The organism is Avibacterium volantium (genome assembly GCF_049366555.1).
GTDB classification, from domain to species: domain Bacteria; phylum Pseudomonadota; class Gammaproteobacteria; order Enterobacterales; family Pasteurellaceae; genus Avibacterium; species Avibacterium volantium_A.
On sequence record NZ_JBMMGT010000021.1, the window covers coordinates 1 to 44,232 of the forward strand.

38 protein-coding genes and 1 rRNA gene are annotated in these 44,232 nt (G+C 42.2%); 18 read left to right on the top strand and 21 right to left on the bottom strand.

Annotated features, from left to right (window positions below):
* The 8 genes from ACLS0A_RS07690 to ACLS0A_RS07725 form a co-directional block, all read right to left on the bottom strand.
* Nucleotides 1-1,799: hypothetical protein (locus tag ACLS0A_RS07690; RefSeq protein ID WP_416082900.1), on the bottom strand; the 1,799-nt coding region annotated here is incomplete at its 3' end.
* A 20-nt stretch (nucleotides 1,800-1,819) separates the two neighbouring features.
* Nucleotides 1,820-2,710, bottom strand: coding sequence for an OmpA family protein (locus ACLS0A_RS07695; protein WP_416082901.1), 891 nt, complete (start codon nucleotides 2,708-2,710; stop codon nucleotides 1,820-1,822).
* A gap of 756 nt (nucleotides 2,711-3,466) precedes the next feature.
* Nucleotides 3,467-6,595, bottom strand: a complete 3,129-nt coding sequence (locus ACLS0A_RS07700; RefSeq protein ID WP_416082902.1) for a UDP-N-acetylmuramoyl-tripeptide--D-alanyl-D-alanine ligase — start codon at nucleotides 6,593-6,595, stop codon at nucleotides 3,467-3,469.
* 37 nt (nucleotides 6,596-6,632) lie between these two features.
* Nucleotides 6,633-6,950 carry a DsrH/TusB family sulfur relay protein gene (locus ACLS0A_RS07705; RefSeq protein WP_416082903.1) on the bottom strand — a complete coding sequence of 106 codons (318 nt, stop codon included), beginning with the start codon at nucleotides 6,948-6,950 and terminating at the stop codon, nucleotides 6,633-6,635.
* Nucleotides 6,951-6,976: 26 nt separating this feature from the next.
* Nucleotides 6,977-7,339: a sulfurtransferase complex subunit TusC gene (tusC, locus tag ACLS0A_RS07710; protein ID WP_416082904.1), complete on the bottom strand. Its 363-nt coding sequence runs from the start codon at nucleotides 7,337-7,339 to the stop codon at nucleotides 6,977-6,979.
* Nucleotides 7,336-7,716, bottom strand: coding sequence for a sulfurtransferase complex subunit TusD (tusD, locus tag ACLS0A_RS07715; RefSeq protein WP_416082905.1), 381 nt, complete (start codon nucleotides 7,714-7,716; stop codon nucleotides 7,336-7,338). The genes tusC and tusD overlap by 4 nt, the downstream gene beginning before the upstream one ends.
* Complete coding sequence (locus ACLS0A_RS07720) at nucleotides 7,716-8,381, bottom strand: helix-turn-helix transcriptional regulator (protein WP_416082906.1); 666 nt, start codon at nucleotides 8,379-8,381, stop codon at nucleotides 7,716-7,718. The genes tusD and ACLS0A_RS07720 overlap by 1 nt, the downstream gene beginning before the upstream one ends.
* Nucleotides 8,382-8,456: 75 nt before the next feature.
* Entirely contained in the window at nucleotides 8,457-9,161 is a 705-nt protein-coding gene (locus ACLS0A_RS07725; protein WP_416082907.1) for an FKBP-type peptidyl-prolyl cis-trans isomerase, read from the bottom strand.
* Nucleotides 9,162-9,290: 129 nt separating this feature from the next.
* On the opposite strand from ACLS0A_RS07725, the gene ACLS0A_RS07730 reads away from it, so the two are divergent.
* On the top strand, nucleotides 9,291-9,512 hold the full coding sequence (locus tag ACLS0A_RS07730; RefSeq protein ID WP_103853504.1) for a SlyX family protein: 222 nt from the start codon (nucleotides 9,291-9,293) through the stop codon (nucleotides 9,510-9,512).
* An 80-nt stretch (nucleotides 9,513-9,592) separates the two neighbouring features.
* Here the strand turns inward: ACLS0A_RS07730 and ACLS0A_RS07735 are convergent, their stop codons facing one another.
* Nucleotides 9,593-10,327, bottom strand: a complete 735-nt coding sequence (locus ACLS0A_RS07735) for a glutathione peroxidase (RefSeq protein ID WP_103853503.1) — start codon at nucleotides 10,325-10,327, stop codon at nucleotides 9,593-9,595.
* Between the two features lie 131 nt (nucleotides 10,328-10,458).
* Here ACLS0A_RS07735 and oxyR point away from each other — a divergent pair, with 131 nt between their 5' ends.
* Together oxyR and fabR are read left to right on the top strand one after the other, a co-directional pair.
* Nucleotides 10,459-11,358, top strand: a complete 900-nt coding sequence (oxyR, locus tag ACLS0A_RS07740) for a DNA-binding transcriptional regulator OxyR (RefSeq protein WP_416082908.1) — start codon at nucleotides 10,459-10,461, stop codon at nucleotides 11,356-11,358.
* Nucleotides 11,359-11,367: 9 nt separating this feature from the next.
* Nucleotides 11,368-11,988, top strand: a complete 621-nt coding sequence (gene fabR, locus ACLS0A_RS07745; protein WP_103853501.1) for an HTH-type transcriptional repressor FabR — start codon at nucleotides 11,368-11,370, stop codon at nucleotides 11,986-11,988.
* Between the two features lie 76 nt (nucleotides 11,989-12,064).
* Here the strand turns inward: fabR and def are convergent, their stop codons facing one another.
* On the bottom strand, nucleotides 12,065-12,574 hold the full coding sequence (gene def / locus ACLS0A_RS07750) for a peptide deformylase (protein WP_416082909.1): 510 nt from the start codon (nucleotides 12,572-12,574) through the stop codon (nucleotides 12,065-12,067).
* Between the two features lie 154 nt (nucleotides 12,575-12,728).
* On the opposite strand from def, the gene ACLS0A_RS07755 reads away from it, so the two are divergent.
* Nucleotides 12,729-14,597 carry a DUF294 nucleotidyltransferase-like domain-containing protein gene (locus tag ACLS0A_RS07755; protein ID WP_416082910.1) on the top strand — a complete coding sequence of 623 codons (1,869 nt, stop codon included), beginning with the start codon at nucleotides 12,729-12,731 and terminating at the stop codon, nucleotides 14,595-14,597.
* Nucleotides 14,594-15,313, top strand: coding sequence for an exonuclease domain-containing protein (locus ACLS0A_RS07760; protein ID WP_103855418.1), 720 nt, complete (start codon nucleotides 14,594-14,596; stop codon nucleotides 15,311-15,313). The genes ACLS0A_RS07755 and ACLS0A_RS07760 overlap by 4 nt, the downstream gene beginning before the upstream one ends.
* 38 nt (nucleotides 15,314-15,351) lie before the next feature.
* Here the strand turns inward: ACLS0A_RS07760 and ACLS0A_RS07765 are convergent, their stop codons facing one another.
* On the bottom strand, nucleotides 15,352-15,843 hold the full coding sequence (locus ACLS0A_RS07765) for a YajQ family cyclic di-GMP-binding protein (protein ID WP_103855417.1): 492 nt from the start codon (nucleotides 15,841-15,843) through the stop codon (nucleotides 15,352-15,354).
* Between the two features lie 2 nt (nucleotides 15,844-15,845).
* Nucleotides 15,846-16,805: a phosphoserine phosphatase gene (gene serB / locus ACLS0A_RS07770; RefSeq protein ID WP_416082911.1), complete on the bottom strand. Its 960-nt coding sequence runs from the start codon at nucleotides 16,803-16,805 to the stop codon at nucleotides 15,846-15,848.
* 113 nt (nucleotides 16,806-16,918) lie between these two features.
* On the opposite strand from serB, the gene ACLS0A_RS07775 reads away from it, so the two are divergent.
* Nucleotides 16,919-17,608 carry a YtjB family periplasmic protein gene (locus tag ACLS0A_RS07775; RefSeq protein WP_416082912.1) on the top strand — a complete coding sequence of 230 codons (690 nt, stop codon included), beginning with the start codon at nucleotides 16,919-16,921 and terminating at the stop codon, nucleotides 17,606-17,608.
* A gap of 54 nt (nucleotides 17,609-17,662) precedes the next feature.
* On the opposite strand, the gene rpsT is transcribed toward ACLS0A_RS07775, so the two are convergent.
* Nucleotides 17,663-17,926 (bottom strand): 30S ribosomal protein S20, encoded by a 264-nt coding sequence (gene rpsT, locus ACLS0A_RS07780; protein ID WP_017805402.1) that lies wholly within the window; start codon nucleotides 17,924-17,926, stop codon nucleotides 17,663-17,665.
* Between the two features lie 278 nt (nucleotides 17,927-18,204).
* On the opposite strand from rpsT, the gene murJ reads away from it, so the two are divergent.
* The 5 genes from murJ (at nucleotide 18,205) to ACLS0A_RS07805 (ending at nucleotide 27,639) form a co-directional block, all read left to right on the top strand.
* Nucleotides 18,205-19,776 carry a murein biosynthesis integral membrane protein MurJ gene (gene murJ, locus ACLS0A_RS07785; protein WP_416082913.1) on the top strand — a complete coding sequence of 524 codons (1,572 nt, stop codon included), beginning with the start codon at nucleotides 18,205-18,207 and terminating at the stop codon, nucleotides 19,774-19,776.
* Nucleotides 19,777-19,880: 104 nt separating this feature from the next.
* Nucleotides 19,881-21,644, top strand: coding sequence for an autotransporter assembly complex protein TamA (locus ACLS0A_RS07790; protein WP_416082914.1), 1,764 nt, complete (start codon nucleotides 19,881-19,883; stop codon nucleotides 21,642-21,644).
* 9 nt (nucleotides 21,645-21,653) lie between these two features.
* On the top strand, nucleotides 21,654-25,676 hold the full coding sequence (locus ACLS0A_RS07795) for a translocation/assembly module TamB domain-containing protein (RefSeq protein ID WP_416082915.1): 4,023 nt from the start codon (nucleotides 21,654-21,656) through the stop codon (nucleotides 25,674-25,676).
* Nucleotides 25,677-25,685: 9 nt separating this feature from the next.
* The gene (ppx, locus tag ACLS0A_RS07800) at nucleotides 25,686-27,233 is read left to right on the top strand and encodes an exopolyphosphatase (RefSeq protein WP_416082916.1); all 1,548 of its coding nucleotides are present in this window, start codon (nucleotides 25,686-25,688) and stop codon (nucleotides 27,231-27,233) included.
* A 13-nt stretch (nucleotides 27,234-27,246) separates the two neighbouring features.
* Complete coding sequence (locus ACLS0A_RS07805; RefSeq protein WP_416082917.1) at nucleotides 27,247-27,639, top strand: pyrimidine dimer DNA glycosylase/endonuclease V; 393 nt, start codon at nucleotides 27,247-27,249, stop codon at nucleotides 27,637-27,639.
* A gap of 78 nt (nucleotides 27,640-27,717) precedes the next feature.
* Here ACLS0A_RS07805 and ACLS0A_RS07810 read toward each other — a convergent pair whose 3' ends face one another.
* Together ACLS0A_RS07810 and glmU are read right to left on the bottom strand one after the other, a co-directional pair.
* Nucleotides 27,718-28,629, bottom strand: coding sequence for a mechanosensitive ion channel family protein (locus tag ACLS0A_RS07810; RefSeq protein WP_416082918.1), 912 nt, complete (start codon nucleotides 28,627-28,629; stop codon nucleotides 27,718-27,720).
* A 195-nt stretch (nucleotides 28,630-28,824) separates the two neighbouring features.
* Nucleotides 28,825-30,195, bottom strand: a complete 1,371-nt coding sequence (gene glmU / locus ACLS0A_RS07815) for a bifunctional UDP-N-acetylglucosamine diphosphorylase/glucosamine-1-phosphate N-acetyltransferase GlmU (protein WP_416082919.1) — start codon at nucleotides 30,193-30,195, stop codon at nucleotides 28,825-28,827.
* Nucleotides 30,196-30,283: 88 nt separating this feature from the next.
* On the opposite strand from glmU, the gene ACLS0A_RS07820 reads away from it, so the two are divergent.
* Both ACLS0A_RS07820 and murQ read left to right on the top strand, forming a co-directional pair.
* Nucleotides 30,284-31,405 (top strand): anhydro-N-acetylmuramic acid kinase, encoded by a 1,122-nt coding sequence (locus tag ACLS0A_RS07820; RefSeq protein WP_416082920.1) that lies wholly within the window; start codon nucleotides 30,284-30,286, stop codon nucleotides 31,403-31,405.
* A 233-nt stretch (nucleotides 31,406-31,638) separates the two neighbouring features.
* Nucleotides 31,639-32,556, top strand: a complete 918-nt coding sequence (murQ, locus tag ACLS0A_RS07825; protein WP_416082921.1) for an N-acetylmuramic acid 6-phosphate etherase — start codon at nucleotides 31,639-31,641, stop codon at nucleotides 32,554-32,556.
* Here the strand turns inward: murQ and rfaC are convergent.
* The 3 genes from rfaC to rfaD all read right to left on the bottom strand — a co-directional run bounded on the left by rfaC (nucleotide 32,553) and on the right by rfaD (nucleotide 35,704).
* Nucleotides 32,553-33,503 carry a lipopolysaccharide heptosyltransferase RfaC gene (gene rfaC / locus ACLS0A_RS07830; RefSeq protein ID WP_416082922.1) on the bottom strand — a complete coding sequence of 317 codons (951 nt, stop codon included), beginning with the start codon at nucleotides 33,501-33,503 and terminating at the stop codon, nucleotides 32,553-32,555. The two genes, murQ and rfaC, sit on opposite strands and share 4 nt — an antisense overlap.
* Nucleotides 33,504-33,516: 13 nt before the next feature.
* Nucleotides 33,517-34,572 carry a lipopolysaccharide heptosyltransferase II gene (gene waaF / locus ACLS0A_RS07835; protein ID WP_416082923.1) on the bottom strand — a complete coding sequence of 352 codons (1,056 nt, stop codon included), beginning with the start codon at nucleotides 34,570-34,572 and terminating at the stop codon, nucleotides 33,517-33,519.
* Nucleotides 34,573-34,780: 208 nt separating this feature from the next.
* Nucleotides 34,781-35,704, bottom strand: coding sequence for an ADP-glyceromanno-heptose 6-epimerase (gene rfaD / locus ACLS0A_RS07840; RefSeq protein ID WP_416082924.1), 924 nt, complete (start codon nucleotides 35,702-35,704; stop codon nucleotides 34,781-34,783).
* Nucleotides 35,705-35,840: 136 nt separating this feature from the next.
* On the opposite strand from rfaD, the gene deoC reads away from it, so the two are divergent.
* The 4 genes from deoC to ACLS0A_RS07860 all read left to right on the top strand — a co-directional run bounded on the left by deoC (nucleotide 35,841) and on the right by ACLS0A_RS07860 (nucleotide 39,629).
* Complete coding sequence (gene deoC / locus ACLS0A_RS07845) at nucleotides 35,841-36,530, top strand: deoxyribose-phosphate aldolase (RefSeq protein ID WP_416082925.1); 690 nt, start codon at nucleotides 35,841-35,843, stop codon at nucleotides 36,528-36,530.
* Nucleotides 36,531-36,572: 42 nt separating this feature from the next.
* A complete protein-coding gene (locus tag ACLS0A_RS07850; RefSeq protein WP_416082926.1) occupies nucleotides 36,573-36,869 on the top strand; it encodes a DeoR family transcriptional regulator in 297 nt (98 codons plus the stop codon).
* 180 nt (nucleotides 36,870-37,049) lie between these two features.
* Complete coding sequence (gene dcuC, locus ACLS0A_RS07855) at nucleotides 37,050-38,345, top strand: C4-dicarboxylate transporter DcuC (protein ID WP_416082927.1); 1,296 nt, start codon at nucleotides 37,050-37,052, stop codon at nucleotides 38,343-38,345.
* A gap of 9 nt (nucleotides 38,346-38,354) precedes the next feature.
* Nucleotides 38,355-39,629 (top strand): M20 family metallo-hydrolase, encoded by a 1,275-nt coding sequence (locus ACLS0A_RS07860; RefSeq protein WP_416082928.1) that lies wholly within the window; start codon nucleotides 38,355-38,357, stop codon nucleotides 39,627-39,629.
* 209 nt (nucleotides 39,630-39,838) lie between these two features.
* On the opposite strand, the gene ACLS0A_RS07865 is transcribed toward ACLS0A_RS07860, so the two are convergent.
* Both ACLS0A_RS07865 and ACLS0A_RS07870 read right to left on the bottom strand, forming a co-directional pair.
* Entirely contained in the window at nucleotides 39,839-41,677 is a 1,839-nt protein-coding gene (locus ACLS0A_RS07865) for an ABC transporter ATP-binding protein (protein WP_416082929.1), read from the bottom strand.
* A gap of 157 nt (nucleotides 41,678-41,834) precedes the next feature.
* Nucleotides 41,835-42,881, bottom strand: coding sequence for a glycosyltransferase family 9 protein (locus ACLS0A_RS07870; RefSeq protein ID WP_416082930.1), 1,047 nt, complete (start codon nucleotides 42,879-42,881; stop codon nucleotides 41,835-41,837).
* A 93-nt stretch (nucleotides 42,882-42,974) separates the two neighbouring features.
* Here ACLS0A_RS07870 and ACLS0A_RS07875 point away from each other — a divergent pair, with 93 nt between their 5' ends.
* Nucleotides 42,975-43,703 carry a 3-deoxy-D-manno-octulosonic acid kinase gene (locus ACLS0A_RS07875; protein ID WP_416082931.1) on the top strand — a complete coding sequence of 243 codons (729 nt, stop codon included), beginning with the start codon at nucleotides 42,975-42,977 and terminating at the stop codon, nucleotides 43,701-43,703.
* A gap of 390 nt (nucleotides 43,704-44,093) precedes the next feature.
* Here the strand turns inward: ACLS0A_RS07875 and rrf are convergent.
* Nucleotides 44,094-44,208, bottom strand: a 5S ribosomal RNA gene (gene rrf / locus ACLS0A_RS07880).
* Nucleotides 44,209-44,232: the final 24 nt, after the last annotated feature.

Genomic DNA, 44,232 nt, shown 5'->3' on the forward strand with positions numbered 1-44,232 from the left:
ATCACGTCTTTTGCAGTGTCTGTATCCGGCTCGCTAACGTTACCACTCTCATCTTTCGCCGTACCCGTCACTTCACTGCCGTCTTTTACTTTATCCGCAGGAATAGTGGTCTTGCCGGTTTCCGGATCAACCGTCAGGTTCGGAGCAGGCGTCGTCCATTTACCGTCTTCGCCTTTTTCAACAACTGAAGTCTGCTCGTTGCCATCTTCATCTGTATGGGTGATTTCGATTTCTTTGGTGTCGTCATCTGTCGGTGGGGTCACCGTCACTGAACCGTCATCTTGGGCTTCCACATCTGGCTTGCCTGGTGGGGTCACATCTTTGGCTGTATCTTTGTCCGCTGGGCTTTCATTGCCTGCTTCATCTTTCCCTTTTGATACCACCTCGGTGCCGTCTTTCACCTTATCTTCTGGAATAGTTACCACACCGGTGTCTGGATCCACTGTCACACCCGGATTTTCATCTGGGTTTTTCACTGTCCACTGACCGTCATCGTCTTTTTCTGTTACGACAGTATGCGGATTGCCGTCCTCATCCGTATAGGTGGTTTCCACTTCTTTGGTGTCGTCATCTGTCGGTGGGGTCACCGTCACTGAACCGTCATCTTGGGCTTCCACATCTGGTTTGCCTGGTGGGGTCACATCTTTGGCTGTATCTTTGTCCGCTGGGCTTTCATTGCCTGCTTCATCTTTACCTTTCGATACCACCTCTGTGCCGTCTTTCACCTTATCTTCTGGAATAGTTACCACACCGGTATCTGGATCTACTGTCACACCCGGATTTTCATCTGGGTTTTTCACCGTCCAATGACCGTCATTGTCTTTTTCTGTTACCACAGTATGCGGATTGCCGTCCTCATCCGTATAGGTGGTCTCCACTTCTTTGGTGTCATCATCTGCCGGTGGGGTCACCGTCACTGAACCGTCATCTTGGGCTTCCACATCTGGCTTGCCTGGTGGGGTCACATCTTTTGCTGTATCTTTGTCCGCTGGGCTTTCATTGCCTGCTTCATCTTTACCTTTCGATACCACCTCTGTGCCGTCTTTCACCTTATCTTCTGGAATAGTTACCACACCGGTGTCTGGATCTACTGTCACGCCCGGATTTTCATCTGGGTTTTTCACTGTCCACTGACCGTCATCGTCTTTTTCTGTTACGACAGTATGCGGATTACCGTCTTCATCCGTATAGGTGGTTTCCACTTCTTTGGTGTCGTCATCCGTCGGTGGCGTCACCGTCACTGAGCCGTCATCTTGGGCAACAACGTCTGGTGCGTCAGGTGCAGTAGTGTCTGTATCATTATGTCCACTACTATGTCCGCCCTTAACAGCGCCTAAGAAGAAAAGTGGAACTAATGCGAGCAACCATAATGGATTGAAAGCCCAAAATGCGCCAATTGGGTCACCACCCAATGCTTGACCAGCGGAAACTTGATCATCTAACTCGGTTACAGCATCAGCTTGTAATGTACTTTCTGGAACATAAGGATAAATTTCGCCATTTTCATAAGCGCCTACAAGTAAGCTATCCTTATATGCCCCAACTTCTTCATCATAATAATTACTAATAATTAAATCAGGATTTTCGATATTTGATCCTTCAAACGCGATTTTTAAATCCTTACCATCACGTTTGATCATAATATTTTCTGGAGCAAAGCCCGTGCTATCATCAATTAGCTGATAATTCACTTTGCTTTGTGCAGAAACAGTTGTTACTTTTCCAGCACCTGCTTTCAAATTAACGGTTTCAAGCGTTTTTTTAGCGCTATTAATCTTTAATGTTATATTTCTAGCCATAATGTTTTACCTTTTCGTTACTACTTGTCCCCGTGTACAACAATACTTACACGACGATTCGGCTGATCACAGGCTCTACGAGCAATAGTATTCTTTGGATAACGAACTTTACAATCAGCGACTAATGGCTGGCTTTCGCCTCGACCTTCAATCTTCACTAAGTTCTCATTAACCCCTCCAGCTACCAATGCTTTTTTCACTGTTTCCGCACGTTTAACTGAAAGTTTTTGGTTGTAATTTGCGTTTCCTTCAGGATCTGTATAACCAATCACTGTAACATCGCTAATATTATCTGGCATTTGCTGAATATCTTTTGCGATAGCCACAATTTCTTGTTTACCTTTTGGAAGCATATTGGCGTAATCGGAGCGATCAAATTTGAATAATGCCGAAGCCTCAAGATTAAATTTCTTCAATACTTTCGAGCATCCTTTCAAATAATCTACACGAGAAAGGGTATGAGTTTGTTTTGGCATTCCTTTAAGCTCTGCTCTTGCTTGCTCTTCAGAAACCTGAACAATAGTCGGTTTGCCATTTACATTAGTAACTTTAAAAAAAGAAACTTGATTTACGGCTAAGTCATAGAAGTTTCCTTCTTTTTCTTTAGCGCGATACCCCGGATCTTGATGAGTAAATTCACCATAAATCTTTTGATTTTCTGCACAAACAGTTTCTTGGCGATAGGCATTTGGTTGCAGAGAGGTTAAATATTCACTATTTATGTAAACATTTACTGTTGGACCATCAATAACATCTGATTGACGATAAACCACGATAGAGGAACGCCCCTCTGGAACTGTATCACTATACGGTATGTTTTTTGTATCAACCCAAGTTAATTTTTGTGTTGAACACCCAGTTAAAATGAAGGGAAACAATACCAAAGCCAGCTTTTGATATTTAAATTTCATAAAGTTGGAACTCCTATCCATTAAAACGTAGCATTGATGCTACATAAAAATGAATAATAAAAGATAATTCGATTTAATAAAAATTAAATCTAAAATAGAAATTCCTTTTTCCATCAAGCTTAATTTCTTAACAAACTCATCTTAACGTTGTATCAAATGGAAACCATCTGAAAGTTAATCTGTACTGCAATGCTAACAATTAAAGATGTACTAAAGAAACACCAATAATAGCGATGCCAATCCTATGGAATCACTACCTAACAAGGACTTACTTTCAAGTAACGAGATTGGTACTTATGGTTCTTTAGGTTCAAATCGCATCAAATTTAATGCTTAAAAAATTCTTCCATGACCAAATTATCAGCAGTCCTTAATTTAAACAGGATACAAATTGATTATGCGTTAAACAAAATCTATTGTTTTCCCATTTTTAATAATCAATGATTATTTTTTAGCTCAAAAAGAATACAAAAATGCTTTTTGAGCGTGGTTAATTATAACAATTGATGAAAAATAAGTCACCCCCCCCCCTAGCACTTTTTCTTCTCAAATTCTTTGACGAAAATCAAACTTTTGTTAGCTTATTCGTTTACATAAAAAAAGATTTCGCGCTTTTCTAAGACATTTAACTCATTTAGAGAGTAAAAATAATACAAAATAGTAAGTGCGGTGGTTTTTTGAGAATTTTTAGCAAAAAATAACCGCACTTGCTTAACCTTCAAGTGAGGTTATTTTCTTATTGTAAAATAAATACGATTAATGCTGTTTCTGCAATAATCCATTTAATCCAATTGAATTAGACGCCTTTAACAAAACCAAATCCTTCGCCTCTAATATATTCGGCAATGCTAATTTGAGCGCTTCTACATTCTCAAATACCGAATAACGACACTGAGCCTGCTTCAACACATTTGCCGCAACGCGACTAACACTTTTTCCGACTAATGCAATATGGCGTACATTCATTTTTGCCAAGCGCTCCCCTAGCTCATAATGATATTTATCACTATCAGCGCCAAGCTCTAGCATATCTCCAATAATTAGCACTTTATTTTCGGCAGGATATTCCAATTTCGCAAAATGCGCTAAAGAAGCCGACATTGATAATGGATTTGCATTGTAAGCATCATCAATCACTTCAATTTCTCGCCCATTAAATGTTGTTTTAAAGCGTTCGCCGCGTCCTTGTACAGGCAAGAATGAAGATAACCCTTGACTCATCTTTTTCATATCAAAATGAAAATAGTAAGACACCGCCAAGACCGCCATTGCATTTAGCACGAAGTGTTTGCCGCCCACCGCAAGGGTCAATTTTATTCTTGAACCATCTGGCAATCCGATGGTGGATACTTCATTATTGTAGGCAAGTAGTTTTATATCTGCCTGAGAATGCTCCCCATACGTTAGCACAACCAAGCCTTTCTCTTTCGCTAAGGCAGAAATTAACTCAAACTGCGGAATATCACGACAAATAATCGCTAGGCTTCCTTTTTTCATTTCGTTAAAAATTCGAGCTTTTTTCAAAGCAATATTTTCAACAGTTTCGTGATATTCAAGATGCGCCGGGGCAATATTGGTAATGACAGACACATCTGGCTGAGCCAACTGTGTATTCAAATTCATATTGCCAATTGCCATTTCCAACACCCAGAAATCGGCAGATTGCGCCATTGATGCCATATTCCAAGCAATACCAATGGGTAAATTTGCACTCGCTCGCGTTTGCTCCGCACACCCAATTTGGTTTAAGGTGTGCGCTAACATACAAACCGTTGTGGTTTTCCCCGCACTTCCTGTTACGCCAATGACTTTTCCATTAAACGCATTTCTTGCGGCCAAACCAATATTTAATACCGCTCGGCGAATATCTTTCACTAATAACACGGGAGTATCTGTCGTATAAGTTGCCGTTTCATCATCAGTAATAACGCCTGCTGCTCCACGCTTTAATAACGCATTGACGCTCACTCTAGGCAAATATCCTTGCGTCATACTTTTGCTGCGCTCAACCAACAAATAATCGGCTTTAAAATTTTTCGGCCACGCACAAAGCCCTGCCACACGCCATTCATCTTTTGGTGGCACCAGCCAACGTCCATTCGTAATTTCAGGCAAACTCCACTTGTTTAATGGCTCAAGATGACTCAGATTTTTCCCATAAACATTCAGATGAATCGTTTCTTTTAACAGTTTTTGGTAGCCTACCAATCCAGACAAATAATGTTCTACATCATCTATGCGTACACGAAATGCGTGATGCCTAATAAAAAAGCCATATAAGATTGTTTGTGGTTTTTTAAAAAACATTGCCACTTCAGGAAAGAAAAAACCATTAACCAAATATTTGGCTCGATTATGTAACGCATCATAAAATGCTGGAATATCAAAATTAGCCAAAACTTCCTTCTTATATTCCGGAAATTCCTCTAATTTCATTAGCATTTGATGAAATGCCACAGATAACTCTAACAATGTAGGAAAAGTGGTAATTCGATTTCTAATAAAACTTAGATAACCATCGACATTACGCACAGCAAAAGCAAAATATTTTTTCTCGGGTAAATATTTCACCAATTCATTAGAACAATAAGATAACCAGTGGTCATGGGCTTTTTCGTGTTTATTTGCAATAAAATAATCAAATGCACTCACCACGCAATTCAACCAACGTTTATCTTGCGTCATTCCATAAAGACGCATTAAGCCAAAAGCGGCTTCGCCATCATAATAAATAATCCGCGTTTCTTCTTTAACAGATAAGTCATCAGCATTTAAGACGTGTACAAATGCGCCATTTTCTTTCTGCATTGCACAGATACCACAAGCCAATTTTTCACATAACATCAAATAATGTTTTTTCTTTGGCGCATCAGGGAAAACCATTAAATATTTTGTTAATGCTAAAATCGCAACTGCATTTGCACCTAATTTAATTTCATTCCCCGTATCAATGACATAGGCTTTCTCACCATAATCTCGAATTGCCTGTGTTAATAAATAATCTAACGCCTTATCAATTTGTTGTTTAATTTCATTTAAAAGATGTTCATCAACACTCAACACTCCGTCTTCCACTTGCTGGCAGTAAGATTCATATCCCTCCAATAAGGCATAAGTGCTACTTGCATGGCGCAACCTATTATAGGTGGGAATAACTCGATCAAAACAAGGGAAATAACCATATTCATATATACCATTTTCTTTTACTTGCTTTGATAAATAAGTGGTTGATAAACGAATTAACTCTTGTACTTCATCTAAACCAAAAGTATCAATTTTACGATGCCCTTGATAACGGGGCTGGGTGTCTAATTGATAATAATCATTTTTTTCTACATCAAGAAAAAAACCTGCCGTCTGAAAAATAAGTATATTCTCATTATCTGTAAAAGCTGGCATTTGGCTACTGCCGTGGCGCGCTTTAATATAACGCATCAAATTATTCTGATTAACGCAAGCCGATACTTCATCAGCACCCGCATATAAACACGCATTCGCATTTAATTCCATTTCTGTTAAAAGCAACCAAGGCTCTCTTTTCCCTTTAAACGCAATTCCCGCACGGAAATAATTACGCTTATAGCGAGATAAGTCAGATTTGAATGTTCCCCATTCCATTGAAGTGGCGTTCAACGTCCATTCAATACGAATATATTTAATGGGATTTTCAAATTTTGTTTGTAATGATGTTAAATGAGAAATAATTTCTTTGCACAAATCCTCTGCCGTAATAGTTAATTTTTCTGCTAACCAAAAGGTTTTTACTTTCGCCCTCTCTGCTCCATCACTCGCAGATAAAATAATTACTCGAGATAAAGGATTTGATAAATTATTTGCCTTATGATTTTTTAACGTATTACAAATATCTAATACTAACTTTTCCATATCTACGCCTTAAAAATATTTATTACTGAAAATAGCTCTACAACCCCACCTGTGGAAAATACCGCTCGGTCAACACCACAAAATCTTGCAGAGAAATCAACCGCACTTTACTTTCATCATTTTCATCGCAATTAACAAAGTGCGGTGCGATTTCTTGTAGATTTCTGGCGTAGATGTCGCTTTCTAGCGCATAGCAAGGCACGCTGAGTTGGGCGAAAAGTTCTTGGTGTTTGAAGGGAAGTAGCACGCCGTCTTGCCATAGCACAAGACAATCTTGTTCCGTAAAATGGGCAAAATAGCGAGCGAGGGTTTGGCTGTCGTAATCAGCTTTGGCGAAGGTATAAAGCATCATCATTTCCTGCAAAAGAATGAAAAAGTGCGCTAAAAAGTCAGCACTTTTTCTGCTTGTTGTAATTTTTCCATTAACGCCGCACGGGGCAATATTTCGCAATCCAGTAGCCAATTTGCTTTTTCAAGGTTTAAGGCCTGTACGGATTGTTGGCACAGATAACGCTGTTCGATGTCGTATAATGCCAGTAATTTGAAAGGCTGGCTGACATTTTTCTGTAAGATTTTTTCGCTTTGTTGATTGGCGATGAGATTGAAAACCCCGTCATCAAGGAAAAACACCGCAATTTCACTTTCATCACAAAAGGCGGTGGCAGCAAGGAGCGCATCTAAGCCCTCGCGGCTAGCGGCCGTGCCATAAGGCGGTTGGGTAAACACAAAAGCCAGTTTAATCATAGGGTTATCACTCGATCTGCTTGCAACACAGCTTGGCTAAACTCGCCCAACCCTGCTAACACAAAGCCCTCTGCCAGATTATTTTGCTGTTTATCTTTGCTCGTTAAAGCGTCCACCACACCACGGCGTTGCGAAGCCGCAATGCAAAGATGCAAAGGGATATGGTGCTGTTCACTCAAGGCTTGCCAGTGTTGTTGTAAATTAAATTCATCATTAGCAGGATACACAAAACCGTTGCCGTTACCTACGCCATTTTGCATAAAAAAAACTTGGCTGATTTGATGCCCTTTTTCAAGCAAGGCGTGGGCGAGTTGATAGGCTAAAAATGCCCCTTGCGAGCCATAAACAGGCTGTTTTACTGCGATCACATAACGCATTATTTCATCTCATCTTGCTTGATTTGGCGAATATACAAATACACCGTATGGCGTGAAATATCCAGCCGCTCAGCCACTAGGTTGATGGCATCTTTGATGTCAAAAATGCCTTTTTCATAGAGCGAAAGCACAATTTGGCGATTTTTATTATTGTTTGCCACCAAGCGATCAGCGGTGATCTCTTGCACGGTTTGTTCGATGGTTTGGCTAACCAGTTCTTCCACCGAGCTGGCAAAATTCACTTCAGAAGCAGACTGTTGCTCCGCAGGCGGCATAAGGGCTTGGATAAATTGGGTTACCGACACATCTAAATTAATATTAATGCACAGCAAACCAATAATGCGTTTTTCTTGATTACGAATGGCGATGGTGACAGATTTCATCAACGCCGTGCCTTTTGCGCGGGTAAAATAAGGCTTGGAAACATTCTCCGTTTGCATTGTTTTGAGCGATTTCAAGGCAAAATCGGTGATTGGTGATCCCACTTTGCGGTGGGTGTTATGCCCATTGGCAATGCAAATGGCAGAATGTTCAAAATCTTCTAGAGAATGTAGCACGATTTCGCAATGACTGCCGATTAAGGCACTCACGCCGTCCACCACCGCCACATAGGAATTTAAAATCGCACGATCTTCATCAGTAAAAGGGCGTCTATCCGTTAGCATTGGGTTTATCTCAAAATGATGGAAAAATCCACCGCACTTTTCTTTCAATTGGGTGAAAGTGCGGTGGTTTTTTTCTTATTTTTTCTCAGGGGTAACGTCTAATACTTCCACATCAAAATAAAGGGTTGAGTTAGGTGGAATTGGGCCTGCGCCTTGTTTTCCATAGGCTAAATCCGCTGGGATAAGCAGGGCAATTTTGCCGCCTTTTTTGACTAATTGAAGCCCTTCTGTCCAGCCCTTAATCACTTGATTTAATTTGAATTCTGCTGGCTGACCACGTTCTACGGAGCTGTCAAACACGGTGCCATCGGCTAATTTCCCCGTGTAATGCACTTTGACCATATCATCAGGTTTGATCGCCGCACCTTCACCTGCTTTTTCAATGCGGTACATTAAGCCTGACGCGGTTTTTTTCGCACCGTCTTTTTTCATAAAGTCCGCGGTGAATTTTTCGTTTTCAGCTTGTACTTTCGCTTGACGCGCTTCATACACTTTGTCGCCAATCGCTTTTAATTTTTCTTGGATTTGTTGATCCGTTAAATCCCCTTTGCCCTCTAAAGCATCGTTCACGCCTTGTAATACGCGGGCTTTGTCGTAATTGATCACATCTTTTTGATCGTTGATTAAGGTTTCAAGGAATTGTTTTCCTGTGGCATAACCCACCACATAAGAGGCTTCATCATTGAATTTTTTGTCCGCTGCTTGATCAGCAAAAACTGAGCCAGAAACCACCGCACTTAATGCAAGTGTGATAAGAGAGAATTTTTGAATTTTTAACATTGTTTATCATCCTTTATAATGAATCGAAATTTTTGATAGGTTAAATCGTATTGCGCAATTTAACAACCATTATTTATGGGTCTGTTGATAATTCATTGTGCATTTTAAACATAACGCTAAGGATTATTTATGCAAATTCAACTTGAGCAAGCAAAACAAATTGCCGAATTAGAAACAAAAGTGGCGTTTCAGGAACACGCCATTGAGGAATTAAACCAAGCCTTGGTGGAACAACAATTTATGCTTGAGAAAATGCAGTTGCAGCTGCGTCATTTAGCGGCGAAGTTAAAAGATTTACAACCCTCTAATATTGCAAGCCAAGCAGAAGAAACACCGCCGCCGCATTATTAAGGGCATAAAAAAGGCTAATCACAAGGATTAGCCAAAGGTTTTTATAGGAAGTTTCTAATTTATGCTATGGAGTCTATGGTTTATTCGTTCGCGAAGTATTTTTCTAAATCTTCGCTTCCACCGATGTACTCCCCACCGATGAATACTTGTGGCACGCTGGTTTTACCCGTGATCGCACGCACAGAGATGGTGCTTGCATCGCGGCCTAATACGATTTCTTCAAAGGTGTAACCTTTCACTTTTAATAAACCTTTTGCTTTTGCACAGAATGGGCAACCCGGTTTAGTGAAGATAGACACTGAAGGTTTTGCTTGCCAATCAGGTTTTAAGTATTTGATCATTGTATCTGCATCAGACACTTTGAACGGATCGCCTGGCTCGTTTGGCTCGATGAACATTTTTTCCACTACGCCGTTGCGCACAAGCATTGAATAACGCCAAGAACGTTTACCAAAGCCAAGGTCATCTTTATCAACAAGCATACCCATACCTTCAGTAAATTCACCGTTACCATCTGGGATTACTGTGATGTTTTCTGCTTCTTGATCTGCTTTCCACGCGTTCATTACGAAAGTGTCGTTTACAGATAAACAGATAATATCGTCCACACCTAAGGCTTTGAATTCGCACGCTAATTCGTTATAACGTGGTAAGTGTGTTGATGAACAAGTTGGGGTAAATGCCCCCGGTAATGAAAATAACACGACCGTTTTGTTATCAAATAAATCTGAAGTGGTTACATCAACCCATTGATCGCCCTGACGAGTATGGAATGTTACTTGAGGAACTTTTTTTCCTTCCATTGTTGCTGTCATAATCTTTCTCCTATTGCGATTAAAATAATGATTTCTTATTGACGGGGTGAATTATAGTGAAAATCGTGATATAGTTACAAACGATTAATACCTATCCTTTTAATTGATTCTTTCTATAATGAGAGGAAATAATGAATATCCGAGATTTAGAATATTTAGTCGCACTGGCTGAACACAAGCATTTCCGCCGTGCCGCCGATGCGTGCCACGTTAGCCAACCCACATTGAGCGGGCAAATTCGCAAACTGGAAGACGAACTGGGCATTATTTTATTAGAACGCACCAGCCGTAAAGTGCTGTTTACCCAATCGGGATTATTACTCGTGGATCAAGCTCGCACCGTGTTGCGTGAAGTAAAATTACTCAAAGAAATGGCAAGCAATCAAGGTAAAGAAATGACTGGGCCATTGCATATTGGAATGATCCCAACCCTTGGGCCTTATCTGCTGCCTTATATTATGCCTGCGCTAAAACAAGCTTTTCCTGATTTAGAGCTATTTTTATATGAAGCGCAAACTCATCAACTGTTAGAGCAACTGGAAAGTGGACGTTTAGATTGCGCTATTCTTGCCACCGTGCCAGAAACCGAAGCCTTTATTGAAGTGCCATTATTTAAAGAAAAAATGTTGCTTGCAATTTCCCAAGAGCATCCTTGGGCAAAAGAGAACAGTATTCCAATGGACAAACTCAAAGGCTGCGAAATGCTAATGCTTGATGACGGCCATTGCCTGCGCGATCAAGCGCTGGGCTATTGCTTCACCGCAGGAGCAAAAGAAAATCCACATTTCCAAGCCACCAGCCTTGAAACCTTACGCAATATGGTGTCCGCCAACGCAGGAATGACCTTAATGCCAGAGCTTGCGGTGTTAAACGAAGGCAATCGCACTGGAGTAAAATACCTCCCTTGTGTGCCAGAACCCTCACGCACTGTGGCATTAATTTATCGCCCCGGTTCACCATTAAGAATGCGTTATGAACGGGTGGCAAACACCATTAGCAGTATCATCACCCCGATCCTTCAACAAAAATAAGAGGGCAAAATGGCAGGCGTTCGTGCAATTCAAAAAGAAAAAACCAGACGCGCGTTAATCAGCGCCGCATTTAATCAGCTCAGTGCGGAGAAAAGTTTTTCCAATCTGAGCTTGCGTGAAGTGGCAAGAGAAGCGGGCATCGCGCCCACGTCTTTTTATCGCCATTTTCGTGATATGGACGAACTCGGCTTAGAAATGGTGGACGAAGCAGGCCTAATGCTGCGCCAATTAATGCGCCAAGCACGAAAACGGTTGGAAAATGGCGGTAGCGTTATCGTAATTTCCGTAAATACATTTTTTGAATTTATCACCCACAGTACCAACGTTTTCCGCTTATTGTTACGTGAAAGCTCTGGAACATCGCACGCTTTCCGTACCGCCGCCGCACGGGAAATTAAGCATTTTATTGACGAACTGGCTGAATATATTGCCGAACGCAATGGCTATTCCCGCCACATTGCTTATATTCAAGCAGAGGGCATCGTTACACTGGTGTTCACCGCTGGTGCGAATGCCTTGGATATGAATAAGGAAGAACGAGAGTTGCTTAAAGAACGGGTGATTTTACAACTGCGAATGCTCGCCAAAGGTGCAGCCTACGCAGCCCAAAAGGAAAAGCCCCTAAAATAAAGTGCGGTGCTTTTTTCGTAAATTTTTTTCATAAAAAAACCTGCTTAAACGCAGGTTTTCTTTCTAATGGTAAAAATTAGACTTTTTGCAGCTGTTTTTTCAGCTTAGTGAGTTTGTCTTTCATACGCTGGCGTTTGAGCGGAGAAAGATAATCCGCAAAGACAATGCCATTTAAATGATCAATTTCGTGTTGGATACAAATCGCTAATAAGCCATCAGCATTCAGTAAAAAATCTTTACCATTTTTGTCCAAGGTACGCACAGTCAGCTTTTCTTTACGCGGTACAAAGCCATTCATTCCCGGCAAAGACAAACAGCCTTCTTCAATGCCCGTTTCGCCAGAACTTTCGATAATTTCAGGGTTAATTAACACAATTTGATTTTCTTTCGTGCCTTCAATGTCGATCACAATCAAACGGCGATGCACATCAACTTGGGTTGCTGCCAAGCCAATGCCCTGTTCGTGATACATTGTTTCAAACATATTATCAATCAAAGTGTGTAATTCTTCATCAAATTTTTCCACCGGCTGCGCCACCGTTTTAAGGCGCTCATCGGGGTAAATCAACACATCAAGTAATGCCATAAATTCATTATTCCTTTGCTAAAAAAGTCGGCATAGTTTAACGATTTTCAGGAAAAACGCCAAGAAAAATGACCGCACTTTGCTTTTTTAGACTTTCATTCCGTAAAGATAAAGTTATACTAAACCCTAGCCGATCTTCAAAAAGGTGGAATAAATGGATACATCTCTCATTCCGAATATTGAGCTTTTTATTGCGACACTTTTCCCTTTTAATCAGCTCCCTTCTTCTTTGGTACAACGCATAGCAAGTCAGATTATGATTCGTTATATCCCTAAAGGGGAAGCGGTAATTGACGAACAAAGTGCGGTAGATTTTCTTTACATTATTCGTATTGGTGAAGTTGAGCAAATTCATCAAGACGGTGAACTGCGGGCTAAGTTAGAACAAGGGGATATTTTCGGTTTCAGTATTTTTTCACCGCACGAAAAAGAAAAATATTGTGCTTATGCTTTAGAAAATAGTTTGATTTATCAAATTCCCTATCCTTGCTTAAGTAAAATATTGCAAGAATATCCTGAGTATGCTGCTTACTTTTCTGCCCGAACTAGCACAAGATTAACTAGTATTGCGCGCAGTGCAAATCTCAAGAATGATGATAATATTTTTATGAAAAAAGCTATTGAAGTAGCTAACCCTAAAGTCGCCCTTGTTGATGTAAACAGCACCATTCAACAAACAGCGCAAGAAATGCAAAAGCAGCGCCGTTCTTCCGCCTTAGTGCTGGAAAATGGAAAATTAATCGGGATCGTCAATGATCGAGATATGACTAAAAAAGTGGTCGCTATGGGGTTAGATATTCATCAATCTATTCGCCAAATTATGACTCCAAATCCTCCAACGATTGCGCCTTCCGACTTAATTCTTGATGCGGTGTCTTTGATGATGCAACACAATATTCGCAGTTTACCTATTGTCATCGATCGGCAAATTTTAGGGATTTTAACCGCAACCGATTTGGTGAGATATAACAGCGTTCAATCAATTTTTATCATCAATCGCATTTTTCAAGCTAATACGTTACCCTTATTGATTGAAGTAGCGCAGCAACAAAAAACCTTGTTTATCGCGCTTATGCAAAATGGTACGCCTTATAACACCATTATGAAAGTGATGACCTTAATCGCAGATGCCTTTAACCGAAAATTATTGATGATGGCGGAGCATCAATTTGGTGAACCACCTTGTGCTTATGCGTGGGTGGTATCTGGCTCACAGGCTCGTTATGAAATGCACTTATTATCAGATCAGGATAATTTCATTATTACCGAGCGATCGCTCAATGAAAGGGAACAAGCCTATTTTACTCAACTTGCCGAGTTTGTTAATCAAGGCTTAGATTTGTGCGGTTATGCTTATTGTTCGGGAAACTTTATGGCATCAAACCCCAAATGGTGCATTTCGTTAACGCAATGGAAAGAAAATTTTAATCAATGGGTTCGTACGCCTGAATTAGAGAGCCTATTAAATACCAGCGTGTTAATGGATATGCGTGCACTTTATGGTGAAATGAATTTAGTTGAACAATTACAAGATCACATTACAGAATTAGTAAAGAATAATAAACGTTTTTTATCATTTTTAGTCGCAAATTCAACGAAAATCACCCCACCTTTGAGCATTTTCCGTAATTTTGTTCTGATTAAAGAGGGGGAAAATAAAAATAAACTCAATTTAAAAAAACGTGCTATTAGTTTACTGGTTGATCTTGGGCGTATCTACGCCTTGGCGGCGGGAATTTCCAACGCACTTTCTACGGAGCAACGTTTTATTCGCTGCCAAGAATTAGCCTTGATTGACAAAACCACGCTAGATAATGCGCTAGGCGCTTACGAATGCGTGTGTGATATTCGTTTTAAATATCAACGAATTTCTCTGCAAAATCAGCAGCCGATCAGCAATCATATTGATCCCAGTGAGCTCACCACCTTTGAACGGCAGCATTTAAAAGATGTATTCCGTTTAATTGCACAATTCCAAGAAGCCGCCCAGCTTCGCTTTTCACAAAGAGGAATGATGCGATGAAAGGATTTTCTCAATTTTTTCAGCGTTTTCACCCTCTCAGCAAATTGCAACACACACGGCAACAATATTTAATGCACAAAGATTGCCCTGCTATTTTACAGCCTTTACTCCAATTTCCTTGCCCTAATATTGAAGATGAACTTGAAAAACTCGCTTACCTTGTGATCGATTTTGAAACCACTGGGCTTAATTCAATGATCGACAATATTTTAAGTATTGCAGCACTGCCAATTGATCACCTCCGCTTAGATCTCTCCCAAGCTTGGCATTTATTTATTGATGAACCTCAAGTCAATCCTGAAACGGTCGTAGTTAATCATATTTTGCCGCAAATGCTCAATGGTGCCGAACAACTCGATGAGGCGATGCACAAACTTTTTAGCCTAATGGCTGGACGAATTGTCATTGCCCACGGAGCCAATATTGAAAAGCGTTTTATTCAGCATTATCTTGCCACCCGCTATCAGATCACGCATTTTCCCCTCATTTGGCTAGACACATTAAAAATTGAGCGATCTTTTATGTCGCCACATACAAATGTCAGCCCCAATTATCAGCTCGCGACTATTCGCAAAAATTATAGCTTGCCTGATTACATCAACCATAACGCCTTAATTGACGCCATCGCCACAGGAGAACTATTTTTAGCACAGATATATAAACTTTTTGGTTCGCAAACGAAATATTTTGGCGAAGTCTATAAACGTTCTCTATAAAAAAAGCGGCTAATTTGCCGCTTTAGATAAGGTATTGGTTAATCTCTAAAATTATTAAACTGGAACGGCTGCCCTAATTCCGCATTTTTCACCAGTTGGATCACCGCTTGCAAGTCATCACGGGATTTTCCTGTTACGCGCACTTGATCCCCTTGAATTTGAGTTTGCACCTTGAGTTTGGATTCTTTGATCAACTTGGTAAGTCTTTTCGCCATATCCGTTTCGATACCTTGTTTCAGCTTAATTTCTTTGCTGAAGGTTTTACCGCTGTGTTCATATTCTGTTGGAATATCCAATGACGCAGAATCAATGCCACGCTTAATGCACGCATTACGCAAAATATCCACCAGCTGTTCCACTTGGAAATCGGACTCACTGGCCACTTTAATGGTTTCGTTTTTTTCGTTTAATTCGATAGAAGAAGGCACGTTGCGGAAATCCCAACGGTTGGCTAAATCACGGTTGGCATTTTCCACAGCGTTACGCACTTCGTGCGCGTCTAATTCAGAAACAATATCAAATGAAGGCATAATTACTCCTCGTTTTTCATTATTCGGTCATTCGCACCTAAAATACATAATAGTGCGGTTAAGTCGGCAAAGTTTACCACAATTTGCGCCTGTTGTTGCACTTTCGGCTTGGCGTGGAATGCCACACCGAGATTGGCGACTTTCATCATTGGCAAATCATTGGCGCCATCACCAATGGCAACGGTGTTTTCCATTGGAATATGATACTGTTCGCTCAATTGACGCAATGTATCCGCTTTATATTGTGCATCCACCACCGCACCTTGCACTTCACCAGTCAAAATGCCATCCACAATCTCAAATTGATTGGAAACTGCGGCATCAAGCCCTAATTCTGCTTTTAAATAATCCGCAAAATAAGTAAACCCACCTGACGCAATGGCGGTTCGCCAGCCGTATTTCTGCAAGCCTTGAATAGTTTCTACTAAACCTGAAGTCAGCGGCAATTTTGCTCGCACTTGTTGCAAGATATTTTCCGGCGCACCTTTTAGGGTTGCCACACGGCGGCGCAGGCTTTGCTCAAAATCTAACTCTCCGCGCATGGCTTGCTCGGTAATTTCAGACACCAACTCACCTGTGCCAGCCAATTTCGCAATTTCATCAATACACTCAATTTGAATGGCGGTGGAATCCATATCCATCACCAACAAACCTTTTTTCTGCAAACTCGCGGAAAAATTAAGCAGCGCAATATCCACTTCTAATTGATGAGCATACTCTTGCCATTGCACTTGCCAATTGCCTTGCAACAGCACCGCAAGGTTGTGCGCTTCAATCCAATAGTCAAAAAGCGTGAAATTTTCACCGCACTTTTGCTGAAATTGCTGCAATTTGGCCAGATCTAAGGTTTCGCCATAAAGCAAAAAATAATCCTGTCCTGCGACAAGGGATTGTGTCTGCTGCAGTGGACAAGGCAGACTTGGATACTGTTGTTGTAATTGCTTGAGATTTTGTGTTTGCATAGAAAATCCTGTAAATTATCGGCATTTTTACGATTTATTGTGCCGTAAATGCATAAATAGACTAAAATAACGCCTTATTCTAGCCTATTTTGCGAAATCTTGGGGAAAATAACGTGCAACTCATCAAAGAAAAAGCACTGAAAATCACGATGATTTTTATCATAATCTTATTTTGCCTTGGCATAATGGGCGTGATTTTATTCGGTGTGCAACAATTTAAACTGGGATCACAATTAGCTAGTGTCAATCAAGTAACGAATCTTTCCCATTTATTAGTGCGTCAGCAAGCCAATTTATTTTCAATGTTATTGATTAATAATACAAAATCAGAACAGCTGACAGAAAACTTAGATAATTTTGTGAAAGAGGATTTTATCCTTGATGCTTCAATTTATTCTAATCGGGGTGAGCTGTTAGCGCAGAGTTCCAATGCTTCATTATTACGTCTGCAATTAGGGCTTGATCAGCCCGTGGCAAAAGAAATCATCAATCAACAAATTGTTGAACCAATTTATTCTTCTGACGGCGTGGAAGGTTTTTTGCGCGTAACCTTTAATAATAAGTATGGACAAACCACGCAAAGTAAAATCAATCTGATTTTTAACCGTCTTTACGGTGAGATCATTATCGTGTTTCTTACAGGAATATTATTTGCCAGCTCCATTCATTATTTTTTAAGCCGTTATCGCCGAGTGAAACGCAAACAACTTGAGCTTTCCCAGCCTGCTAAAAAGAAACAACCTCAAACAGCCAGTCGTTTAACCTATCACAGCAGACGCAGACGATTTAAAAATAAATCATAAAAAAACCGCACTTTTAAAGTGCGGTTTTATTTTTCTGAATTTTTTAATCTGAAATTACGCTAATTTTTTGATTTGAGCAGATAATTTAGATTTGTGGTTCGCTGCTTTGTTTTTGTGGATTAAGCCTTTAGATGCCATACGATCCACAACTTTTTGCATTTCTACGAAAGCGGCTTCAGCCACAGCTTTTTCACCTGCTGCTACAGCGGCGTAAACTTTTTTAATGTAAGTACGCATCATAGAGCGTTGGCTTGCATTGTGTTGGCGGCGTTTTTCTGATTGAACCGCGCGTTTTTTAGCTGACTTGATATTAGCCAAGGTCAAACTCCTAAAAATTTCTGTTAGTTTATGAGATAAATAAAGGCGTAAACTATGCCTTTCCGTTCCATAATTGTCAATAAACAATTAGCAAAATTTAGCTTGATTACTCGGTGAGACACAACCGAAAGTCTGCATCGTTCGCTGAAAATGCGGCTTTCAATGTAGCCCACCCAAACGATGTGGGCGAATTTTATCAGTTTTTTTGCCTAGAATATAGCTTAAAAACAAAATTTCTATACAATTAAGCCAAATTTTTCTTCAGCGAGAAAAGCATTTTGAGTAAACGATTATTAAAATCAGGCATTATCGTCAGTGTGATGACCTTAGTTTCCCGCGTCTTGGGGCTGGTGCGCGATGTGATTATCGCCCAAATTATCGGGGCAGGTGTGGCAGCTGATGTGTTTTTATTCGCCAATCGCATTCCCAATTTTTTACGCCGTTTATTTGCCGAAGGGGCATTTTCTCAAGCCTTTGTGCCTGTGTTGGCGGAATACCAAAAAGCCGGCGATCTCAGCAAAACTCAGCAATTTATCAGCAAAGTGTCAGGCACATTGGGAGGATTGGTTACCCTTGTTACCCTTTTGGCGATGGTCGGATCGCCCGTTGTTGCCGCTATTTTTGGTACAGGCTGGTTCATCGACTGGCTTAATGACGGGGTAAACGGGGAAAAATTCGAGCAAGCCTCGTTGTTACTCAAAATCACCTTTCCTTATTTATGGTTCATCACCTTTGTCGCCCTCTCAGGGGCGATCTTAAACACCTTAGGCAAGTTCGGCGTAATGGCGTTTTCCCCTGTGTTGCTCAATGTGGCGATGATTTGCACCGCACTTTTTCTCGCACCGCACACCCCTAGCCCCGATCTCGCTCTTGCTATTGGGATCTTTATCGGCGGCTTGCTACAATTTTTATTTCAACTGCCGTTCTTAAAAAAAGCAGGGCTTTTGGTGAAACCGCGATGGGCGTGGAATGATGAAGGAGTGAAGAAAATCCGCACCCTGATGATCCCAGCTCTATTCGGTGTTTCCGTGAGCCAAATCAATTTATTATTGGATACCTTTATCGCTAGTTTCTTAATGACAGGCTCGATTAGCTGGCTGTATTATTCCGATCGCTTGCTCGAATTTCCTCTTGGGCTTTTTGGTATCGCCATTTCTACTGTGATCTTGCCAACCCTCGCCCGCCACCACGTTAATCGTTCGGATAATGCCGAACAAAGTGCAGTGGATTTTCGCAACACAATGGATTGGGGCGTGCGAATGATTTTATTACTCGGCGTGCCTGCGATGATCGGCATTGGCGTGTTGGCACAGCCGATGTTGCTAGTGCTATTTATGCGAGGTCAATTCCTCTTTTCTGATGTGCAAGCCGCCTCCTATTCCCTGCTTGCCTTTAATGCGGGGCTGTTGAGCTTTATGCTGATTAAAATTCTCGCCAATGGTTACTATGCTCGCCAAGACACCAAAACCCCCGTGAAAATCGGCATTATCGCAATGGTGAGCAATATGGCATTTAACCTGCTTGCCATTCCTTTTAGCTATGTGGGGCTTGCCATTGCTTCGGCGATGTCTGCCACTTTAAACGCCTATTTGCTCTACCGCGGGCTGGCGCAGGCAAATATTTATCATTTTAGTAAACAAAGTGCGGTGTTTTTTGTCAAAGTTTTGATAGCAGGGCTAGCAATGGGCGCTATGATTTGGCACTATTGCCCAACATTAGAAAGCTGGCAACAAATGACATTTATCACTCGCATTCACTGGCTGGCTTGGCTTATTGCCCTTGCAGCATTGATTTATGGCGGCACATTATTGCTTTTAGGCATTCGCAAACGCCATTTAGTCCATTCATAAACGCATTATAAAAATAATGAAAAATTTCACCGCACTTTAATATGGGAATATTTGCGCAGCGCGTTGCTAAAACGTAAACTAGAGCAAGATTATTGGGGAACATTATGAAATTATTACAACAGAAAAAACGCCATTTACTCAGCGCACTAAGTTTGCTGGCGGGTTGTGTTTTAACCAGTTTAAATGTTTACGCTGAGCATACCGTGGATCTCAAAGTGATTGGGGTAAAAGGGGTAAAAGCCATTGAAAACGTGGATATTTACACCAAGATGATCGATCCTGAAGAAGCGGACGGCTCAGATCGCTATCAATATATTGTGAGTGAAGCCATCAAAAAAGCCTTGCGTGTTTACGGCTATTACAACATTAAAATTGATTTCCGCCTACAACCTGCCAAAGGGGGCAAACGCCCTGTACTCATCGCCGATGTTAATGCTGGTAAACCTGTTTTGCTCACAGGAATGGATATTCAAATTCTGGGCCAAGCAAAAGACGATGAAGCCTTCAAAGTGCTAGATAAAAAACTGCCTAAACTTGGCGAATTGCTTTATCACTCCAAATACGAAGATTACAAAAGCGATCTGCAATCCCTTGCTCTGGCACGCGGTTATTTTGATGCGGACTTTGATGTTTCCCAATTATTAGTGCGTCCTTCCACTTATCAAGGCTGGTGGAAAATCACCTTTGATAGTGGCGAACGCTATCGCTTCGGCAAATTCACCTTTCAACGCTCGCAAATTCGTGAAGATTATTTGCGTAATATGATGGAAATTGAAGAAGGGCAACCTTATCTCATCAATGATCTTTCCAGTTTTACCAACGATTACACCTCCACCAACTGGTTTAGTTCGGTGTTAGTGCAACCTAACCTTGATGAAGAAAATAAAATCGTTAATGTTGATGTGCTACTCACGCCGCGTAAAAAAAATGCCATGGACGTGGGGATAGGTTATTCCACCGATGTCGGCCCGCGCTTTCAATGGGGCTGGACAAAACCTTGGATCAACAGCCGTGGGCATAGTTTCCGTTTTAATCTTTATGCTTCTGCGCCAAAACAAACGGTGGAAGCGGTGTATAAAATGCCATTGTTGAAAAATCCGCTGCGTTATTATTATGAATTTTCCACAGGTTACGAACGGGAAAAAACTAACGACACAGAAACCTCATCAGGCACCTTTGCGGCGTTGCGTTATTGGAATCGCGTATCAGGCTGGCAGCACGCCCTTGGGTTGCGTGTGCGTTATGATTCTTTCACCCAAGCCAATCATTCTGATCGCACTTGGTTAGTTTACCCCACGGCGTCTATTAGCCGTACCCGCTTAAGGGGCGGTTTATTCCCAACTTGGGGTGATGCACAGCGTTTAACCGTGGATTTTGGGCATAAAATCTGGCTTTCTGATGCGAATTTCTTCAAAGTACAAGCGTCCAGCGCGTGGATTCGCACCTTTGCCGATAATCACCGTTTCTTAGTGCGTGGTGAGATCGGTTGGTTACAGACCAAAAATTTAGAGAAAATTCCGCCCGCACTTCGTTTCTTTGCTGGGGGCGATCGTAGCGTGCGCGGTTACGGCTATAAAAAAATCTCACCAAAAAATGCCGATGGCAAATTGGTGGGGGCAACCCGTCTTGCCACGGGAACATTGGAATATCAATACCAAGTCTATGAAAACTGGTGGCTCGCCACCTTTGCCGACACAGGGCTTGCGGCGAACAGTTTCGATTTAGAAGAACTGCGCTATGGCGCGGGAATGGGCGTGCGCTGGGCATCACCTATCGGCGCGGTAAAACTGGATATTGCCACCCCAATTCGTGATAAAGACAACAGCAAAAACGTGCAGTTTTACATTGGTTTAGGTTCGGAATTATAGGCAACAAAAATGACAAAAGAAGCGCAATCCACCCCAAATACTGAAAAGCAAAATATAACAAACGAAAGCACTGAAAACCAAGGTACAGAAAATCAGGCGGAACACGCCCCTGTCGTGAAGAAAAAACGTCCATTATGGAAAAAGCTGCTGTGCATAAGTGCGGTGATTTTTTTACCGATTTTTGCCTTGCTCGCCACCCTTGCCACCAATCAAGGTCAGCGTGGTTTGATTCAGCTGGTGGATAAGCTAATGGATAGCCTTTCTATCGAGCAGGTGGAAGGTGGTTTGCAAAATGGGCTAACCCTGCATAATGTCAAATTTCAATCAGAGGGCGTGGATACCCAAATTCAGCAAGCCCATTTGCAACTGGATTTATCTTGCTTGCTGAAAGCCAAAGTTTGCCTGCAAGATCTCAGCATTCAACAACCACAAATTCATATCGACACTGCAAAGCTGCCTCCGTCCGAAGAAAAGGATAAAGATCCTAGCCCAATGAAGAAAATTCATCTGCCTGTGGCAGTGCAAGCAGATAATGTGCAAGTGCAGGATTTAGCTTTAACTATCGATCAAACGCAGATTAATTTAGCCCATTTTTCCACCGCACTTAGCCTAAACAATGAAAGCGGTTTTACCCTTGCGCCAACACAGATTAATGATTTGTTAGTACAAACTTACAGCTCTCCAGAAGAAAAAAAAACCGCACAAAAAACGGAAAGCAAAGCCACTCCACCAACAGAGCAAGCCATTGATTGGCAACAGTTAGAACAAAAACTTACCCCAGCTTTGCTCGGCAATTTAAATAAAATTGAGCTGCCTTTTGATCTCCATATTACCGATATTCAAGGCAAAAATTGGCAATATCAACAGCATTTCAACAGCGCAAATCAAACGCAAGATAATGCACAAAATAAGGCACCAAAAAGTGAAACCTCGCCTGCCCCTACACAGCAAATTGAGGTGTCCTCTTTGCAAATCAACGCAGATGCCACAGGCAATCAAGTGCAGCTGCACAACCTGAATATCACCAGTTCAGTGGGAACGCTAGCAGGGCAAGGCACAATGCAGCTGGACGAAGATTTCCCCCTTGATTTTCAGCTTAACAGCCAACTGAAAGGCTATGCGCCATTGAATATCCCACAGGGCGATCTCAGCCTACAACTTTCAGGCAAATTGCGTGGGCAAACGCAGCTTCATTTGCAAAGCAAAGGGGACATTAATGCGGAGCTAGTGGGCAATGTGGCACTTAACCAAGAAAAAACGCCCTTTGATCTCAAGCTAACCAGTAAAAGTTTGCAATATCCTTTTGATAAGAAAGAAAAAGATCCGCTGAAAGTACAAAATTTAACGCTCAATCTAACTGGCGATTTACTGGCTTACCAAGCGCAACTGAATGCCGATGTTTCTGGAATGAGTACGCCAAAAACGCAAATTACCAGCCAAATTAACGGTAAACTTTGGCAGGCGAACATCACACAATTTGCGCTTAACACCTTACAAGGCAAAGCGAATTTAAGCGGTGAAGTAAACTGGCAAAAAGGCGTGCAATGGCAAAGTGCGGTGGATTTTTCACAATTAAATATCACTCAATATTTGCCTTCAATGCCTGCTGTGCTGTCTGGTCATTTCAGCTCGCAAGGGCAAGTTGATGGGCAAAATTGGACAATTAACGTCCCCGATTTAGACATTAACGGCACGCTTTCTCGCCAGCCATTAAGCCTCAAAGGCAAGCTCAGCGCAGATAACAACAAATGGTTGCAAGTGCCAAATCTGTTGCTTAATTACGGTGAAAATCGTATTGCAATGCAAGGGGAAATCAGCCAGCAATCCGATTTATCCCTTGATATTCACGCGCCAAATTTGCGTGGTTTACTGCCTGAACTTTCTGCTACCCTGTTTGGCTATGCAAAATTGAAAGGGGACATTCGTGAGCCAAATTTAAACGTGGATTTAACGGGTAACAATATTCGCTTCCAACAATTACAGCTGAATAAATTCGCCGTTAAAGGGGATATTCGCTCGCACCAAGTGATTAGCGGTGATTTAAACGCCAATGTAACGGGCTTGAAATATGCCGATGTGGCAATTAACCAAGCGACCCTTGCGTTATCGGGCGATGAAAAAAATCACCAATTACAACTGCAATCACAGGGTAAACCTGTGGCGGCTAATTTAAAAATTGCAGGAAATTTCGACCGCTCTTCGCAAATCTGGAAAGGGCAAATTAGCGGTGTGGATATTCAATCCCCAGTGGGAAAATGGCAAACCAATCAAGGCGTTGCAGTAACTTATAACCAAAACAAAATTGAAGCCGCCATTTCCTCACATTGCTGGTTAAACAGCGATATTGAGCTATGTTTCCCAAAAAATTTCACCGCAGGGAAAAACGGCGAAGTGCCATTCCAAGTGCGTAAATTGGATTTAGCCTTAATCAACAAATTATTGGATAAAGAACAGAGCCAAACGCAAATCAAAGGGCAATTACAAAGTCAGGGAACGGTGGCGTGGTTTAGCGATAAACCGCTGAAACTCAATGTGCAAGTGGCTGGTAATCATTTATCGGTGGCGCAGAAAATTGATTATCGCACCTTCAACCTTGCTATTCCGAAAGTGGACATTAAAGCCCAAATGGAAAACAGCAATCTGAATTTGGATTCCGCCATTGATTTAGTGGAAAATGGCCGAATTACCACCGCACTTAAATTGCAAGATTTGGCGAAATCTCGCACCTTAGGGGGCAACATTAGCATTCAGCGCTTAAATCTCAATTTAGCCAAACAACTGCTTTCAAGTGGCGAAAAAATCAATGGCGAAATTGCTGCCAACCTCACCTTAGGCGGCAATCTCAATGCACCGCTTATTCACGGTAATTTTGATGTTAATCGTTTAAGTGCCACAATGAAATCCCTGCCATTCACCATTAAAGACGGCAATTTATCTATGCGTTTTGCCGGCAATCGTTCCACCTTGCAAGGCTATGTGCAAAGCCCTGAAAGCCGTTTAGATATTACTGGCGAAGCGGATTGGAAAGATGTGGAACACTGGAACACGCGCGTGCAAGCCAAAGCAGATCGCTTTAATGTGAATATTCCGTCAATGGCAAAATTAAAAATTAGCCCAAATGTGGAACTCACCGCCAATCCAAAACTGCTTGATATTTCTGGTACGGTAGATATTCCTTGGGCAAGAATTGCCATTGAAGAACTGCCAGACAGCGCCGTTGCCGTAAGCGGTGATGAAGTGATTTTAGACGGCCCAGACAAAACCAAAGTGGGGTTAAAAAACGGTGAAATTAAAGCGCGTACGAAAAGCGGTATGGAAATTCGCTCCGATCTGAAAATTAATATCGGTGATGATGTTACCCTCAACGCTTACGGCTTAAACACCAGCTTAAACGGCTTGCTTTCAGTCAAACAAGACAAAGGCAAACTGGGTTTATTTGGGCAAATTTACTTGAAAAATGGGCGCTATGCCGCTTATGGGCAAGACTTGCTAATTCGCAAAGGGCAAATCAGTTTTTCTGGCTTGCCATCTCAACCAATGTTAAATATTGAAGCCATTCGCAACCCAACTGCAATGGAAAACAGCAATATTACCGCTGGGGTAAAAGTAATCGGCATTGCCACAGCCCCGCAAGTTACGGTGTTCTCCGATCCTGCTAGCTCGCAAGATGAAGCCCTCTCCTACTTGCTAACAGGGCGTTCGCTGGAAAATAGCGGTGAAGCAGGATCAGGCGGTTCAATCGGGGCGGCACTGCTTGGAATGGGCTTAGCGAAAAGCGGTAAATTAGTCGGCGGTATCGGCGAAGCCTTTGGTGTGCAAGATCTCAGCCTAGGCACGCAAGGGGTGGGCGACAGTTCCAAAGTTACGGTGAGCGGCAACATTACACCACGCTTACAGCTCAAATACGGCGTAGGCTTATTTGACGGCTTAGCCGAATTTACGGTACGCTACAAATTGTTACCACAACTTTATTTACAATCGGTTTCGGGCGTAAATCAGGCCTTTGACCTACTTTATCACTTTGATTTTTAGGGCAATTTTATGAATAACGAAAACCTTCTAGCCAAAGCCTCTGATTATTTACATCAGCGTGGCGAAGCACGTGAAATCGCCGCCATTGATTTGGGTTCAAACAGCTTTCATATGATCATCGCCCGCATTATCAATGGCTCAATCCAAGTACTGTCGCGCTTAAAACAGAAAGTACAGCTGGCTGAAGGCTTAGATGAAAATAATGTATTAAGCCAAGAGGCCATTCAACGTGGGGTAAATTGTTTAGCCTTATTTGCTGAACGGTTGCAAGGATTTTCTGCCGAAAATGTCAATGTGGTTGGCACTTTTACGCTGCGAACCGCAGTAAACAATGAAGCATTTTTACGCCAAGCGGAACAGGTTTTCCCCTACCCGATCAACATTATTAGCGGGCAAACAGAAGCCAAAACCATCTACGCTGGCGTTTCGCATACCCAGCCTGAAATTGGGCGAAAATTTGTGGTGGACATTGGCGGAGGCTCAACAGAAATGATCATCGGCGAAGATTTTCACCCGCTGATTGCTGAAAGCCGTCATATGGGGTGCGTGAGCTTTGCGAAAAAATTCTTCCCACAAGGGGAAATTTCCGCCGAAAATTTTCAGCGTGCGGAACAAAGTGCGGTGAATAAAATTGAAGATTTAGCCTTTGAATATCGTAAATTAGGCTGGCAATCGGTACTCGGTTCATCAGGCACAATCAAAACCGTTTATCAAGTCATTGTCGCCAATCTTGATCCCAACGGCATCATCACACCACAACGCTTAGCTCAGCTACGTGAAAAAGTGCTACAAGCCACGCATTTTGACCAACTTCAGCTAGAAGGATTAAATGAAGACAGAGCTGATGTTTTTGTTCCTGGATTAGCTATTTTAACCGCTGTGTTTAACGTATTCGGGCTACAACAAATGCGTTATTCAGACGGTGCATTGCGTGAAGGCGTGATGTATAGCTTAGAAAAGACGTTTCAGGTAAGCAATATCCGCCAACGCACCGCCCTTGCCCTTGCTGAACAATTTAACCTTGATATGGCACAATCTGAACGCGTATATCACAGTGCCAAACAACTAGCTCAGCAATACCACGCTTGGCAAAACTCCACATTACAAGAAGAAATGGTAGATATTCTGCTTTGGGCGGCACATCTGCACGAAGTGGGTATCGTGATTAATCACAAAGGCGTGCAAAAGCATTCCGCCTACATTCTACAAAATATGGAACTACCGGGCTTTGATAAAGAGCAACAACGCCTGCTCGCCACCTTGGTTCGTTACCAGCTCAACAATATCAAACGGACTGATTTTGCCAAGTTTTCTCGTTATGCTGAGCAAGACATTCTCGCACTTGTACGTTTATTACGTTTAGCCATTTTGCTTAATAAATCGCGTCAAGCCACCGTGTTAAGTGAAAAAATTTGCCTAAAAACCGACCGCACTTTAGCGCAATGGACGCTCCAATTTGAGCCAAGTTATTTAGCGCATAATCCCTTAGTGCGCAATGATCTCATCGCAGAAAACAAATTATTAAAAGAATTAGATTTAGGGCTAACCTTTTCATAAATAAGGAAAAATCATGACAAGGATTAATGTTGTCCCACCACAAGAACTTTGCGATCAACACCTACTCGCCGAACATCGCGAACTCACTCGCATTCCCAACGCGGTTGCCAAAGGAAAATACAATCTTGCTGGGCAGCCTGCGGATTACAAATTAGGCGAAGGACACGTTCGATTCTTTTTCAACAAACTGCAATTTCTCAAAAACCGCTACGATCTCCTCCACCAAGAATGCAAAGCGCGCGGCTTTAACGTGCAATATTTCTGGCCAGAAAATTTACCGCAAGATCCTAGCCTATGGCAAGATTACCAGCCCACAGAAAACGCCTTAACACTCAACCGCGAACGCATTCAATTAAGAATGCCTAAAGTGGCGAGATTTACGCTGGCAAAGAATGTGGAATGCTAATGTAGAATACCAAGGAAATAAAAAACGTATTTGAATAAACCCCAAATACGTTTTTTCTTTATGTAAGGGATAAGGGAATTACTTCTGCCCCAATTTCACTTCCGCGTTTTCAGGCAAATGAATATTCATTTGTGGGAAGGGAATTTCAATGCCGGCTTCATCAAAAGCTAACTTCACTTTTTCCGTGATATCAAAATGTACCGCCCAATAATCGCTGGTATTAACCCAAGGGCGAACCACCAGCTGTACGCTGTTTGCGGCGAGTGCGCCCACTGCGATGGTGGGTTCTGGGTCTTTCAACACGCGAGGATCTTGCGCCAAGATGTTCGCCACAATAGTTTTCGCTTGTTCAATATTAGATTTATAGGCAATATCGAAAATAAAGTCGATACGGCGTGTAGCATTGCTGGAATAGTTGGTAATGCTGTCGCCAAACACTTTACCATTTGGAATAAGTACCGTTTTGTTGTCCGCAGTACGCAGTTCAAGCACTAATAAACCTATTTGTTCCACTGCACCTAACACGCCACCTGTTTCGATTAAATCGCCTTTGCGGAAAGGTTTGAAGATTAAAATCATCACGCCTGCGGCAAAGTTTTGCAGCGAGTTTTGTAAGGCTAAACCAATCGCTAGACCCGCCGCCCCAATTAATGCGACAAGTGATGTGGTGTTAATGCCAAGCTGCGAAAGTGCGGCGATAATCACCATTAATAGGAATAAGAAATAGCTAATTGATGACACAAAACTGTGCAACATTTCGTCTTTGGTAGAATGCAACACGGCTTTGCCAAGCAAGCGGCTAAGCAAGCGTGCGATACTTTTACCAATCACATAAATGGCAATCGCAAGTAGAATTTTCGTGCCATAAGGGATCACATAATCATTCAAGAGCGTGTTCATATCCATTGAATGAACTTTTTCAATCAACGCTGAAGTTTGCGCTTGAATATCCACTGTATTTTCAGCGGTTTGAACATTTTCAGTTGTCATAAACTTTCCTTTAGATCATTAAAAATAAAAAAACTGCGACAAAATGCACCGCACTTTATCGCAGGGCATCATTGCTTATTATTGATGCACATTGAATAACGGCATCGCTACTTAGTCAAAAAGATTGGCAAGATGTTCCGTTCATCTTCACTTTTGGCTAAAAAATCATCATAACCAGCAATGATAGTAACCACGTTATTTTTTCTCGAGTTTTTCTGGGCGTTTCCAGCCTTGGATATTACGTTGTGGAACCCGTGAGATCACCAGTTCATTTTCTGCAATATCTTTGGTGACGGTTGTACCAGCGCCGATGGTTGCGCCTTTGGCGATGGTTACTGGGGCTACCAGTTGGCTGTCTGAACCTACGAACACATCATCACCAATTACGGTTTTGAATTTATTTACACCGTCATAGTTACAAGTGATAGTACCTGCGCCGATATTACAATTTGCGCCAATTTCGCTATCGCCCACATAGCTTAGGTGGTTCACTTTCGAGCCTTTGCCAATTTGCGATTTTTTCACTTCGACAAAGTTGCCGATATGGGTTTGTGCGGCAAGTTCTGTACCTGGGCGAAGGCGGGCAAAAGGCCCAATTTTCGCTTCTTCTCCAATCACAGCATCTTCAAATACAGAATAAGGTTTGATTTCTACATCATCGCCAATCACGCAGTTTTTGATCACGCAACCAGCACCAATTTTGACACGATTACCCAATTTGACGGTGCCTTCGAGGATCACATTCACGTCAATTTCCACATCTTTACCGTGAGTGATTTCGCCACGCAAATCAAAACGGTTTGGATCACGCAAACTCACGCCCGCTAGCAATAATTTTTCCGCTTGTTTACGCTGGTAATAACGCTCAAGCTCCGCCAGTTGTAAGCGGTTATTTGCGCCTTCCACTTCCATTAAATCTTGCGCTTGCACAGCAGCTACTTTGCAGCCGTCTTGGTTGGCGAATTTAATCACATCAGTCATATAATATTCACCTTGCGCATTGTTATTATCCAATTTTGCTAACCATTTTCTGAAACTTGCACCACTAGAAACCATTACCCCTGTATTCACTTCTTGAATGGCTAATTGTTCTGGCGTAGCATCTTTTTGCTCAACAATGGCAACTACATTGCCGTCTTGACGAATAATCCGTCCGTAGCCTGTTGGATCGTCCAAATGCGCAGTCAATAATGCAATGCCGTTTTCTGGTTTGGCATCAATCAGTTTTTGCAAGGTTTGCGCAGTGATAAGTGGTGCATCGCCATAAAGCATCACGATATTTTCATCATCGGCGAAAAATGGCGCGGCCTGTTGCATTGCGTGTCCTGTACCAAGTTGCACAGGTTGTAGCACCCAGTTTACATTTTCATCGGCAAGGTGTTGTTGTAATAATTCTGCGCCGTGGCCATAAATCAAATGAATATTATCGGCATTGAGCTGTTTGGCTGTATCAATAACGTGCTTCACCATTGGCTTGCCTGCAACTTTATGCAACACTTTTGGCAAATCGGAATACATTCTTGTGCCTTTGCCCGCAGCCAAAATCACTACGCTTAAATTTTTCATAAAAATCCTTGTTCTGTCTGTTTAAGATAAAAATCTGCGCTATTTTATAATAGAATATCGCCAATTCAAATTTTCTATGGAAATGTTTATGCAATCCCATTATTACCTCGGCGTGATGTCTGGCACGAGCCTTGACGGCGTAGATCTCGCGCTAATGGATTTTTCCACTCAGCCTGCGCAAGTGGTCGCCACGGATTTTGTGCCAATGCCACAAAATTTGCGCCAAAATCTCACCGCACTTTGCCAGCAAGGACAAGGCTCGTTACAGCAAATTGGCGAACTAGATCACCAACTTGGCGTACTTTATGCAGAAAGCATCAACCAATTTTTGGCGAAACATTCTCTTCGCGCAAAACAAATTCAGGCGGTAGGCTGCCATGGACAAACCATTTGGCACGCACCGCAAGGGCAATCGCCCTTTACCTGGCAATTAGGCGATGCCAATATTATCGCTGCTCGCACAGGCATTACTACAGTAGCCGATTTTCGCCGTAAAGATATGGCCTATGGCGGACAGGGCGCGCCACTCGTGCCTGCTTTCCACCACAATGTGTTTGCTGATCCTGCACGAAATACCGTGGTGCTGAATATTGGTGGGATTAGCAATATTTCTGTGCTGATCCCAAACCAACCTGTGCTAGGTTACGATACAGGCGTGGGTAATGCGTTGCTAGATAGTTGGATCGCCAAACATCAGGGGAAAAGCTATGACAAAAATGGCGAATGGGCAGCATCTGGGCAAAGCAATCCTGCATTATTGCAAGATTTGTTGGCAGATCCTTATTTTTCCTTGCCTGCCCCGAAAAGCACGGGGCGAGAGTTATTTAACTTAGCTTGGCTAGAAAAAATTCTGCAAAAACACACCGCACTTCTCCCCCAAGATGTGCAAGCAACGCTGGCAGAATTTACCGCACAATGCACCGTGCAAGATCTGCAACACTTAAGCCAACACAACGCGCTTCCTTGTTTATTATTAGTCTGCGGCGGCGGCGCGAAAAACCCTGTCATTATGGCGCACTTGCAACGTTTACTGCCCGATTGGCAAATCGCCACCACCACAGATTACGGCTTAGACGCAGATTATTTAGAAGCCGCCGCCTTCGCGTGGTTAGCTTACCGCCGAATGGAAAATTTACCCTCCAACGAACCTAGCGTTACCGGCGCAACAAAGGCGGTGAGTTTAGGGGTGATTTATCCTAAGGATTTTTAAAGCTATTGGACAAATCTCCCCTAACCCCTCTTTGCTAAAGAGGGGGATTTTAATGAGGGTAATTTGACGCTCTGAGAGAAAAAATCATAAAAAAGAGCAGCAGGAAATTTATAATTGTTTACCGCACTGAGAACGATTTTACTCAAGAACAATCCCCCTCTTTAGCAAAGAGGGGTTAAGGGAGATTTGAAAATCAGGAACACTATATTCCCCAAAAACCAAAGAGATAAAAAATGAAAAACAACCCATTACTCAATCAACTTTCGCAACTTAGCACGGAACAACGTAATCCAAACTCAATGAATTTGGACGAGCTTTCGGCGTTGGAAATTGTGCAATTAATGAATGCGGAAGACAAAAACGTGCCGTTGGCTATCGAAAAATGCTTGCCACAAATTTCCGCTGCGGTGGAAAAAATCGTGCAGGCGTTTCAGCAAGGGGGGCGTTTGGTGTATCTCGGGGCTGGCACAAGTGGACGCTTGGGCGTGCTTGATGCGTCAGAATGTCCACCTACATTTGGCGTTTCCAATGAAATGGTAAAAGGCATTATCGCTGGGGGCGAACGTGCTTTGCGCCACCCCATTGAAGGGGCGGAAGATAATCCACAAAGTGCGGTGGAAAATTTGCAAGAAATTGATTTTAATGAGAAAGATATTTTGGTCGGGATTGCTGCCAGCGGGCGCACGCCTTATGTGCTAGGCGGCTTGGATTATGCGAAATCCTTAGGTGCGACCACGGTGGCCATTGCTAGCAACGCCAATTCACCGATGGCACAGGTGGCGGAGATTGCCATTATCACTGAGGTAGGCGCGGAAGTGCTAACTGGCTCAAGCCGTTTGAAATCTGGCACGGCACAAAAACTGGTGCTGAATATGCTCACCACCGCCAGTATGGTGCTAATAGGGAAATGCTACCAAAATTTAATGGTGGACGTGCAAGCCAGCAATCAAAAATTAGTGGCGCGTGCTGTGCGTATCGTAATGCAGGCGACAGATTGCACCGCTGAACAAGCAGAACAAACCCTTAACGCTGCGCACAACAATGCAAAAGTGGCCATCTTAATGTTGCTGGCGGATCTGGATTATCCAAGTGCGGTGCAATTATTGCGTGAAAATCAAGGACGCTTGCAAGGGGCGTTAAAATCAAATTAAAGCAAAGGGCGTAAGCGCTGCAATACGGCTTCGGCAGAAATCTGTGCCATTGTGGGCGCTTGTAAGTGATATTGATTTTTGCCATAAGTGCCGATTAAATCAGGGTTAGTTGCACCATAAAGGGTGATGTTCGGTTTATCCAAGGCGGCGGTGAGGTGCGCCAACCCAGTATCCACAGAAACCACCGCTTGGGCATTGGCGATATGTTGGGCTAAGGCGGTGAGATCCATTTTCGGCAGAACAACGGCATTTTCAATGCCTTGCGCGATCCATTCTGCTGCCTGTTTTTCTTTCTCATTTCCCCAAGGCAAATGCACGGCAAGCCCAAGTGCGGTGAGATTTTGCGCTAATTTTTTCCATTCTTGATTACACCAATGTTTATCCGCGCGCGTGGTAGCGTGAATCAACAACACATAAGGCGGCAGGCTTTGTTGCACGGGGAAATGCTGTGCAATGCCATAATCCCCTTGTTGGCTCGGAAGCGCATAACCCAAGGCTTGCGCAAATAACTGGCGAATGCGTTCTACGGCGTGTTGCTGGTAATCAATGGCGTAGCGCTCATCATAAAATAAGGCAGCCAAAGGCTCGCGTGCGGAATGTTTATCATAGCCGTGCTTTGCCCCTTGCGCTAGACGCACGGCGAACAATGCGCTTTTCACTAAGCCTTGCGCATCAATCACCGCATCATATTGATTTTGTTGTAATAATTGGCGATAGGCTTGCCATTCTTGCCAAGTTTTGCGTTGCAAAAGCTGTTTGCGCCAGCGGCGAATGGCAACGGGGATAACTTGTTTCACCGCCGAATGCCAAGTAGGAATTTCCGCGAAATTTTCTTCCACCACCCAATCCACTTGTAAATTAGGCAAAGCTTTTTGTGCATCGGTCAATGCGGGCAAGGTGTGGATCACATCGCCCATTGAAGAGGTTTTAACTAAGCAAATCCGCATCGTTCTGCCTTATTTATGCCTGATCAAAGTGCGGTAAAATTTCGCTTAATTTTTCCATTACCATCGCAGGCGTGATGTCGATAAGGCTTTGGTGATAGCCTTCGGCACTGTCTTTGCCCTGACGAATTTTTTCTAATCCGCCTTTTTGTAGGCGAATAATCACCGCGTGATGAGATAATGGTGGCGTATATTGTGGGCTAGTTGGGCCATAAAGCGCCACCAGTGGACGCCGCACCGCTGCCGCAACGTGCATTAATCCACTATCGTTGGTAACCACGCCTTGGCAATCTGCAATTAAATCTACCGCTTGATTAAGGCTGGTTTGCCCCGCTAAATTTAAGCAATAAGGCTGTAAATTTTCCGGCAGACTGGCACGAATTTCATCACCCACTTGTTCATCTTTTGCTGAACCAAACAGACGAATGCTGTAACCCTTTTCAATTAGCATTTGAGCAAGCGCAGCATAATGATAATGCGGCCAGCGCTTGGCAGGGCCAAATTCCGCGCCCGGACAAAAACCAATCGCTGGACGATTTTCTGCCTGTGCAAGTTGTGCGTGGAAATGGCTTTTGGTTTGCTCGATTTGTTGGCTACTCACCTGTAAATAAGGATAAGGAAAGGTCATTTGTGCTGCCGTTGGCGCGGCGTTTTTTTCATAAGCCAATGCCACATAGCGCTGCACCATCATTGGGTAATCATTTTTATTGGCGCGTAAATCATTCAAAAAGAAATAACGGCTTTCCCCTTTCCAACCACGGCGGCGAGCAATTTTAGCAAACACAGGAATAAATGCAGATTTGAGTGAGTTTGGCAACACAATCGCCATATCATATTGATTTCTTAAACTTTTCCCAATTTCATAGCGCTGTTTCAAGCCAAAGGTACCGTGTCCAATGGGCATTGTGAGCGCACGTCTGACTTCCGGCATTCTTTCCAACAAGGGTTTACACCAATTGGGCGCAAGCACATCAATTTGGCAACCAGGATATTGCTGTTTTAAGCATTGATATAAACTGTGCGACATCATCATATCGCCAACCCAAGATGGGCCAATTATTAAGATGTTCATTTTGCGGTTCTCATTAATTTGTGAATTATATCAATTGTCGGGGGAACGTTATGCTCACTCACTCAAAAATCGCCAATTTCCCACCGCACTTATATTTAGCTAAAAATAAAAGTGCGGTGAAATTTTTGCTAATTTTTTACGACTAATCCTGTTATTTCGGGCGAACACACAGGTTCGCCCTTACATCTGATTTAATTGCGTAGTTATGTTATTTATTCAACCACGCCATATATTCGCTGACACCTTCGGCAACGCTTTTGAATGGTTTGTTATAACCTGTGGCGCGCAGTTTGGTGAGATCCGCTTGGGTGTATTCTTGGTAACGGCTTTTTAAATGCTCTGGGAATGGAATGGTTTCAATTTGCCCTTTGCCGTGGAATTTTAATACCGCTTGCGCTACGGACTCGAAACTTTCCGCTTTGCCCGTTCCGCAGTTGTAAATGCCCGAAATGCCGTGTTGCCAGCACCAAATATTTACTGCCGCCACATCGCCAACATAGACAAAATCACGCAAGAAATGCTCGCTGCCGGCGAATAATTTTGGGTTTTCCCCTTTCAAAATTTGGTTATTAAGGTGGAAAGCCACACTTGCCATACTGCCTTTGTGTTGTTCTCTTGGGCCATAAACGTTGAAATATTTAAAGCCGCACACAGGTGATTGGGCTTCTGGCAGGATTTTACGCACATATTCATCAAATAAGAATTTAGAATAACCATATACATTTAACGGTTTTTCAAATTCTCGCGCTTCGACAAAGGTATCGCTGTCGCCATAGGTGGCAGCACTGGACGCATAATAGAACGGAACTTGGCGATCTAAACAATAATGTAATAGCTCTTTGGAATATTCATAATTGTTTTCCATCACAAATTTGCCGTCCCACTCGGTAGTGGCTGAGCAAGCCCCCTCGTGGAAGATCACATCAATATCGCCTAAATCATCGCCAGCCATAATGGACGCAATAAAGTCATCTTTATCGCAATAATCCGCAATATCCAAATCCACTAAATTGACGAATTTTGTGCCGTCTTTTAAATCATCCACCACTAAAATATCTGTGCGTCCAATCTCGTTTAACGCTTTTACGATGTTACTGCCAATAAAGCCTGCGCCGCCAGTTACAATAATCATTTTTCAATCCTCATTTGATTTCAATATTGCCGTTTATTCTAAAGGATTTTGCGCATAAGGGCTAAAGAAATTTCGCGCTCACCACCGCTTTTAGGTTATGATATAGCACAAATCCAGACCAGATTAAGGACACACAATGCAACCACAAGATATTGCCAAATACATTGACCACACCGCCCTTGGCGCAGATAAAACCCCGCAAGATATTCTTAACTTATGCCAAGAAGCGATTGAACACCAATTTTGTTCCGTGTGCATAAACTCCGCCTATATTCCACTGGCTAAGCAGGCACTCACGCAAAATCGCAAAGAGAAAAGTGCGGTGAAAATTTGCACCGTTGTTGGCTTTCCCTTAGGGGCAAATTTAAGCCAACTGAAAGCCTTTGAAGCGGAGCAAGCCATTAATGCAGGGGCTGATGAAATTGATATGGTGATCAACATTGGCCTTGCCAAAGCCCATCAATGGCAAGCTGTGGAACAAGATATTGCCACCGTGCTTGCTGCTTGCCAAGGTAAAACCCTAAAAGTGATTTTAGAAACCTGCCTACTAACCAAAGAAGAAATCATCAAGGCTTGCGAAATCTGCAAAGCGCTCAAGGTGGCATTTGTTAAAACTTCCACAGGTTTTAGCACCGGCGGCGCAACGGTTGAAGATGTAGCACTGATGAAGCAAACCGTCGGCGACAAGGTGGAAGTAAAAGCCTCAGGCGGCATCCGCGACACCGCCACCGCACTAGCAATGCTCAACGCTGGCGCAACCCGTTTAGGCGTAAGCGCTGGAGTTGCTATTGTGAAAGGAATAAATGCGCAGGGGAGTGGGTATTAATTTATAATGCCCGAATGACTGTTTTGACCGTTTGGAGGAATAATGCCAACAAGAACGTCGCAAATTTTACAGCTTGTCAATTCAATAGGGAAAGTGAATGTTAATGAGCTTGCTCAGCAATTTGGTGTGTCGGTGGAAACCATTCGCCGAGATTTGCGAGCATTAAATCAAAAAGGTTTGTTACATCGTGTACACGGAGGTGCAATGAGCAGCCAATCAAAGGATATTGGTCACTCATTTCAAGCAAGACAACGTTTAAATTCTGAAGCGAAAAAGTATATAGCGCAGCAAGTGATGGATTATGTGTTTGAGGGTGCGGTAATCGGATTAGATATTTGAATGATAATTAAGCAATTATACTCTTTTACCTGTTGATTTATATCATAAATTTCGTTTAGATTAGCAAAAATATCTTTTCATATAAAAAATATATGATTTATTTAGTGTTAATTTTATATATCATAAAGGGTAGAATTAAATCTAAATTTACATTTCAAACTATATTAGTGGGGTACATAAATGCAACAAATAAATATATTGATAGCTATTCTAGGAATCATTGCTACAATTTACTTGCTCGTAAGAAAATATGAAACGCGGACTGTTCTTTTTGGAATGGGATTGCTGATGGCACTTCTCGCTTTTAACCCTATGGGCGCATTGCAAGCATTTTCAAAGCAAATGACTAGTGCCGGATTAATTATGGCAATTTGTTCTAGTATGGGTTTTGCTTATGTAATGAAATATACTAAATGTGATATACATTTAGTATATTTTATCACCAAACCACTTAGTGGCTTAAAATTTTTCCTTATTCCACTTGCGACCTTATTAACTTTCTTTATTAATATTGCTATTCCATCAGCCGCTGGTTGCGCCGCCACCGTTGGAGCAACGCTTATCCCAGTATTAAGATCTGTGGGTGTTAGACCAGCAACAGCAGCTGCAGCTATCTTAGCAGGAACCTTTGGTTCAATGCTAAGTCCAGGGTCTGCTCATGCGGCAATGTTAAGTGAGATGGCAAAAATCAATATTACCGAAGTTCATCTTATACATGCGCCTTATACCCTAATATCAGGAATTATAGGAGCTATAAGCTTAACAGTAATGGCTCTAATTTACGGTGATTACAATAAAAAATTCCGTGATCAATATGAGACAGAACAAAATAAAGAAGAGGATCAAGAGATCCGAAGTGTCAATATTCTTTATGCCATAGCGCCTTTAGTTCCCTTAGTGATTTTAATTATTGGTGGAACAAGTTTACATAATATTGAAGGTCTATCCTGGACAGCAATGAAAGTTCCTGAGGCAATGTTGATCGGTGCTATTTACGCAGTGATTATCACTCGTTCTTCTCCGTCAAAAATTACTAATGAATTTTTTAATGGAATGGGAAATTCCTATTCAAATGTACTAGGTATAATCATTACAGCTAGTGTTTTTGTTGCTGGATTGAAAGCAACAGGAGCAATTGATGTAGCGATTGAATATCTAAAAGCCTCAAATGAATTTGTTCGTTGGGGTGCTACAATCGGTCCATTTTTGATGGGAATCATTACAGGTTCAGGAGATGCTGCAGCTATCGCTTTTAATACAGCAGTAACACCTCACGCCGCTCAATTAGGCTATGAATCTGTAAATCTAGGCATGGCAGCCGCAATTGCTGGCGCATTAGGTAGAACCGCATCTCCTATCTCAGGTGCTGCGATAGTCTGTGCAGGACTAGCCGCAGTAAATCCTGTTGATATGATTAAACGCACTGCACCAGGAATGGTAATTGCCGTATTATTTTTAGCATTATTTATGCTTTAGGAGAAAAATATGAGTATTATTAATGAACAACAACTTATTAAGTGGCGGAGAGAGTTTCATTGCTTTCCTGAAATTGGCTGGGGAGAGTTTTTAACAACCAGTAAATTAGCGGATTATCTTGATGAAATGGGTTTTAAACTCTTATTTGGAGAAAAAATTATTGCTAAAGATAAAGTAAGAGGGCGCCAAAAGGATGTTGTAGAACACTCTTTAGATCGAGCAATTAAGGCTGGCGCTAAACAGAAATGGTTAGATAAAATGCAAGGGTATACTGGCTGTGTAGCTATTTTTGATTCCGGTAAACCAGGACATACCACAGCACTACGTTTTGACATTGACTGTGTAAACGTACATGAAACAAATCTCACAGAACATCTTCCTAATCGTAATAATTTTAGGTCGCAAAATGATGGCTTAATGCATGCCTGCGGTCATGACGGGCATATGGCTATTGGATTAGGTGTAGCTAAATGGATTTCTGAAAATAAAGATCAATTACAAGGTGTTATAAAACTTATTTTTCAACCCGCTGAAGAGGGGGTTCGTGGAGCGGCTGCTATTGCAGCAAGTGGGATACTTGATGATGTAAATTATTTTGCAGGCTCTCATCTAAGTTTTTGTGCCAATTCAGGAACCATCATTGCTAATCCAACTAATTTTTTGTGCACAACTAAAATAGATATACACTATCAAGGTAAACCAGCTCATGCTGGGGCAGCACCACATTTAGGTCATAATGCCTTGCTAGGCGCTGCTCATGCAATAACTCAATTACACGGTATTGCTCGTCATGGAGAAGGAATGACACGTATCAATGTTGGGGTACTAAAAGCAGGAGAAGGACGTAATGTAGTTCCGTCTACCGCACTAATTCAACTAGAAGTTAGAGGTGAAAATACCAATATCAATCAATACATGGTTGATCAAGTTATGCAAATCGCCCATGGTGTTGCAGTAAGTTTCAATCTTAGCTATGACACTGAAATTATGGGTGAAGCCGTAGATATGAATAATGATCCAGAATTAATTGAGCTAATTACTGATATTTCTCAAAATCAAGAAAATATATTAGATGTTGTTGAACAATATCCTTTTAATGGTAGTGAGGATGCCACTATTCTAGGAAGAAGAGTCCAAGAACATGGTGGTAAAGCGATATATTTCATAATTGGTGCAGATCGTACAGCTGGCCATCACCAGGCTGAATTTGATTTTGATGAAAAACAGCTACTAACAGGAGTAAATATATATACTTCTCTTCTAGAGAATCTAAATAAAGAGTAAGTTCGATTAACTATTTATTTTAGCGAATATGTTATTCAATTTATTTTGATAGGCTATTAAGCTCGGTTTGACAATATTTGATTGTACAAGCCATCCTAGGGCACATATTCCACGATTGCAATTTATGGCTTGTTGCTTGAAAAGCGTTCAAGAATATACCCCAAAAAAGCAAGATTGCTAGGCAATCTTGCTTTGATATTTAATGTTATCTATTCTTCACTTAAAAAGCCACCGCTTTGGTGGTGCCAAAGTTTGGCGTAAAGTCCATTTTGTGCGAGCAGTTCGTTGTGCGTGCCTTGTTCTACGATATGGCCTTTATCTAGCACAATTAAGCGATCCATTGCGGCAATAGTGGAAAGACGGTGGGCGATAGCAATCACGGTTTTACCTTCCATCATTTTATCGAGGCTTTCTTGAATCGCCACTTCCACTTCGGAATCCAGCGCGCTGGTGGCTTCATCTAACAGCAGAATTGGCGCATCTTTTAGCATCACGCGGGCAATGGCAATACGCTGACGTTGTCCGCCAGAAAGTTTCACACCGCGCTCACCAACGTGAGCATCATAGCCTGTTCGGCCTTCTGAGTCGCTCAAATAAGGAATAAATTCTGACGCTTCAGCACGCTGTGCAGCGGAGATCATTTCTTCATCGCTGGCAGTTGGGCGGCCGTAAATAATGTTTTCGCGCACGGAACGGTGCAGTAATGAGGTATCTTGTGTCACTAAGCCAATTTGGCTGCGTAAACTTTCTTGCGTAACATCGCACACGTTTTGTCCGTCAATGGTGATCTCACCCTGATTGGCTTCATAAAAACGCAAGAGCAAATTTACAATGGTAGATTTTCCCGCCCCTGAACGACCGATCAAGCCCACTTTTTCCCCCGGTTTAATGGCGAGATTAAAATGGCTTAACAACGGTTTTTGTGGATCATAAGAAAAACTCACGTCATTAAAACGAATTTCCCCTTTGCTCACTTTTAATGGTAAGGCTTGCGGTTTATCCACAATAGTATGCGGTTTGGTGAGCGTGTTCATTCCGTCATTCACCGTACCAATATTTTCAAATAAACGCGCTGATTCCCACATAATCCAACGGGAAATAAAATTCACCCGCAATGCCATTGCAATGGCGGTGGCAATCGCTCCCACGCCAACGCTGCCTTGCTTCCATAGCACAATGCCTAGGATTGCCGTGCTGAGTGTTAAAGTGATATTAGTGGCGTAAGTGATGGTATCTAAAGATGTTGCCAAACGCATTTGGGCGTGTACGGTAACCATAAATTCTTCCATTGAACGCTTGGCGTAACTGGCTTCTCTTGAACCGTGGGAAAATAATTTCACGGTGGCAATATTAGCGTAAGAATCGGTAATTCGCCCTGTCATTAAAGAACGCGCATCTGCTTGGCGTTCTGCAGTTTTCGCAAGTTTTGGAATGATAATGCGTAAAATCGTGATAAACGCCACAATCCACAAGGCAAAAGGTAGTAAGAACCACGCGTCTAATGCGGCAAGCACAATGCCTGAGGTGATGAAATACACCACCACATAGACCATAATATCTGCAATGGTCAGCACCGTATCACGCACCGCAAGGGCGGTTTGCATCACTTTCGCCGACACGCGTCCTGCAAATTCATCTTGATAAAAACTCAGGCTTTGCCCCAGCATTAAGCGGTGGAAATTCCAACGCAAACGCATTGGAAACACCCCTTGCAAGGTTTGTAAACGCACTGCGGACGCGGTAAACGACCAAAATATGCTAAACACTAACAAGGCTGCCATCGCCAAAAGCCAATGGCCTTTTTCTTGCCATAGGGTGGCTGGAGTGAACTTGCCGAGCCAATCGACAACAATCCCCATAAACTGGAACAACACGGCTTCCATCACCCCCGTTCCCACGGTGAGCAACGCAAGTAGCAAAATCCAGCCACGCATTCCTTCCATATTCGACCAAATAAAGCGGATCAACCCTTTTTCGGGCGTTTTCGGTGATTGCTCTGGATAGGCATTTAGGCGGCTTTCAAACCATTCAAAAATTTTATTAAACATCGTTTTTCCTAGAAATAAAAAGAAAGGTTCGCAAGGTAAAATAAAAGGATAAGTGCGGTGAAAAATTACAGAATTTTCCACCGCACTTTATTTTTGTCGATTCGCGAACACAAAAATCGGCGTATTATAGCGAATGCTTGGCTATTTTTTAACAGTTTTATTGAATAAAGCCCATCTGGCGCATTTTCTCTAATACGTCAGCCACAGAAATTTGTGCCATTAAATCTTTGCCTTTCAATTTGGTTGCCCAAGGTAATTGGCTAGACGGTTTGCCAAATTCTTGCTGGGCATTTTGTTCATACACGGAAACCACTTCGGGCAAATTGTTATAAGGGCCTGTGCGTAGTGGGTTATGATAGGCATACAAACCGATCACAGGTGTGCCTTGAGCGGTAGCAATATGTGCAGGGCCACTGTCGGGAGCAAGCAGTAAATCCGCCATTCCGATTAAGGCACTTAATTCCAATAATGAGGTTTTACCGCTCGCATTCACAGGCTGAAAATCACACAGCGCGATGATTTTTTCGATTATTGCTTGCTCTCTTGGCGCAGGCGAGCCACACAAAATCACATTAATATTTTGACGATGCGCGATATTCGCAATTTCTGCATAGCGTTCAGCCAACCAATCTTTTTCTGATTTGCTTGAACAAGGGGAAATAAGCAGATTTTTTCTTGTCGGATCAATAAATTGCCGAACGGCGGAAATTTCTTTTTCGCCGATGGCTAAATCCCATTTTGGCGCTTCCACAGGCAAGCCTAAATATTCCACAAATGCCCAAAATCCCGCTAAAACGTGCGGATTAGTTGGTTCATTAATTTTACGATTGGTAAATAACCATTGCCCTTCTCGCGCACGATTTTTGCTAAACCCCACTTTATAAGTGGCTTTGATGCCTAAGGAAATCATTGAAGCACGCAAGGCCGTTTGCATATTTAATAGCACATCAAAATGCTCGCCATGCAAGGTTTTCCACAAAGCTAAAATGCCTTTCCAGCCGGTTTTTTTGTCATACGGAATAAAGCGAATCCCTTTCACATTTTGCAATAACTGCATTTCGGTTTTGCCTACAATCCAAGTGATTTGAGTATCTTTCCAATAACGCTGAATTTGTTGTACCGCTGACAGCGCATTACACACATCACCAATGGCGGAAAGACGTAAAATACAAATGGATTTAGGGGGCGTGGAAAAAAGAGCCATAGATTTACCTTACTTTTTCTGCTTAATGTAGCATTCTTTTTTATTTTCAGTAGAATATTTTCATTGATCTATTCTATAAGAAATCAGCCCAATATGCTTGAACTGCAACAGCAAAACCAATATTTTATTTTTAATCTGGAAACACAACCTGTTGATCCCAGCGCTTATTTTAATCCGCAATTTTGGCAGCAACAGCAGCGTATTCTTGGTTCAGCCAAAGGGCGGGGGACAACTTGGTTTGTGCAAAGTGCGGATCTTTTTGGTGTAAATTGTGCCTTGCGCCATTATTATCGCGGTGGTTTATTTGGTAAGTTGAATAAAGATCGTTATTGGTTCCACGATCTTCAGCACACGCGCAGTTTCGCCGAATTTCATTTGTTAAATAAATTACATCAAGACGGACTCCCCGTGCCAAAACCCATTGGAGCAAGAGTGATTAAAGGTAAAGTGGGCATTTGCTATCAAGCGGATTTACTGAGTGAAAAAATCGAAAATGCGCAAGATCTCACCGCACTTTTACAACATCATTCTTTATCCGCTGAAAATTGGCAGCAAATCGGCCGCTTAATCCGTCAATTACACGACCGACAAATCTGCCACACCGACCTTAACGCCCATAATATTTTAGTCCAACATTTCGCCACACCAGAACAAAAATACTGGCTGATTGATTTTGACAAATGCACCGAAAAATCAGGCAATAACTGGAAAGCCCAAAATCTCGCCAGATTACACCGCTCTTTTAGTAAAGAAGTAAATAAGCTAGCAATAAAATTTACAGAACAGGATTGGAATGAGGTTTTGAATGGGTATAAGGGATAATGTAATCGTTATATCAATCTATAAAGACACGACTGCTAAAAAATAACGAAATCGCTCTGATAAAATCTTTTTCGTTCTTCTTAAGAAGGATAGAGATTTTACTTTAACTTTTCAAAAATTAATTTCAAGCTAGTTATAAGGCTTTTACTGAAAAAACATAAAGCCAAAGTGCGGTGTAATTTTGCTAAGTTTTTAACAGCATAAATGGTAAAATTCACTGACATTGTTATTCAACCAACAAGAAAACGAAAGAGAAGATAAATTAGAATAGACAAGATTAAATTAAGCAAAAAAAGCCCCCCAAAATAAAACCCAAAATAGGAAATATAAAATAAAACAAATAAAAAAACGCCACCGAGCTCCCTCAATGGCGTTCTTCTCTCATTCAATACCTGGCGGTGTCCTACTCTCACATGGGAAATTCCCACACTACCATCGGCGTTACAGCGTTTCACTTCTAAGTTCGGCATGGATTAGGTGGGTCCACTGCACTAGCGCCGCCAAGATAATTCTTTACATTCTTTATCTT

Coding starts and splice junctions, on each gene's coding strand:
- ACLS0A_RS07810 (WP_416082918.1), bottom strand. CDS start 28,629: ATGACAACTGAAAATGTTCAAACCGCTGAAAATACAGTGGATATTCAA.
- deoC (WP_416082925.1), top strand. CDS start 35,841: ATGCAACCACAAGATATTGCCAAATACATTGACCACACCGCCCTTGGC.
- ACLS0A_RS07755 (WP_416082910.1), top strand. CDS start 12,729: ATGGATACATCTCTCATTCCGAATATTGAGCTTTTTATTGCGACACTT.
- ACLS0A_RS07870 (WP_416082930.1), bottom strand. CDS start 42,881: ATGGCTCTTTTTTCCACGCCCCCTAAATCCATTTGTATTTTACGTCTT.
- ACLS0A_RS07805 (WP_416082917.1), top strand. CDS start 27,247: ATGACAAGGATTAATGTTGTCCCACCACAAGAACTTTGCGATCAACAC.
- rfaC (WP_416082922.1), bottom strand. CDS start 33,503: ATGCGGATTTGCTTAGTTAAAACCTCTTCAATGGGCGATGTGATCCAC.
- ACLS0A_RS07695 (WP_416082901.1), bottom strand. CDS start 2,710: ATGAAATTTAAATATCAAAAGCTGGCTTTGGTATTGTTTCCCTTCATT.
- ACLS0A_RS07765 (WP_103855417.1), bottom strand. CDS start 15,843: ATGCCTTCATTTGATATTGTTTCTGAATTAGACGCGCACGAAGTGCGT.
- ACLS0A_RS07720 (WP_416082906.1), bottom strand. CDS start 8,381: ATGCTAACGGATAGACGCCCTTTTACTGATGAAGATCGTGCGATTTTA.
- ACLS0A_RS07725 (WP_416082907.1), bottom strand. CDS start 9,161: ATGTTAAAAATTCAAAAATTCTCTCTTATCACACTTGCATTAAGTGCG.
- serB (WP_416082911.1), bottom strand. CDS start 16,805: ATGCAAACACAAAATCTCAAGCAATTACAACAACAGTATCCAAGTCTG.
- ACLS0A_RS07760 (WP_103855418.1), top strand. CDS start 14,594: ATGAAAGGATTTTCTCAATTTTTTCAGCGTTTTCACCCTCTCAGCAAA.
- tusD (WP_416082905.1), bottom strand. CDS start 7,716: ATGCGTTATGTGATCGCAGTAAAACAGCCTGTTTATGGCTCGCAAGGG.
- dcuC (WP_416082927.1), top strand. CDS start 37,050: ATGCAACAAATAAATATATTGATAGCTATTCTAGGAATCATTGCTACA.
- ppx (WP_416082916.1), top strand. CDS start 25,686: ATGAATAACGAAAACCTTCTAGCCAAAGCCTCTGATTATTTACATCAG.
- ACLS0A_RS07865 (WP_416082929.1), bottom strand. CDS start 41,677: ATGTTTAATAAAATTTTTGAATGGTTTGAAAGCCGCCTAAATGCCTAT.
- waaF (WP_416082923.1), bottom strand. CDS start 34,572: ATGAACATCTTAATAATTGGCCCATCTTGGGTTGGCGATATGATGATG.
- ACLS0A_RS07795 (WP_416082915.1), top strand. CDS start 21,654: ATGACAAAAGAAGCGCAATCCACCCCAAATACTGAAAAGCAAAATATA.
- ACLS0A_RS07700 (WP_416082902.1), bottom strand. CDS start 6,595: ATGGAAAAGTTAGTATTAGATATTTGTAATACGTTAAAAAATCATAAG.
- ACLS0A_RS07790 (WP_416082914.1), top strand. CDS start 19,881: ATGAAATTATTACAACAGAAAAAACGCCATTTACTCAGCGCACTAAGT.
- ACLS0A_RS07875 (WP_416082931.1), top strand. CDS start 42,975: ATGCTTGAACTGCAACAGCAAAACCAATATTTTATTTTTAATCTGGAA.
- rfaD (WP_416082924.1), bottom strand. CDS start 35,704: ATGATTATTGTAACTGGCGGCGCAGGCTTTATTGGCAGTAACATCGTA.
- murQ (WP_416082921.1), top strand. CDS start 31,639: ATGAAAAACAACCCATTACTCAATCAACTTTCGCAACTTAGCACGGAA.
- ACLS0A_RS07850 (WP_416082926.1), top strand. CDS start 36,573: ATGCCAACAAGAACGTCGCAAATTTTACAGCTTGTCAATTCAATAGGG.
- fabR (WP_103853501.1), top strand. CDS start 11,368: ATGGCAGGCGTTCGTGCAATTCAAAAAGAAAAAACCAGACGCGCGTTA.
- def (WP_416082909.1), bottom strand. CDS start 12,574: ATGGCATTACTTGATGTGTTGATTTACCCCGATGAGCGCCTTAAAACG.
- ACLS0A_RS07735 (WP_103853503.1), bottom strand. CDS start 10,327: ATGACAGCAACAATGGAAGGAAAAAAAGTTCCTCAAGTAACATTCCAT.
- ACLS0A_RS07860 (WP_416082928.1), top strand. CDS start 38,355: ATGAGTATTATTAATGAACAACAACTTATTAAGTGGCGGAGAGAGTTT.
- glmU (WP_416082919.1), bottom strand. CDS start 30,195: ATGAAAAATTTAAGCGTAGTGATTTTGGCTGCGGGCAAAGGCACAAGA.
- ACLS0A_RS07705 (WP_416082903.1), bottom strand. CDS start 6,950: ATGATGATGCTTTATACCTTCGCCAAAGCTGATTACGACAGCCAAACC.
- oxyR (WP_416082908.1), top strand. CDS start 10,459: ATGAATATCCGAGATTTAGAATATTTAGTCGCACTGGCTGAACACAAG.
- ACLS0A_RS07820 (WP_416082920.1), top strand. CDS start 30,284: ATGCAATCCCATTATTACCTCGGCGTGATGTCTGGCACGAGCCTTGAC.
- ACLS0A_RS07730 (WP_103853504.1), top strand. CDS start 9,291: ATGCAAATTCAACTTGAGCAAGCAAAACAAATTGCCGAATTAGAAACA.
- tusC (WP_416082904.1), bottom strand. CDS start 7,339: ATGATTAAACTGGCTTTTGTGTTTACCCAACCGCCTTATGGCACGGCC.